We start from the raw sequence: 57671 nt of genomic DNA, 5'->3' as shown, positions 1-57671 counted from the left end.
GCAAACGCCACGAGAAACAAGGGGAAGAATTGGCGGAAGCAATCGAAAAAGATACCCAAGCTGAGTATGGTAAGCAGAAGGATAAAGATGAACTACAATTGGTTCATCAACAGATGAAGGATTCAATTCAGCTCATTCGTAAGTCAAAGCTGGGTGATAAAAAAGGGAATGCAGCGCTATATGAGTTGCCTTGGTATATGGTCATTGGTAACCCTGCTGCCGGTAAGAGTTCTGCCATTTATAACTCGGGCTTAAAGTTCCCATTCGAAGAAACGCATAAAAATGCAGTGTCTTCAGGTTTGAGTGGAACACGTAATTGCGACTGGTTTTTCTCAACAGAAGGAGTATTGTTAGATACTGCTGGTCGTTACTCAGTCTATGCAGAAGATCACTCTGAATGGATTGGTTTTTTGAACTTGCTCAAAAAAAATAGATCTAAAGCGCCGATTAATGGACTGATTGTCACCGTCAGTATTGCCGAGTTAGTTAGCCAAAGTCCTGAAAAATCTTTGAAACTCGCTAAAAACTTGAGAGCACGTATACAAGATTTGACGGAACGTTTAGAAATCTTTGCACCTGTGTATTTGGTGTTTTCTAAAATGGATTTGATCGCAGGATTCACTGAGTTTTTTGATTGTTATGATCAGGATGAATTTGACCAAGTTTGGGGAGCAACGCTGCCTTATAATCCAGATTCATCTGAAAATGCTGTTGATCTATTCGAGCATCATTACAATATTTTGTATGATGGATTGAAAAGCGTAAGTACGACTCATTTAAGTCGCCGTCATGCACAGAATATATCACCAAGTGTGATGACTTTTCCGCTTGAGTTTAAGACTTTAAAACCAGCACTCAAAACTTTTATAGGAACACTATTTGAGGAAAATCCGTATCAGTTCAAACCTGTATTCCGTGGTTTTTACTTCACCAGTGCCTTACAAGAAGGAACGATCGAGAGTCCAATGACGGAGCAAATTGCTCAAGAATTTAGACTTCAGAAAATTCCGAACAGCGAACATGGTATTCCACAAAATTCTGTATCACAGAATCATGGGTATTTCTTAAAGGGATTATTTTCAGATGTCATTCTGAAAGATAAAAACTTGGTGAAGCAACATATTAACCCGGCGAAAAAGCGCCAACGTTATTTGAGTTTTATTGCAGCTTTACTTGGGGTATCTGTAATTTTAGGCCTGTGGGTGTGGTCTTACCGTAACAACCAACAGTTGATCGCAGATGTTCAAGCCGATCTGAATAAAGTGATGCAAATGGAGCAGGCATCAGGTCAGCATTTGGCGACACAGCTCGACTCGTTACTAATTTTACAACAGCGTTTAGAACAGTTAGATCAATTTGAAGAAGATCGTCCATTAAAGTTTGGCTTTGGTTTGTATCAAGGCAATGATCTGCGGGAAAAACTTAAAACCGAATATTTAAATGGTGTGCGACAAATTGTTTTAGAACCATCTCAACAAAATATTGGTCAGTTCTTGCAACGTGTAAAAAATAATGAAGCGACACTAAAAGAAAATCACGTTAATGTTGAAATTCAGCAAGTATCGGCTAAACCTGCACAAAATGCTTTGGAACCTTCTGATTCGAATCCCCAAGATGCTTACAACGCATTGAAAGCTTATTTGATGATGAGCAATTCAAAATATATGGAAGCAAGTCATCTGAGTGATCAGGTTACGCGCTTTTGGCGTTCATGGTTAGATGCCAATCGTGGACAAATGCCACGTGGTGAAATGATCCAAAAAGCGGAGCAGGTGCTGACCTATACCATGACATTGGCGAATGATCCAAAATTCCCACAGTTGTCAGCGGATGCGCAATTGGTTGATCAAAGCCGACAAGTATTGTTGGCGGTGATGAAGGGGATGCCAGCACGTGATCGAGTTTATAATGAGATCAAAATGCGTGCTGCTGTACGATATCCAGCAGTGACAGCAGCTCAAATTGTAGGTGAGAACAATCGTAGTGCCGTATTAGGTTCTTATGCTCTTCCTGGGGTATTTACATATAAGGCATGGAACGAATATATCGATCAAGCCATTGATGAAGCTGCGAATAGTCCGACAGACAGTCGTGACTGGGTGTTGAACAGCAATCAATCAGATGACCTCACCTTTAGTGGTAGTCCAGATCAAATTCGTAAGCAGCTGACTGAACTCTATAAGAAAGAATATATCGCAGAGTGGCGTAAATTCTTGAATGGAATTTATTATGCAAAACAACCTGATTTTGCCCAGCAACATAAAACAATAGATTTATTGGGTGAGCCTCAAAACTCCCCGATACGTTTGCTCATTGAGCATACAGCGAAAGAAACCAATTGGGATAACCCTGTGGTTCAAGCGGAATTGGCGGCTCCACAAACAGGATTTATCGCTTGGTTTAAACGTAAGGTTCTTCGTCAAGATAATACCAATGAAATTCAACGTGCAGCTGAGCGCGCCCAAGGTGCTATCTCAAAAGAATTTAACGTTTTTTATCAGTTGGTTCGTAAACGTGATGATCAGCAAAATAAATCATTACTTGATGAGTATTTAGAAAATCTCGCACAGGTACGCAGTAAGTTTAATGATCTCCGAAATGCAGGGGATATTGGCCCAAATGCGATGGCTTTGGTAAAACAAACCATCAATGAACAAACCTCAGTATTTAATACTACGCAAAAACTTGTCGATGAAAAACTGACGGTCGGTCTGAATGATATTGACAATAAGCTCATTCAAAAGCTTTTGGTGAGTCCACTGACACAATCCTTTGCAAGCTTAATCACGCCAGCACAAGATGAGATTAATAAATTATGGGTGATGCAAGCTTATCAACCGTTTAATCAGACTCTGAGCCAAAAGGTTCCATTCAATACCTCGGCTTCAATCCAAGCGACGAGTAGTGAAATCGGTCAAATCTTCGGTGAGGGCGGTAGTATTGCCAATTTTGTTAAAGAAACGCTCGATCCATTTGTGATTCGTCGTGGCTACACACTGACTTCTAAAACGTGGAAAGACCAAGGCATTATCTTGAATCCACAATTTGTGATGAGTTTCCAACGCTATGTTTCACCACTTAACGGTGTAGCTACAGGTACTTTGTCACAAGGTTCTGCGCCTGCTGCGACCAATCAGTCCAACTTCCAATTCTATCCATTGTCTAATCCACAGTTGCTGTCTTATACGATTGATATTGATGGTCAACGTATGGTCTTTGAAAATGGTATCCAACAGTGGGTGAACTTTGTTTGGCCGAATACTGGTGCTATTCCTGGAGCACGTATTACTGCAGTCGATCTCGAAGGGAAAACGCATACGATTTTTGATGCACCAGGTGAATACGGGATCAATCGTTTAATCGACTCTTCGCAACGTCGTGATCAAAATGGTGTCATCGAAATGACTTGGGCAAGTGCTCAACAACCATCATTAGCGGTAAAAGTAAACTTTCGTTTGATCAGTGGGAATTCAGGTCAAGGTGGAACAGGCGTTGGTTCTAATCGTGATTTAAACGGTTTGCAATTGGTTGATAAGGTGACGACCAACAAGGCGACAGCACGTGTGGTATCTGCTCAAAAGGCACCAACACCAGCACCTCAAGCTGAGAATTCAACGAATACGGCATTGCAAAATGCAACACAAGGAGCACAGCCATGATGTATGGAGTACAACTTAAGATGGATCATCAGTAGGAGGCGATATGTACAGTGTGAAAACAATGCCTTTGTACTATGGTAAGAGTCCTGCTCGTGGCGATTTTCTGAAAACCAAAGGACAGTATTCTTTGATTCAAGTGATTGATCAGTGGATTACTGAAGCGCTTGAAATGGCAATGAGAAATCCAAATTTCGATCAAAATTATCAAAGTTTGGCATCATTAGATTTCTTTATTGCCAATCCGCGTGAAAATATGTTCTTGGTTGCAAACTTAGTGACCAGCCAAGACAGCTCAGGTCGTCAGTTTCCTATGGTGTTGAGTCACTTATTGGAAGTGGATGCACCCTACCAAAATTTGCTCTATGCACCTTATAGCTATAAGCCAGTTTTGATTGACTTATTTCAAAGAAACCGTGTGATTCGTCAAATTCGAGATGCTGATGATTTAATCGAAAAACTGGCTCAGCTCAAAAAAGAAATTCAAGTTCTTGATGTAACTGAATCAACCGCTTTTTTTGAAAATCACACCATGCATTCATTTGCACAAATGATGAAAATATCGGTCTATGAGCTTGCACAAAGCATGATTGGACTAGGTCTTTTACTCCAACCTGTATTAAAAAATGGAACGAGTAAACTGAATAAGGTGTTAATTTTACCAATTCACAACCCTAGTTTTTGTTATGAAATCGCAGCATTCTGGGTTAGTTTAATCGCAAGATTTTTGCCAAAACATAATACCGAAGTGTTAATTGGTATTCTTCATTCAGAACGTCCAGTTTTATTATTTGGCTTTCAGGGCGCAGATATTGAAGCATTAAGTGATATTTTCAATCAGAACTTAAGCTCTGAACATTGGGTTTCATTGGTACAAGCACAGTGGATTGATCGCTATTTGGAACAAAATGCAGGTCTTGCTGCACTCGAGCAATCTTTGTGCGAACGACAGTTGAGTTTAAATCAAGGAATGAAATTATTCCGACAGACTTTTATAGAAGAATAATGATGAAGAAAACCTTATTAAAGATTTCATTGCTTAGTTCGATATTGAGTATAAGTGTTATATCGTTTGCGAAAGAAATTATCGTTGAGGGAGTTGTTCCTAACGAGATGAGCAAACAGGCCATATTGAATAAAATGAAAGTGGTCTATAGCCAAGACCAAATTATCGATAAAATTCAGGTTCGTCCTGTCACTGCACCCAATGGATGGAGTGATTCCGTGACACAAGTCATTACACCTGATCTTAAAAAAGTTTCTCAAGGAAAATTGAGTGTAAGAGGAACACAAGTTGAGCTCACAGGTAAAGTCCTCAATCAAAATGATATCGTACCGACTCAAAATACATTTCAAAATTTAGTTGTGGCACCTTATCGCTTTAATGCACAGTTATCTGTGAATCATGCAGAACAAGCCATCATTGATAATGCTTTAAAAAATCGAATTATTGAATTTGCTTCTGGAAGTGCCACACTTTTACCAGCAGGCACACAAATTTTAGACGAAATGGTGGTTGCGCTAAACAAAGTTCAAGGCAAAAATGTCAAAATCATCGGACATACTGACAGTCAAGGTAATCCACAGAAAAACAAAGAATTGAGCTTGCAACGTGCGGATGCAGTAAAACAATATTTGATTGCCAAGAATATTTCACCTTCACGATTAAGTACAGCGGGTATGGGTGCTGATGAACCTGTTGCAGACAATGCAACGGAAGAGGGTCGTAAGAAAAATCGAAGAATCGAGTTTGAAGTTCAATAAAATATTATAAAAGGAACAAGTGTATGGCTTTCCCTTATATTACGATTGGCTCTCCAACCACTGGTGGTGGGCAGGTTATTTCAGCAAATAGTTCTTTCTTAATCGAAGGTAAGCCAGTTGCTTGTGTAGGGGATAAGGCCACCTGTCCTAAACATAAAACGGTGACGACAATTGTTGCGGGTGACAGCAAAATGGTTATTATGGGAAAACCCGCCGCACAGCATAATTCACCTTTGGCATGTGGATGCAAATGTATAGGGAATCAAAGTTTAACGGTTGGACAAAATTAGTTAATTCATTGCGATCTGTATCTAAAAAGAACCCTCTAATTTTAGAGGGTACACTTTTTCAACTATAATTTTATCTCGATCAAAGTGTCTTCGGTATTTATAATCGCGCACCTATTGATGATCAGAAGATGATTTTTACGCACTTACATATTGCACAATTTTATCAAACGCAGATTTAAGCGCTTTGTCATCGAATTCATTGCCTTCGAATGTTTCATTGCGATTGCGTGCAAAAATATCGCGAATCTCAACCACGGCATTTGAGTCGACTAAACCTAATTGCGTAGCAACTTGACGGATTTGATCGATAGAGCGAGAGCCATTACTACCGCCATAACTGACATAAGCAGCAGGTTTTCCATTCCACTCTTTACCTAAATAGTCGAGTGCATTTTTAAGTGCAGGGCTGTAACCATGATTATACTCAGGACTAATAAATATAAATGCATCACCTTTCGCGATTTGAGCAGCCCATTCTTGTTGCTTAGGTTGATCATATATACCCGTTAGTGGTGGATTTGCTCCAGCGAAAAACGGTAAATCCCATTCTTTTAAGTCCACAATTTCTGTCTGAATCGTGCTGTAGTTATATGATGAAATCGTGTTTTGAACCCAATTTGCAACTTTAATGGCTGTGCGGCCTTCTCGAACGCTTCCCACAATAATTTGAATATTCACCAAATTAATCCTTCTAACTGTTATCACACTGACTTTAAAATGTTTTTTTTAAAAAAGGTAGATCGAAAATGTATCTAAAAAAAAACGCCATAAGGCGCTTTTTTATGTACGAATCAGGCATTACATAATTTTGATGCCTTGCTGACCTGCTGGTGTTACTTTGAAAATTTCAACTTCAAAAGTAATGTCCTTACCAGCAAGCGGATGGTTAAAGTCGACCTCAGTGATATCATCACCAACCGATTTAACCACACCATATAATGACTGCTTTGCTTTATCTTCAAACTCAATCATTTGACCTTCAGCAGGACGTTGCTCAAATTTAACAGTATCAAATTTTTGCACGTTCTCTTGGTTCCAAGGGCCAAAAGCATCTTCAGCAGGTAAACTTACTGTACGACGGTCACCCGCGCGTAAGCCAAATAAAGCTTTTTCAAAACCAGGCAATAAGCTGCCATCACCTATCACGAGGCTTACAGGTTCTTCGCGACTACGGGTATTATCAATTTCAACACCATTTTCAATGGCTACTGAAAAGTGTAAATGTACTTTTGAACCCGCTTCAATGCGAGTATCTTCATTTGGATTAATAAAATCAGTCATTTTGCGCTTCCGCACGTTGAATACGATGTTTCTCTAAGAAAAAAGTATCGATCAGCATTAAGATGGTACCTAAAGTAATGGCACTATCTGCAAGGTTAAAAGCAGGGAAGTGGCTATTGTTATAGTAGACATGAATAAAATCTACAACATAGCCTAAACTTACTCGATCAATAAGATTACCAATCGCCCCACCTAAGATGAGTGCGATGGCTAAAGGCAATACTTTCATGTTTTTTGGCATACGCATAATCCAAAACACAAAAATAACCGAGACAATTCCTGCAAGTGATGTAAAGAAATAACGTTGCCATCCACCGGCATCGGACAAGAAACTAAAGGCAGCGCCGTAGTTATGTAGTAATGTCCAATTTAAAAAAGGTAAAACAGGTACAGGGTCTGCATAAGTCAGATGTGTACTTGCTATCCATTTAGTCCATTGATCCAAAATAATGGCAACAATAGACAATCCTATCCACCACAAATTGTGGGGATAGAATTGGAATAAACCTTTTTTATTATTTTGTGGATTAGGCATATTTTCTCTCTTCGCCTTGACCTGTAGGGAGGTTAATAATACAACGACCACATAGTCCTGGATGTGATGGATGTGTATTCACATCAGGCAGAACATGCCAGCAACGAACGCATTTTTCGCCGTCAGCAGCAGAAACTTTCACATTCAAGCCTTCTAAGTCAGATACTTCACCTTGTGCTGCATCGAAACTATTGACTATCACTTGTGAAGTAATGAGAACGAAACGAAGTTCATCGCCTAATTTGTCTAGAACGGCTTTAAGTTCATCATTCGCCCAAAGCTCAACCTTAGCAGACAAGTTTGAACCCACAGTTTTCGCACCACGTGCCGCTTCAATGAACTTATTCACCGCAGATTTCACGTTAATTAGCGTTTGCCATTCAGCTTCAGACACAAGGTTTACTGTAGATGCCACAGGAATGTCATACCATTCAGCTGTAAACACATATTTCTCTGATTGCTCAGGGATGAGTGGCCAAGCTTCTTGTGCAGTAAAGCTCAAGATTGGTGCCATCCAACGTACGAATGCTTGTACCAAGTGATACAGCGCAGTTTGTGCAGAATGACGTGCTTGTGAGTCCGCTTTCGTAGTGTACTGACGGTCTTTGATGATGTCTAAGTAGAAACCACCCAAGTCATTAATACAGAAGTTAGTTAACGCACTTGTCACGATATGGAAGTTCATTTCTTCATACGCTTTCTTAACGGTTTCTTGAACCTCAGAGGCACGTTGTAAGATGTATTGATCAAGCGCAATCAGTTGATCGACAGGAAGCGCATCTGTTGATGGTTTGAAGCCATTCAAGTTCGCAAGTAAGAAACGAAGCGTGTTACGAATACGACGGTAACCGTCAGAGGCACGGCTAAAGATTTCTTTACCTGCGGTCATTTCATAACGGTAATCCGCAGATGCGATCCAGAAGCGTAAGCCGTCTGCACCCATATCTTTAATGATGTCTTGTGGGGTAATGATGTTACCCAACGATTTCGACATCTTACGGCCTTTCTCATCCACTACGAAGCCATGCGTCAACAAGCCTTTGTATGGCGCACGTTCATTGATCGCAATTGAAGTCAATAATGAAGATTGGAACCAACCACGGTGTTGGTCTGAACCTTCAAGGTACAAATCAGCAGGGTCTTGTAGTTCTTCACGCTCGCGAAGCACAGCATAATGTGTTGTACCTGAGTCGAACCAAACGTCTAGCGTGTCACGCACAGCATTGTATTGTTCAGCATCATCACCAATGAACTCACGTGCATCACGGTTGTACCAACCATCAATACCTTCTTGTTCAATCAGTTTTGCAACTTCTTCGATCAATTCTGGGGTACGTGGGTGCAATTCGTTGGTGTCTTTATGTACGAAGAATGGAATTGGCACGCCCCAAGTACGTTGACGTGAGATACACCAGTCAGGACGACCTTCGATCATCGCTTGAATACGGTTTTTACCCCAATCTGGTACGAAGCTGATCTCGTTTTCAATGGCATTTAGGGCATTGTTACGTAGACCTTTCGCATCCATGCTGATGAACCATTGTGGTGTCGCACGGAAGATAATTGGAGTTTTATGACGCCAGCAATGCGGGTAGCTATGCTTGATTACGACATGTGCCCAAAGCTTGGTTGCTTCAGTCAATGCTTCAATAATTTTTGGATTAGCTTTGTAGATGTGTTCGCCCGGGAAGATTGGCGATGTTGGTAAATACACCCCATTACCACCGACTGGGTTTTCAACTTTTAAGTTGTACTGTAAGCCAACTTTATAGTCGTCCACACCGTGACCCGGAGCCGTATGTACAGCACCTGTACCGCTACCATCGGTGACGTGCTCACCCAAGATCACTGGCACTTGGCGTTCAGCGATCAGTGGGTGTTGCAGAACAAGGTTTTCAAGTTTTGCACCAGTGAATTCTGCAATGACTTCAAATGCAGTAAAACCATAACGCTGAATAGCTGATTCAACCAATGATTTCGCAAGAATGAAGTTTTGAGGTGCTTTGTCTTCGCCAGTCGCTTTCACAAGTTGATATTCGAGATCAGCATGAAGCGCAACCGCTTGGTTGGCAGGCATAGTCCAAGGTGTTGTGGTCCAAATCACGATGTCGGTACGTTCAGCAATGTCTACACCCAAACGTGCAGAAAGGTCAGCTAAATCAACAACGCTGAAACCCACATCAATTGCGTCTGATTTTTTATCTTCGTATTCAACTTCAGCTTCAGCCAATGATGAACCACAGTCTAAACACCAGTTGACGGGTTTAAGACCTGGTTCGATATGACCTGCTTTGGCAATAGCACCCAATGAACGCACGATGTCGGCTTCTTGTTTGAAGTTCATCGTTAAGTACGGATTGTCCCAATCACCAAACACGCCCATACGCACGAAGTCTTTCTTTTGCAGTTCAACTTGTGTGTAAGCATATTCACGGCAGGCTTTACGGAATGTAGAAGCATTTACTTTTACGCCGACTTTACCGACTTTTTCTTCAACTTTAAGTTCAATTGGAAGACCATGACAGTCCCAACCCGGTACGTATGGTGCATCAAAACCATCCATTACTCGGCTTTTAATGATGATGTCTTTTAAGACTTTGTTAACCGCATGACCTAAGTGAATTTGACCATTCGCATATGGAGGGCCGTCATGAAGCACATATTTTTTCTTGCCAATACGCGACGCACGAATCTGCTGATAAATGTTGTCGGCATACCACTCTTCTAACCATTTCGCTTCACGTACTGCGAGATTTGCTTTCATCGCAAAGTCAGTACCTGGGAGGTTTAGCGTGGCTTTATAGTCCACTGCATTTTCAGGAGTTTGCTTATCGCTCATGCAAGTTGTCTTCCAATTTAATCAGTCTAAAGCTGACGCGTTTTACAAAAATTAAGGAGTATTAATAAGGAAAGTTGGGGTTATTTCGGCGAAACTCAAGCAGTTGCTCAACATCATCATCGATCCCAGCTTTGAGTGCTTCTAGCGAAGGATAATTCTTTTCGCCGTGAACAAAGTTCAAAAATGTTACCCGCATTAACAGGCCATACAGATTAGCAGAAACATCAGGGAAATGTACTTCTAATCGCCATTCTGGATGTTCCTGTTGGATGGCTGGTCGGGTGCCGACATGTCCTGCACCGAAAAGGGCTGTAGCCTCATAACCAGCGATACCTGGATATTCGGCATTTTCATTGCGAACTTTGTCTTTTAACGATTCTGTTTCACAAATCACTTCAACACCATAGATACCATGTAAACAGGGCTTATGGCGGTTTAGACGAACATTGATAGTTGGAAAGTTAATGGTGCGACCGATTTGATCACCATATTGAACACGACCCGTAATGCTATACGGCCGACCAAGTAGCTCCGCAGCTTTTTTAAGGTTCCCTGTAGCCAAAGTTTGGCGTATTAAGGTAGAGCTAATACGCTCGCCATTCAGTTCAACGTTATTTAAATCGGTGACTTGAAAACCATAATCGCGCAAGAATTGGCTATTACCTTGTCGGTTTTTACCAAAATGATGATCTTCACCGAGTACTAGGCTTTGGGTATTCAGCTTGTATTTTAGAATATCAGCAAACTCTTCCGCACTTAAATTACGGAAAGTGTCATCAAATTTGGCAACAACAATATAGTCGATACCAAGTGCAGCCAAATGTTCCACTTTTTCACGTAATGAACTAATTCGTGGTGGTGCATCGTAACTTTTAAAATATTCTAAAGGCTGTGGCTCAAAAATCATCACCACAGTTTTTAAATCTTGTTGTTGTGCAATGTCTTTTAATTGCTGAACCATCGCCTGATGACCCAAATGAACACCATCAAAATTGCCAATGGTGACGGCAGTTTTGGGCAATTGAAAGTTGGGCGCTAAAGCATTCAGACGGAGTAGCTTCATGGGCGAAATGGTGACTAAAATTAATTTGGGCTATATATTGCCATATTCTCACAGTTTCGTCTTGTTGTTGTGTTTTTATTCAATACTTTTCTTGTTCTAGATCAAGACGCTTGAGTCATTAGATCAAAGAAACTTTTATTTCGGGATATATTTTTGTCTAATGTATTCCATTCGAAATTTAATGAGTAAGTAATGTCTGATCTAGCCCTAATTATGGCCCTAGCAAGTGAATCTAAAGGATTATTCGAAGCTGAAAATATTGCAGTACATTACAGTGGTATTGGTAAGGTGAATGCAGCATTTAAAGCATTTGAAGTGATTCAAAAAACGGGATGCACAACTTTGCTGAATTTAGGAACAGCAGGAAGTTCGCATTTTGATGCACATTCCTTGGTTGAAGTAACGACATTTGTACAGCGAGATATGGATGTTTCACCGCTTGGCTTTGAATTTGGTGTTACACCGATGGATCAGGAATTTCCCGCAGCGATTAACCTAGAGCCGTATTTTCAACATCTTCCCAAGGGCATTTGTGGGACTGGCGATAGCTTTGAAACTGGTGCACCTAAGGTGCCATGTCAGTTGGTTGATATGGAAGGATATGCGCTCGCCAAAGTATGTAAGAAACTTGGCGTTCGTTTGATTTCCGTGAAATACATTACAGATGGGGCAAATGACACCGCACATTTAGATTGGGAGGAGAACTTGTTGTTGGGCGCTCAAAAATTATTGGCTTTATATCAGAGTATGGAACACTAGATTTTGAAGATTTTGGCGACCATAGAAACTATGGTCGTATGCCAGAGATCAATCTCGAAGAGATTTAGAGAAACCAATTATGGTCGAGGTAAAATACCGTATAGCATCATATGGACTGTATGCTCAATGGTACGTTGATACATGGTGCGATTGCGCAAGGTTTTTCCCGTTACCATTTCAGTTTGGGTGCTAAAATCAGCATAGTTTTGTGTGATACCCCAAAGGTTAATAATTAAAACCTCAGCATCGATCTTGTCTGATATTTTGCCTTGCTCTTGCCACGTGGAAATGACTTTAGATTTGCGTTTGAAGAGTTTTTTTAATGGGCCTTTCAAAATTGGCAGGATATGTGGTGCGCCTTGGATAATTTCTAAAGCAAATAATTTTGATGCCTTATGTTGAGTACGGGAAACCTCAATCTTTTGCATGAGATATTGCGTGATCGCTTCAGCAGGCTCTAAATCAGCTTCCAACATTTGCAGTGGAGCTAACCATTTTTGCATGACAGTAGTCAGCACTTCGACATAGAGCGCTTCTTTATTTTCATAGTAATAGAAAATATTCGATTTGTGCATTTCCGCGAGTTGTGCAATTTCATCTAAGCTTGCACCACTAAAACCATACACAGAAAACACATCTAATGCAGCAGCTAAAAGCTGTTGACGTTTTTGCGTACTCTTCTTTTGTTCCATCTCGTCAGTAAATTATAAAAAGGAACCTCAAATTGTACGGTAAAACGTGCGATTTGTGCACAAGGATTAGGGCATTTGCAAAAGAATATGAAGAATAATTGTGTAGTTAAGTGATAAAACTAATAATAAGACACATGTACAATTTATTTGATAAACAAATACATATTACTCATGTGGGAAATGCTGATCGAGAATATCTTTTAATTTAATTAAAAAAAGCCATTTATCAGTACGAAAAGTGTCTAATTTTCCGACGAAAATTAGACACTTCCATTTACCTTATTCAACAATTCAGAATGTCATATTTTGTATCGCTTAAGTTGAAAGTACGGCTTCTAAAACTTGTTGTTCAAGCTCTGCAAATTTGACATTTTTTTGTCGCGGTCGTGGTAAATCTACTTTGAACTGATGTGCGATATGACCTTTATCGAGCAAAATAATACGATCTGCTAACTGAACAGCTTCACTGACATCATGTGTCACTAAGATGGTGGTGAAGCCTTGTTCTAGCCATAGTTTCTCGATTAAATTTTGCATGTCTAAACGCGTAAGCGCATCTAAAGCCCCCAAAGGTTCATCAAGTAATAGTATTCGAGGGGTATGAGACAAGGCACGTGCTAGCGCTGCTCGTTGACGTTGTCCACCTGAAAGTTGTGCAGGCCAAAGTTCAGCTTTTTCATTTAAGCCAACTTTTTCCAATAATGCTTCAGCCTTATCATGCTGGGATTTATCTAAGCCCAATTGCACATTTTTTAAAATGCTTTTCCATGGTAATAGGCGAGGATCTTGGAACATGACGCGGATATCATCTGCGGTAATACCTTCACGAAAGTTCAGTGCAGATTTAAATTTAATCTCACCATAACTCGGTTGTTCTAAATCCGCGATTAACCGTAACAACGTACTCTTACCACAGCCACTTCGACCCACAATGGCAACAAATTCACCAGGTTCTATATGTAGGTCTAAATCCTCTAATACTTTAACTTTGCCATAGAACTTGTGCAGTTGTTCAATATTGATTTCTGCACCGATCTTTTGTGGAGCTGATCTGGCATGATCTGGAATGACATGTTCATCAGCGAGATTTGAAATACTTAAATCAGTCATACGCATTCCTATTTTTGATAGCCTGGATGCCAGCGTAATAAATATTTTTCTAAGGCAACCGCGAGTACATCCGCTAATTTACCAAGTAGGGCATACAGTAGAATCCCTACTAAAACGACATCTGTTTGTAAAAATTCACGCGCATTCATGGTCATGTAGCCAATTCCAGCTTGTGCCGAGATGGTTTCAGCTACAATTAAAAGAACCCAAACTAAACCTAGTGCGAAGCGCAAACCAACTAAAATGGAAGGAAGAGCACCTGGTAAAATAATTTCTTTGTATAACTGCCAGCGTGTTAAACCATAACTCTTGCCCATCTCGATCAGCTGAGGATCTACAGATCGGATACCGTGATACGTATTGATATAAATTGGGAAAAACACGCCAATCGCGACCAAAAATAATTTGGCAGATTCGTCAATTCCAAACCATAGAATCACCAATGGAATTAAAGCTAAAGCTGGAATATTACGGATCATTTGTAGGGTCGTGTCGAGTAACGTAGAGGCGACTTTAGATGAGCCATTTAACAACCCTAAAAATAATCCTAAGCCACCACCAATCAGCAAGCCAATCAGTGCACGTCCCGCACTGACTTGGACATGTGTCCACAGTTCACCACTGAGCAATAGATGCCAAAAAGCCAAAACCACTGCGGTTGGAGCAGGCAAGACGCGGCTTTCTAAAATGCCAGTGACTGATGCCAGTTGCCAAATCACAACAAGAAAAATGGGTACTAACCAAGGCAACAAACGTTGCCCCAGTTGTTTGATTCCTCGAGAGAGAAAACCTTCAGCTTTAACCACCTTGGTTTTACTCAACAAGATAGAATGTTTTTGAGTTTTATCTACCGCTGTTGTCATGCCGGCTCCTGAACCTGATCTCCTTTTTTATTTTCTTCAGGAGTATAGTTATTCGCGACAATCTCACCAAAAGGACCAGTAAGATTAGGTTGAGTCAGTTTTTGGCGTGTTTCTAATGGCAGAAGAGGGAATACCAATTCAGCAAAACGAATTGATTCTTCAAGGTGCGGATAACCTGAGAAAATAAAGGTATTAATGCCTAAATCTGCATATTCTTGGATACGTGCCGCCACAGTTTCAGGGTCACCTACTAATGCCGTGCCTGCCCCCCCACGGACGAGACCTACGCCAGCCCATAAGTTTGGTGAAACTTCAAGTTTCGAGCGATCTCCATTATGAAGTTCAGCCATACGACGTTGACCAACAGAGTCCATTTGTTTAAATTTTTTCTGTGCCGCAGCGATTGTTTCATCATCAACATACTGAATTAATTCTTCAGCAGCTCTCCATGCTTCCTGGTTGGTTTCGCGGACGATGACATGTAAACGAATACCGTAATCTAGGGTGCGACCTTTAGCTGCCGCCTTAGCGCGGACATTTTCGATTTTTTCTTTAACCGCTGCTGGAGGCTCTCCCCAAGTTAAATAGGTATCTACTTGATCAGTTGCCAGTTCAACAGCATCATCAGAAGAACCACCAAACCACAATGGTGGATAAGGTTTTTGCACGGGTGGATATAATAATTTTGCATCATCCACGCTTAGACGTTCACCATGGAACGTGAAGCTTTCACCCGTATGAGAGCGTTTTAAAATTTCGCGCCAAATCGTAGTATATTCAGTCGCAGTTTTATAACGCGTTTTATGATCTTCATAGACGCCGTCACCTTTTAACTCTTGCTCATCACCACCAGTGACCAAGTTCAATAGAACACGGCCATTTGAAAGACGGTCAAAGGTTGCTGCCATACGTGCAGCCAGTGCAGGAGTGGTTACCCCTGGACGCAAAGCAACGAGAAATTTAAGATTTTTGGTGGCATCAATTAAACTTGCGGCAGTCAACCATGGATCTTCACAAGAACGACCAGTCGGGATAAGCACACCTTCATAACCTAGATTATCCACCGCCACAGCGATTTGTTTCATGTAGGCATGGTCGACAACACGTCCGCCTTTGCTTGTACCTAGGTAGCGACTATCACCATGAGTAGGAATAAACCAGAAAATTTTCATTACTTAAGTCCTTAATATGAGTTACTGACCAGTCCATATGACTTGGTTAATTTGTATCGGTTTAGGAATGATTTTGAGCTCAGCAAAGCGATCAGCCAGTTGTTGCTGATCTGCAATGACTTTCGCGGTTAAAGGTGCTGCATAAGATGGACGAGGTCGGCGCTGAACAAAGGTTTGGCTCACATTCGGCTTTAAACCTGTTGTTTTGGCAAAAATCGTTGCTGTAGTTTTTAAGTTCTTTTGAACCCATTGATCAGCAAGATTAATCTGTTCAATGACACCTGAAATCGCTTGAGGATGTTTGTCGATAAACTTGCCTGAAGCGAGATAGAACGTGTAATTCGGGCTCAGTCCTTGTCCAGTGGTCAAAACTTTTGCTTTATCTTCAAGTTCAGCAGCAGCGTAATACGGGTCCCAAATGGCCCATGCATCAACAGCACCTTTTTGGAATGCTGCGCGTGCATCAGCAGGACTTAACCAAATTGGTTTTACATCGCTCCATTGCAAACCTGCTTTTCGGACGGCTTGGACCAATAGATAATGTGAACTAGAGCCACGATGTACTGCGACACGCTTGCCTTTGAGGTGTTTAAGCTGAGTAATTTTGGATTTTTGCGGCACTAAGATTGCTGAAGAAAGTGGCTTCGCCGCCTCATAAGCAATGTAATGCAAAGGTTTGTTTCCTGCTTGCGCATAAACAGGGGGGGTATCACCTGTTGCACCAATATCCACTGAACCCACTGCAAGTGCTTCTAAAATTTGAGGACCACCAGGGAACTCATTCCATGTAATTTTGGCATTGGGAAATTCTTGCTCAAACAGTTTTTGCTGTTGAGCAATCACCAAATTTACGGAAGATTTTTGGAAGCCAATGCGTAATTCTTTCACTGAGGGATCAACAGCCCATGCAGCTGAGCAACCCAACATCGCACAGGCAAATAGCATCGTTGTCATTGAATGACTTGAGGTTTTAAACCAAGTGTGTGCTGTATTTCCTGATTGATATTGAGTCATGTTCATCACCTTTTCATGTTGTTATTTGGGTGTAGGCGCAATAATTGCGGCCTGAATATTGATTTTGTTTGGAATCAATTTCTGTTGATGGAATACATCGGCAACTTTTTGCTGATGTTGAGTAACTTCAGTACTAATTGGATAAACGCCGAAGCTCATACGTCCAATTGAGGTTTGAAGAATTTTGAAATCTAGGCCTGTAGGCTTCACGAGCAGTTGAGCTGCTTCGTCTTTATTGGAAGCAATCCAATCTGATGCTTCATTAAGTTCTTGAACAACGGTTTGTATAATTTCAGGATTCTGTTCAACGAACTTACGATCAGCCATATAGAACTGGTAGTTATTGGCATTCCCTTCGCCAGAAGCGAGAACACGTGCGCCGATTTGATGCTCTGCTGCTGCAAAGAACGGATCCCAGATTACCCATGCATCGACTGCACCGCGCTCAAATGCTGCGCGAGCATCCGATGGTGGTAGGTAAACCACTTCAATATCATCAAGCGTCAAATGATTCTTTTCTAAGATCTTCAAGAGAAGATAATGAACGTTAGAACCTTTGTTTAACGCTACACGCTTACCTTTAAGTTGTTGAATATCTTTGATGTTCGAATTTTTTTGAACAATCAACGCTTCAGCGCGTGGAGTCGCAGGTTGATTTGCGACATAAACCAAATTTGAATTCGCTGCTTGGGCAAAAATAGGGGGTGCTTCACCGACTTCACCAAATGAAACACTGCCGACATTCAAACCTTCTAACAGTTGTGGTCCACCTGGGAACTCTACCCATTTCACTTGAATGTTTTGATCCTTCAAAGCGGCTTCTAATTCACCACGTTCTTTAATCACGGGCAGTAAGCCATACTTTTGATAACCGATATTTAACACTTGGGTTTTATCTTCTTTTTTTGGGTCGCAACCAGTGAGTAGCAAAGCACCTGTTAACGCAGAAGACAAAATGAGTGTTTTTTTCCAAAGATTAGCGTTAAAGCTGCTCATATTGAAAATCCTGAAAACTTAAAAATAAAAAAAATCAAAAAAATAAATGCGTCATGTAACGCGCCTAAGTTAATGAATTTTCTATTTCGTAAAAAATAAGAATTCAGGAATTCCTAATGAATAAAAAAGATAAAATTAAAAGAGAAAAAAATATCTAAAAAAATGCAAAAGGCTCAATCTAAGAATAACGATATTTTTGTTTCTAAGTTTATGAAATATATAAATATATATTAAAATATTAAATTGTGATAAGGATATGATTTGTATGAATATATCGAATGATTGTAAAGATAGTTCACCTAGGAATATCGATATATAAAAGAAAGATAAAGCAGTTCATAAGGGTGCAATAAAAAAGCCACTTTAGAGTGGCTTTTTACAAACAATTGAGTTTCTTTGGAAATTATAAAGTGCCTGACGCGCTTGTGGTAAGTCATCCACCGATGCTTTGACAAACCCTTGTTCCAAAAACCAATGTGCGGTTCGTGTCGTAAGAATAAATAACTGTTGGATATTAGACTTTTTTGCTTTCTCTTCTAAATAGTGCAAGATTTGGCTACCACGATTTGATTTGCGGTAACTTGGATGTACTGCCACACAGGCTATTTCTGCAGAACGAATTTCATTTGATTCAGTTGGTATTGGATATAATGCTGCACAAGCCAGAACCATACCGTCACGTTCAATCACAGCGAAATGATCAATTTCATTTTCCAAGCGTTCTCTAGAGCGGTATACCAAAATGCCTTCTTGTTCTAATGGGCGTAATAAACTGATTAATCCACCGACATCTTGAATCGTTGCCGTGCGGACTTCTTCATAATGTGCATCGGTGATCATCGTGCCATGCCCATCACGAGTAAATAATTCTTCGATTAATGCACCATCATGTTCATAAGACAATAAATGAACGCGGTTAACGCCATTTAAAGAGGCTTCCTTGGCATTTTGTAAATGCAATGCCAATTCATAATTTTGCTCTAAAGCAACGTCAATATGTTGATCTAGCTGATGCGGGGTCACTTCGCGCAACAACTGCTGTGGGCTTTGCATTAAACCTTGTTCGGAACCGAGAAAAATGAGTTTATCGGCACCGAGTTGGATAGCTGTTTTGGTCGCCACTTCTTCAGCAAGCAAGTTATAAACTTCACCAGTGGTTGAATAACCTGAGGGGCCAAGCAATACAATATTGTGATTGTCCAAATGTTTTTGAATCGCATCTGCATCGACTGAACGCACTTCACCGGTAAGTTGAAAATCGATACCGTTACGAATGCCATAAGGTTTAGCTGTTATAAAATTACCAGATACCACATCAATGCGAGCACCATACATGGGTGAATTTGCAAGTCCCATAGACAATAAGGCTTCGATTTGTAAACGGATTGAGCCTACGGCAGACATGACCGCACCTAATGAGTCACGTGTTGTTACTCTACGATGATTATGAAAAGGACTATCTAAATTCTTCTCAGCAAGATTTGCACTGATTTGTGGTCGTGCTCCATGAACCAGAATGAGTCGAATGCCGAGAGAATGTAAAAGGGCAATATCATGAATAATATGTTGAAAATTTGGTGATTGAACTGCTTCGCCGCCAAACATTAAAACGAAGGTTTTATTACGATGGGCGTTGATATACGGCGCTGAGTTTCGGAACCAATGCACATATTGCTGTGTCATATTTTGAGTTGTATCTATTGAGTCCGATTGCATGCATGTACCGATAGAAGCGGGAAGTGGTCATCAGATTCTAAACAAAAAAATGATTTTCCACACCTGCATTAAAATAAAGACATAAAAAAGCCCAAACTGAGTTTGGGCTGAGTGCAGGGAAGATCAATTTGAGAAGATCTAGGAATAAGCTTATCCGATGATACGCACGATGCGATCTGTACGCTCATTCACTAAGACATAGTCTCCATTAATTTTGTACCACTGCTGGTTACGCGCCGCTTTAGGTAGATTCTTCGCTTGACGATCACTTAACTCAAATTTTGAAGAGTTGAATTGACGTGGTAACTGTTGACCTACTCGCCATTGACGGCTTGGATTTACATTTTGGAAGCCACGATTTTGTTCATAGCGGTCATGTTGATATTTCCCAGGCTGACCTTTATTCCAATGCGCTGGTGGTGGAGTTGGTTTTGAATAGTGACGACCATCGTCATGTGGACCAGCCATCGCAGATGTTGCCAATAAACCACTCATTGCTAATGTAAGTACTGATACTAACTTTTTCATGTGGGATACCTCTAACTTTGTTATTTATCCGATATCGCTAAAGTACAAAATGATTTGAGATAAACCGTGGAGAGATATAGTCAATTTGTGAAATATATGAAGAAGTGATGAAGATCAATGATTAGGATTGCACTCAACAAAAAACCCGACATGAAGTCGGGTCGATTTAAACGTCAAAATTAATCTTGCTGGATTTTCAAAATACTATTGCTGTTTGAATCCACCAGAATAAAGTCATTATTCACTTTGTACCATTGTTGGTTTTTACCAGGTTTTGGTAGGTTATGATCTTTATATTCGGTTTTATAACTATTGCCACGATAGTGTTGAGGCATGACGTAGCCAGTTTGCCATTTATGTTGACGTAAACGTTTTACGCCACGCTCTTCTCTGTTTTTACGACGATCTTGGAACTCTTGATCTGATGAAGCATCATATTGAGTATGTTTCTCAAATCCTTTACCACGTTCACGTGAACCTTTATCTTGGTAGTCATCAGAGTAAGGAGCAGCATTGGCAATATTTGCTGTAAATATTGCACTTAAAGATAATGTCAAAACTGTCATAATCTTTTTCATATTCCGCCCTCGTTGACCTTATAAATTGGGGTTCACACTAATGTACTGAAAAAATGCAGAGAAACTGTGAAGATAGAATGTAATTTAGATTAAAAATAACGAGATAATAAGAACATATTTTAATAGGAATGAAAATAGAAACCGATGCTTTAGCTGAGCAATCAATGCTTTGAGCAATTTTAAATTTTGAATCCTAATATGATTTTTAAATTGTAAATATTTTAATAACACAGAAGATGATTTTCTTTTAAATAAGAAAAATCATCTGATCCGTTTCATCTCAGTGCCACTGATTATGATATTCCTGCAATTGTTGAATAGCTTCGATAATGATCCACGCAGTTTCGGCATGATCTAAACCTTGAACTAATGAAGCATCCAACTGTAACTGTTCGATCGTTTGGATCGTTGATAATTTTCGAGCTTGGTCTGCCATATTATTTCCTTATAAAAGTGTTGAATTTCATGGCATTGATCATAGTTAAAATTTATAAATATAAAAAACCGAATATTTTTCTTAATTTAATCTAATTATTCGATTAAGGTTCAAATCAAATGCTTAAAAGACAGCATAATTTTTTATATCGATAAACTTAGCGTATGTATAGACTTTTGTTATAGTAAGAACAATTTTAAAGCAACACTAGGAATAGGTTATGTCTGTCGCTCCGCGTATTGGAATTTTAGGTGCTGGTGGCCGTATGGGTCGTACATTGATTCAAGCAGTTCAAGATGCTGGTTATCAATTAGCAGCAGCGGTAGAGCGTCCAGGCAGTAGCCTTATTGGCGCGGATGCAGGCGAATTAGCGGGTATTGGTACACTTGGTGTGAAAGTCGTGGGTGATATCCAAGATGTTTTAAATGATTGTGATGTATTTATTGACTTTACTGCACCAGTTGCAACTGAACAGCATTTGAAACTGTGCCGTGAGGCTGGTGTTGCATTAGTGATCGGTACGACAGGAATGAACGATGAGCAAAAAGCATTTTTAGATGAAAGTGCAACGATTGCTCCTGTAGTCTACGCAGCAAACTACTCCGTAGGCGTGAATGTATCCATTAAACTTTTAGAATTAGCATCTAAAGTCTTTGGTGACAGTGTCGATATTGAAGTGATCGAAGCACATCATCGTCATAAAGTTGATGCGCCATCAGGTACTGCTTTAATGATGGGTGAGGCGATTGCTGATGCATTAGGTCGTGATTTGAAGCAAGATGCGGTGTATCACCGTGAAGGGCATACTGGTCCTCGTGAACGTCAAAGTATTGGTTTCCAAACCATTCGTGGTGGCGATATTGTGGGTGAACATACGGTAATGTTTATTGGTGAAGGTGAACGTGTAGAAATCACACATAAAGCCACGAACCGCATGAATTTTGCTGCAGGTGCAGTACGTGCCGCTGCTTGGGTTGTCGGTAAAGCACCGAAAAAATATGACATGAAAGACGTTTTAGGCTTCAACGATATCAAAGTTTAAGTTTAAAAATACTGCGTGATCATCTAAATAATAATGTTAAATATGAAGAATAAAAATGAAGAAAATTTCTATGATCTGCTTGCTTGTCAGTGCCATTGGCCTGACAAGCCAAGTTCAAGCCAATGAAGCCTCTCGACTCACCATTAACAAAAACAATATTAAAGTGTGGACGATGCAAAATCCTGATCATCCTGTGTTGTCCTATCGTGCTGAAACAGTAGTGGATGCTTCACTCGAAAGAGCAGTTGCAATAGTTTTGGATGTGGAAAATGCAAAATCATGGGTACCCAATGTCGGTTCAGCACAGGTGATTTCTCAAGATTTGAAGCAAGGGGAATTTAAACTCTACATGGTGTTAGATTTTCCATTTCCTTTGAAAGATCGAGATCTGATTGTGCAAGGGAAAATGTATAAGGATTCAAAAGGTATTATTCATATTAAGAATAAAGCTTCGCAAACGGGAAAATCGAAGAATCCTCAGTATATTCGGCTGCAACACTATGTTGGAGACTGGAGCTTTGAACAGATTGGACCGAATAAGGTGAAGGTCAGCACTTCAGGATATGCGGATCCAGAAGGTGCAATTCCACAAAGTGTGACCAATATGTTTGTACAACAGCAGCCTTATCAAATGTTGCAAAAAATGAAAACTGAATTAGCAAAATCTCAATCTGTGCAGATATCGTTACCAGATATTTTGAAATAATGACTTTAGATCAGGCATTTAATCATTTTTCAAAGTGTAAGCTGTAAATTGCTTTAACTCTGCTGCTTGAGGCAAATGAAAACTCAAAATTGGTTGCTTTGTCTTAGATGCCTGATCCAATAGAAAAACTTGGTAGGTCTGTTTTTTGGAATCATCACATTGAAAATTTAAATTTTTTTGTGTGGGACTATTGAGCTTGACCGCATGATCAGAAGATACGGTGTAAAGGTAAATTTTCTCCTGCTCTGGAGATTCAATACTTTTTGTAAAACGATAATGACTGTTGTGCGTCACTTTCAAGAAGCCATCAATTAATGATGTACAAATAAATTTTTGCTCAAGTGCAACTTGATCGATTGCATGCTCTGGTTGGCAAGCTGTCAAAAGTGTTACCAAGGGTAATATCAAATATAATTTATCGTTGTTCATATGGCCTCCTGTGTGTTTTTAGCTGTAAGACCATCATAAATTTGCTAGGTTTATAGATACAGATACACACATTTTATAAAAATGAGCACAGTTCATGTTTCAGTATCAAATCTTAGCCAAACATATCAAACAGAAAATTCTGAGTGGAGAACTGTGTTCAGGACAGAAGCTCATTTCCCTTCGGCAATTTTCAGCATTACATGCCGTCAGTTTAAATACAGCAAAAAATTGTTATGCATTATTGGAATCGGAAGGGCTCATCACTGTTAAAAATAAATCAGGTTATTTTGTACAACATTTGAAATCCAAAAATGATCAACCAGTATTGCCTTATCATCGTGAATTTGAAGCTGAAGCAAAGGATATCAGTAACTTAGATTTGCAAATTGAAATACAGGAGTCTTCAACCAATAATCGATCAATTCATTTAGGTGCAGTACAAATCTCTCCAAATCACGTGCCTGTAGATGCAATCCGAAAGTCAATTCAACGTGCTTTAAAACACAGTCAACCAGAAGATTTCCTTTACAGTAATCGACAAGGGCATTTGAGATTGAGACAAGCTTTATCAGACCATTGGGCTGAAGATGGTTTTTATATCAATCCAGACGAGATTTATATCACCAATGGCTGTATGGCTGCGTTATCACTCGTGGTTCAGCTCTTGACCAAGGAAGGGGATGGCATTGTGATTCCAACCCCAAATTTTAATGGTCAATTACAGTTGTTAGGGACACTGAAACGCAAGTTGATTGAGATACCTGCAAATGTGGATGGTTTTGATTTAGAACGCTTAGAAAGAGCAATGCAGCACCCCGATACCAAAGCCTGTCTATTGACTGTGAATTATCAAAATCCACTAGGATTTGAGCTTTCTAATCATGATAAGCAGAAGATTGTGCAATTGGCTGAACAATATCAATGCTATGTGATTGAAGATGATATTTATGCTGAATGTAGTTTTAATTTACAAAGACCTTTACCGATTAAGCATTGGGATGAAGCAGGCTATGTCATTTTATGCAGTTCAATATCAAAATCATTGTCCAGCGCATATCGAGTAGGTTGGTTTTGTTTACCGCCGAGGCTTAAATATTTGCATCGTCAAATTGTCATTCAAAATGTCAGTGTGAATACACCTTTGCAATTGGCTTTGGCTGACCTGATGTATAGTAGAGCCTATCGTGAGCATCTACTCCGATTAAAACCAAAATTAAATCATCAAGTTGATGCATATCGAAAAACGATATTAAACGCTTTTCACGGGATCGACATTGGGTTAAGTCAGCCGGATGGTGGTTATGTTTTATGGCTGCAATTGGCGACACATATTGATGGTTTAGAACTCTATTATGCTGCACGTCAACATGGTATTAACATTGTTCCCGGTGATGTTTTTGGAGAAGAACGCCGTTATAAAAATTATATTCGCTTAAATGCAGGGCATGAACTAACTCATGAAATTCATGACTCCATCGTGTTTTTAGCGGATTGGGTGAAACAAAAAATGAGGTCATCATCCCAAGCACCTTCTTAAAAAGATTATGGCGCTAAACTAAGCTTTTTAAAGCAGTGATTTTCATGATCATCAATCATTCCTACCGCTTGCAGATAAGAATAGATAATGGTTGGACCGACGAATTTAAAACCATTCTTTTTTAGAGTTTTAGACAGTTGCAGGCTTAATTCGCTTTGTGTTTGTGCTAAGCGATAGTCTGGCACAGAATGAACTTTGGGTTGATGTCCTACAAAACTCCATAACCATTTGACCATATCAGGCATGATTTGGCGTATATTCAACCATGCTCGAGCATTATCTCGAATCGCTTTTAATTTACCTAAATGACGAATTATTCCCGGATCTTGTGCTATTTCGATTAAATGCTCATCTGTAAAAGTCGCAATTTCTTCAATGGTGTATTGAAAGAAATGATATCGATATCGCTCGCGTTTTTTTAAAACAATAACCCAAGCGAGTCCTGCTTGCTGACCTTCTAAACAGAGCATTTCAAATAAGGTGTGTTCATCATATACAGGCACACCCCACTCTTGATCGTGATAATTAATATAAATCTGCTCATCGGAGCACCAGCCACAGCGTTGAATCGTCATGCGAATGCTCCGAAGTGATCAAATGGTAAAAGCAACCCACTGATCGTTTTGATTGTCCCAAAAGAACAACTCTGCTTGTTCTAAATCCGAAAAATTAATCCAGAAATCTTTACCTGCTTTATCTGCAAACCCAGTGCTAATCAACAGAGCTTCTTCGGTAATTTCCATAATCCAGCCCTGATGGCTTTGTCCTTTTAAGACAATACGTTGTTGATTGCCAGATTCTGCAAATTCAACTAGACGATTAATCAAGGCTTCTGACATGAAAACTTCCTAATAATAAAAACTTTAATTTAACGTAAATAAGGGTATGGATTGACAGGGCCTCGACCGCGACCATCTAAGTAAATTCCATAATGTAAATGAGGGGCAGTATGTCGAGCATTACCCGTATTGCCGACATAACCAATATGGTCACCTCGTCGCACGAAGTCACCCTCATTGAGACCTTTTTTATGCTGATCTAAATGCGCATAATAATGCCAAGAACCAGCGGGTCCTAAAATCCAAATGACTTTCCCACCCAGCTTATTATCGCGCATACTGCGAACAATTCCATCAGTTGCACTATAAACTTTTGTACCACGAGGCGCCAAGATATCAATGCCTTCATGTGTTCGACCGTGACTTCGTGATGCACCCCAAGTGTCTGTCAGTTGTCTCGCTTTTACACCTTGTACTGGGATAGGTAATTTGCGGTCCAAAGGAAGCATATGTAAGCGAGCAACGAGGGTTGGGTCAAGCGGCGTTTGTTTTGGAGGTTGGCTACTGCAGGCAACAAGTAAAATAGCTACACTTAGGATGATGTAATGTCGCAAATACTTAGTCACTCCAACTCCTTGATTGATACAGTCACACTTATTTGAATCGACTATGTCACAATTTCACGGCTGAGATCAATTTTTTCATCGCAGTTGGAATGCCCATTTCTGTTACAACTTGTGGAGCGAGCCATTCACCTCCTAATTCTGTTTGGAGGTATTCCATCTGGTCGAGATCAACATGGAAAATATGTGCATTCAGTAACCAGGTAAAGTGGGTGAAACTGTGTGAAATTTGAGTTGGTAATTGATTACTCACCAAACCATATTGCTGAGTCAATTGACTAAATTCTGAAGTTTCATCAATGATGGGTAAGGTCCATAAACCACCCCATAAGCCTGAATGCGGACGTTGTTGCCATAACCATGTATTTTCAGTACTTCGCAGTAATAAAACATCCGCAGTCTTTATAGGCACTGCTTTTTTTGGCTTTTTAAATGGTAACTCTTGTGTCAGACCCTGCTTTAAAGCTTGGCATTCTGACTGCATTGGACAGTACAGGCAAAGTGGTTTTTTAGGAGTACAAATTGTTGCACCCAAATCCATAATGGCTTGCGTGTAATCATGGTTGCGTTGTTCAGGACAGAGTTGCTCGGCTAATTCCCACATTGCACGTTCATGGACAGGCTTTGATAAATCATCTTCAATGGCAAAGAAACGTGCTAAAACACGCTTAACATTTCCATCCATTATCACGCCGTATTTGCGTAATCCAAGTGACATCAATGCACCAGCAGTTGATCTACCTATTCCTGGCAGGGCCATCCAAGCTTCTAAAGTCTCTGGAAAATGTCCATTTTGACTTACGATTGTGGCTGCTTTATGCAGGTTGCGAGCACGCGCATAATAGCCTAGACCTGCCCAGTAAGGAGCAACTTCATCCCAAGTAGCATGACCTAAATCGGTGACCGTCGGAAAGCGCTCAATAAAACGATCATAGTATTTCAGAACAGTTTTCACTTGGGTTTGCTGCAACATAATTTCAGAGACCCAAACTTTGTAAGGATCATCTGCGACTTGCCATGGCAGGTCATGTCGACCATGTACATCAAACCAATCCAGTAACGCAGTTGAAAAAGAAAACATGAAAATACCATTAATACAATCTGTGCTCAGTATAACCAATCTAGGCAAAGACCTTTTAAAAAAGCATGAAAAAAGGCGCATATTGCGCCTTTTTGTAAAATCAACATTACTCTTGAATAATGCCCCAACGACTATCTAATTTAAGCGGTTGGTTTTTGTAACGAGGAATAATATGGATGTGTAAATGTTCCGACTCTTCATCGCCAAAAACTTTGCCATCATTAAAAGCGATATGAAAGCCTTCCGGATGATGACGGATTTTTAACTCGTTACGTGCCAGTTCTAACAACGACTGTAAACTTTTACGCTCTTTATCGGTAATTTCAAAAAAAGAACTCACATGACGTAAAGGAATAATAACGGAATGTCCTTTAGTCAACGGCTGCTGTTCTGGCAAAATCACACCGAATTCATTTTTATCAATCACATCATATTCATCGTGATTGCAATAAGTACATTGTTCACTCATCCTTATATTCCTCTTATATTTTATCTTCTTTCTTCAATAATCTTAGCGCTAATAAACTTTGAAAGTAATTAATCTAAGTGACGCGACAGTAACTCATACATCGCAGCTAAGCTTTTTTCCTCAGCTTCAGCGTTATAACCGAGATCTACACCATTGGCTTTTGCCCGTTCATCAGCTTGTGGATTGCTAAAACCATGTTTTGCATCCTCAAAGATAATGACCTCATGTGGCACCTGAGCTGCAAACATTTCTTCTTTAAATTGTGCCACATCATCTAGCGTGACCATGCTATCTAGCTCACCATGCAAAACCAGAATTTCAGCTTTTACTTGACCTTGTTGAGCAGGTGTTTGCGCAGATAAATTAGCATGGAAGGTAGCAACTGCTTTTAAGTTCGCACCAGAGCGAGCAAGATCTAAAACAACTTTTCCGCCGTAACAAAAACCAATCGCAGCTAATCGAGTTGCGTCAACTTCAGGCTGTGCAGATAAAGTGTCTAACGCAGCTGTAGCGCGTTGTACAATCGTTTCAGGCTGTGCGAAAGTTTGCATCATCCACTCATTTGCTTGAGAAGCTTCAGTGGTTACCTTTTTGTCGCCGTACATATCAATGGCAAAAGCAGCATATCCTTGTTCTGCAAGTTCTCGAGCACGTTGTTCTGTATATTCATTACGACCCCACCACTCTGGGGCTACAATAATACCTGCAGCTCCTGAAGAGTTTTCAGGTGCGGCAAAATAACCAATCAATTGAGTACCATCTGCCGCTTTATACTGAATTTCTCTTGTTTGAATTGCTGAAGTCATTATTGAAAGTCCTTTCGTTTATGAAAATCAGCAAAGATTAAAGCATAAATGTTTTCCGAAGTGATGAATTTGCAATAAGAAAGTAAAATCAAATGTGAGAATTTATGAAAGATTGGAATATATAAAACGCGTATCAATGAACAGATAAAAAGAAATAAAAAAAGAAGAAGGAGTACCTTCTTCTTTTCATCAATCTTGTGTTTTCAATTTAATCTAGTGATTTAGAACACTAGACTTTGCCTCTTGAGATAAAGCCTACAATTGCGAGAATCACTGCAATCACAAGTAAGATAATTGCGAAATCTTTAGATAAGCCTGCTACACCACCAAACCCTAGCAAACTTGCTATCAATGCAATCACTGCAAAAATAATCGCCCAACGGAACATTTTGATTCTCCATAAATTTTTATTAATGTTCATTCAGTATAAGAAAATAAACTGAGCAAAATGTATACAAAGGGTATTTTAACGTAGAGTATTGATATTCTTTAGTTAATCAACTGTAACTGAGATTGATGAAATTTTATGAGAATTATTAGTGATATACTGACTCAAATTTTTGATATTTAGCTGAATCATGAGCACATCTTTACGCCCTGAATTTTGGAAACATTATTCACTGTTTGAAATGAACCAAGCAGAATGGGAGGCACTGTGTGATGGTTGTGGTATGTGTTGTTTGGTTAAATTAGAAGATGATGAAACCGAAGAAATCGCATATACCAAAGTTGCGTGCAAACTTCTAGATTGTCAGACGGGGCATTGTTCAGATTATGAAAATCGTCAGGTGCATGTACCTGACTGTATTCAGTTAACGCCTGAAAAATTACAACAAATACGCTGGTTACCTTCGAGTTGTGCATATCGACGTATTAATGAAGGTAAAAAGCTACCGAATTGGCATCACTTGGTGACAGGCAATAAACAAAGTGTGATTAGTGCTCGAAAATCTGTAGCAGGTCGTTGTATATCTGAACAGCTTGTTGATGAAAATGAAATAGATGAATACATCGTGCGGTGGGTACGCTAATACATTCAATTGCTAGACTGCACATATTTTGTAATATAAAAACACTTTTAAAATGATCATTGCCGTTTAATCCTTGAGACTGATATTCAAGGATTTAAAAAGGGAAAGGCATGTTAAAAGCTAAAAAACTGATTTGGATTGTTGGTTTGAGCGGAATCATAATGGCGTGTCATGCCAATCAAAATAAAGCCAGTGAAGCACAGAATCCGCAGGAATCAACAGTCAAAAACGAGAATTCAAAAGCTCAAGAACAACGATATCAAGTTGAAAAAATTGCTCTATTTAATGAACCATGGGCGATTGCAACTTTACCAAATGGTCAACTGTTAATTACAGAAAAGTCAGGCATACTTAAGTTGTTTGACCCACAATCAAAACGTAGTTTTAACGTGGCTGCTGTGCCTCAAGTTGCTTATGGCGGACAAGGTGGGTTAGGTGATGTTTCGATTCATCCTAATTTCAATAATAACGCTTGGTTATATCTCAGTTATGCCGAAGAAAAAAATGGATTGTTTGGTGCAGTGGTAATCCGAGCGAAATTGGATTTATCGAATATCGAAGCACCGAAACTGACGGATATCGAACGCATATGGGAGCAAGTCCCTAAAGTGTCGGGTCAGGGGCATTATGCACATCGTATAGTGTTTGACCAGCAAGCGAATTTATGGATTAGTTCAGGGGAACGGCAGAAGTTTCAGCCTGCACAAGATATGCAGTCTAATCTAGGTAAAATTGTATATTTGTATGATGATGGTCGTGCTCAAGAATCTAATCCATTTGCCAAGCAAGGTGGTGTCTCAGCGCAGATTTGGAGTTTAGGTCATCGTAATCCTTTAGGTATGGCATTTGATCATCAAAATCGTTTGTGGGTGGCAGAAATGGGCCCTAAAGGTGGCGATGAGTTCAATCTTATTGAAAAAGGTAAGAATTATGGCTATCCAATTGTATCTAATGGTGATCACTATGATGGGAAACAGATTCCGAATCATGAAACGCGACCTGAATTTATAGCCCCTAAACTTGATTGGTCTCCAGTGATTTCACCCTCGAGTCTGATTTTTTATAAATCTAACTATTTTCCACAATGGAAGAACAAAGCCTTAATCGGTGGATTATCATCGAAAGCCATTATTGTGGTAGATCCACAATCTGAACCTGTACGAGAAATTCAGCGCTTGGATATGGGGGTTCGAGTACGAGACTTGCATGAAGCGAAGGATGGCACAATTTGGGGAATAGAAGATGGACCGCAAGCTTATTTATTCAAATTAAAAGCAAAACTCGAATCTGAGTAAAATGAAAAATGTTGAATAGTGATGGTTGTTTTGACTATTAATATTGGAATTTGACTATTACATAGTAGACTAGTCAACAGCACTTTGAGATCTATAAAAAATATGTCCGATACACAAATTCCGCTACCTGAACGCTTACGTCCACGTGATTTGTCTGAGATTATCGGACAAGATCATTTACTTGGTGAAGACGCACCTTTACGTCAAATGATTGACCAAGGACATTTACCTTCGATTATTTTTTGGGGGCCTCCAGGGGTCGGCAAGACCACCATTGCGCTATTGTTAGCTCAAGCTGTAGATCGTACTTTTATTAGCTTGTCTGCACTCAACACTGGTGTTAAAGAGCTTCGAGAAATCATTGGGGAAAGTGGCGATCTCATTGTGCCAGTGGTTTTTATTGATGAAATTCATCGCTTTAATAAATCTCAACAAGATGCCTTACTGAGCGCAGTAGAAAAAGGCAAGATTACTCTGGTTGGTGCAACCACAGAAAATCCTTCTTTTGAAGTCAATAATGCTTTGTTGTCGCGCTGTCAGGTGTATACGCTGAATGCATTATCTGAGCATGATATTCAACATTTAATTGAACGTGCACTCAAGCAAGACCAATTTTTGAAAGACCGTCATATTCACATCGAAGAATATGATGCATTAATTCAATTTGCCTCAGGTGATGCTCGTAAAGCACTGAATTTATTGGATCTCATTGCGAGCACATTTGAAGCAGATGTTGAAAATATTGTCACCAATGCCATCGTGGTGAAAGTAGCTCAACAAAATATTGCGCGATATGACAAATCTGGTGAGCAGCACTATGATTTAGTCTCAGCATTCATTAAATCAATTCGTGGAAGTGATCCTGACGCTGCACTATATTGGATGGCGAGAATGTTAAAAGGGGGGGAAGATCCAGTCTTTATTGCGCGTCGGATGTTGATAGCCGCTTCGGAAGATATTGGAAATTCTAATCCTAATGCGTTGTTATTGGCTGGGGAGTGTTTTAGGTCCGTTCAAGCGGTTGGGATGCCAGAATGCCGTATTATTTTAGGACAATGTGCAGTGTATTTGGCCACAAGCGCGAAAAGTAACAGCACTTACTTAGCAATCAATAAAGCATTAGAGTTGGCTGAACGTACGTCAAATCTTCCAGTTCCATTGCATTTAAGAAATGCTCCAACCAAGTTAATGAAAGAGCAGGGATATGGTGTAGATTACTTATATCCACATCACTATCCAGAACATTTCGTGTTGCAGGATTATATGCCTCCAGAGCTGAAAGGCACCAAATTGTACGAATCAGCTCGTAATAAGCGTGAAGTCGAAGCAGAGCGTTTACAGCAGCGACGTTGGCAGCAAGAGCAGCAACAACAATAAAAAAAGCCCAGTTCTATGGGAAGCTGGGCGAAAAGCGATTCATCTGGTCGGCAACTACAGTCTCTCTCTTGAGCCACCAACTCCTGTAGTTGCCTGGTATAAAAATATATTAGTTGAACTTAGTAATATTGTAAAAACGATCATTTTAATAAATAGCATTAATTTATTCGATTAATGGATGTAAATTTAAAAACAAAAAAACAATTGAGTTTTTTAATGATCAAAACCCCAGATTTGTCATCTTATTTAAATATCGATTCGATAAATTAATAGCATTACCAATGAGGAGAGAGCATTGGTAATGCGACTTAACAAAAATAATGAATGTATAAGAACAATTTGAAAATATAAAAATAATATCAACAGATACAAAAAAGCCGAGTCATATGACTCGGCTTCATTTTATCTAAATTTTGATTTAGATATCAGAAAGGTCAACACCGATACGTGTAGCAACTTCTTCATAAGCTTCAACCACACCACCTAAACCTTGGCGGAAACGGTCTTTATCTAATTTTTTCTTGGTATCTTTGTCCCATAGACGGCAACCATCTGGAGAGAATTCATCACCAAGAACGATACGATCATGGAACACACCAAATTCAAGTTTAAAATCAACTAAAAGCATGTTGCCTTGAGCAAAAAGATCTTTTAACACCACGTTTACTTGGTGAGTTAACTCTTTCATACGCTCAAGTTGTTCAGCAGTAGCCCAACCTAAAGCAATGGCTTGAGATTCATTCACCATTGGGTCGCCCAAAGCGTCATCTTTGAAAAATAATTCAAATGTAGGTGGTGTAAGTTCTAAACCTTCTTCAACACCCAAACGACGGCAAAGCGAACCAGCTGCATAGTTACGGATTACACATTCAACTGGAATCATGTTTAACTTTTTAACCAAAACTTCGTTTGGTGTTAAAAGTTTTTCGAAATGAGTTTCGATACCTGCAGCTGCAAGTTTTTCCATGATAAAGGCGTTAAAACGGTTGTTCACCTTACCTTTGCGATCTAGCTGTTCGATTTTTTCGCCATTAAATGCTGAGGCATCATCACGAAAGACTAAAATCAGGTGGTCTGCACTATCGGTTTCATAAACGGATTTAGCTTTACCAGTATAGAGCAAGGTTTGTTTTAACATGGTGGAACCTTTTTCAGAAAAAATATGCCTAGAACGACTAGGCTGGCCAGTTTTGATAAATCTGGGTTAACAGGCTCGCAGCTTTTTGTTTGTCTGCAAACGCGTTAGTTGGGGTAAACACGGCCAAGGTATGACTCGAACCTACAGATGTCAGTTTAAGCACTAAACTTTCACCATCCACTTGAATTGTCGCGGAATGGGGATTCTTAAGTTGATTGACAAAGTTGTAGTTGAGGCTACTGAGGGTGGCGATTGTGTATTGCCAAATTGTAGCAGAATTTCCGTCAATTTTGATCAACGGATTGCCATTTCCATCAGTTAAAAGTTGTGGACGACCGACAGCAGTTGATCGTTCACTCTCAACAGGATTAGAAATGGTTGGTGCCACATTAGGACGAGGTAGCTCAAAACGATTACCTCGCTTATTAATCATTTGTGGCGCATTGTCTATTGCAAGCTGTTCAACAACAGGCGCTGGATAAAGCGGTGTTGCTGGTCTAACCATTGAACCTTCAGGGAATTTAAGCGGGGCTTGTGCAGTAGATTTTTTATAATCGAGTGAACCATTATCGATACCAATCGTACTACAACCGACCATGCTGAGGGCTGAAAGGGCAAGGGGTAAACCAAAACGTAGTTGCATAGTTGTTAAACTCTTCTTTAAATAATGCTCGCAGCTTTTAATGCATCACGCAGTGAAGCTCGATATTGTTCTGCTAATGGAGTAAGTGGTAAACGGATACCTGTACCAATTAATCCCATTTCATGAAGTGCCCATTTCACAGGAATTGGGTTTGATTCACAAAATAGAATTTCGTGTAAATTTGCAACTTGATCATTAATTGCTTTTGCTTGAGCTACATCACCCACTAAACCAGCGGCACACACTTGGCTCATTTGCTTTGGAGCGACGTTAGCGGTCACAGAAATATTACCTTTCGCACCATGCTCAATCAGTTGATATGCTGTTGCGTCATCACCTGAATAAACCACCATATCTTTGCCTTCAAGTGCTTTTAAAAGCTCAGCACCGCGAGGAACATCACCTGTTGCATCTTTAATCCCTACGATTTGAGGAATATCAGCAAGACGAACTACAGTTTCATTGCTCATATCAACGCCAGTACGGCCAGGTACGTTATAAAGAATTTGCGGTAAATCAACAGCTTCAGCAATTGCTTTGTAATGCTGATACAAGCCTTCTTGAGTCGGTTTGTTATAATATGGCGTTACTAAAAGTGCAGCATCTGCACCAAGCTCTTTAGCTTCTTTGGTAAGCTCAATCGCTTCATGCGTTGAGTTTGCGCCTGTGCCGGCAATAATTGGAATGCGTTTATTGGCTACACGAATGATTTCTTTGATCACTTGAGTGTGTTCAGCCATGCTTAAGGTCGAAGCTTCACCTGTTGTTCCCACGGCAACGATACTATTTGTACCTTGTTCAATGTGCCATTCAACAAGCTTCTCGAGACCCTTCCAATCAACAGTTCCATCTTCAAACATTGGAGTGACGATTGCGACGATTGAGCCTTGAATTACCTGAGCTTGCTGAGTAGTCATTTTAAAACACGATCCTATTTTTCCATCCAGTGAAGGTTGAGAAGCGAAGTTTGGATGGGTATGTATTTTGATTTATATCACGATCCAATATGCCTGCATACTGGATAATGCGTATGCAAATTATGAACTAAGCAACCAATAAGAACAATATGAATTCACTTCAGTCAAAAAAAAGTTTAGTTAAAACAAGTAACTTTTTTTAAAAAAAGCAATTTTAAGACCTTATGGTTAGGCATTTAAATAACAGTGAAGATAGATGTTCGTCTATGAAAGTATTGCGGATAAAAATGAAAATTCGAACTAAAATCTGACCAATTTACCCTGAATTAATAGCTTATATCACTTACATCAGATTTAAGATGTATGTATATACAGGTGAATAGACTAATAATTTTTAAATTATGTGATTATTATAATTTATAAAACGTCTTATTTTTTTTACTTAAAGGTTAAATTATTCTAATACTTATAGATTTTATAATAGATTTTTCTTGGTTTTTTCCTAAATAAAAAAAATAATTAATCGTTTTGAAGACTAGAATTTATTTTGGTTGGCAAGAGGTATGAAATTTAATCTTATTTTGATTACATTTTATTACACCATTTGATAACTCTCACTTTCATTGACTTACATAGATAATCGGGCATCGGACTCAAATGCTGATGAGTGAGGGAAGTTCAATGCAAGAATCAGTAAGTAACAAACATGCAATTTTGACGGTAGGTATCTGCTTCCTCATTGCAGTAATTGAAGGCTTAGATATTCAGGCTGCTGGTATTGCAGCTGCGGGTATTCGTGAACATTTTGGTTTAGATAGTTCACAATTAGGTGTGTTTTTTAGTGCTGGTATTTTAGGTCTGTTACCTGGGGCACTGGTAGGTGGGCGTATTGCGGACCGTATTGGTCGTAAAACAGTTTTAATTTGGTCTGTTGCTGTTTTCGCTGTATTCACTTTATGTACGGTATGGGTAAATAGTTTTAACAGTTTATTGGCTGTACGTTTCCTTGCAGGTGCAGGACTAGGTGCAGCAATGCCAATTCTCATCACTTTGGCTTCTGAAGCTGTAACCCCACAAAATCGTGGTCGTGCTGTAGGGCTAATGTATTGCGGTATGCCTGTCGGTGCTGCGATCTTATCTTTAATTGCAAGTACAGATTTCGGTGCTAACTGGAAAAATATTTTCTATCTTGGTGGTTTATTACCATTAATTGTTATTCCAGTAATGATGAAGTTCTTACCTGAATCTAAAGAATTCTTGAAAACGCAAAATAGAACTGAAGCTGAAATTGCAGAAGCTCCACAAGGTTCGTTTAAAGATTTGTTTAATTCACAGAATCTTCTTCGTACGATGTTCATCTGGTGTAGCTATTTCTTCACGCTCATGGTGGTTTACATCATGCTCAGCTGGTTACCTTCTCTATTCCAAGAATTAGGTTTCTCAAGAAAAGAAGGTGCGACAGCGCAATTCTACTTCATGGTAAGTGCTACTGTAGGTACTGTGATTTTAGGTGTATTAACTGACCGCTGGAAAAAAGCTTATGTGATCTTGTTAATGTACGGTGGTATTTTGGCTGGCCTTCTTGCGTTGAATGCAGCAAGCTCACTCACACAAATGTATTTGGCTTCAGCATTGGTTGGTGCTTTCGTGATTGGCTGTCAAGGTGTGCTTTACGCATTTGGTGGTATTGTGTACCCAACAGAAGTACGTGGTACAGGTGTTGGTGTTGCATCAGCAGTAGGTCGTATCGGTGCTATGCTTGGGCCAGCAATTGCAGGATCATTATTAACGGCTGGATTTGGTGCAGCAGGCGTAATCTCTGCAGCAATCCCTTGTATTATTATTTCTGCAATCTTCATGTTAATGTTGGTACGTCGTATCCAGAATTAAGACAAAAACATAGATTAAAGCCTGCTTGATGCAGGCTTTTTTTATAGAATTTTGATATCAAATTTTCAACTCAAGCAATTGTAGTTCTCTTGATCCTATGCAATAGTCCCTAACAATTTTAAAAATATTGGGAGCTGAAAAGGATGTTCCAACCACAACAAAGTGCACTTATCGTTGTTGATGTACAGAATGGATTTACCCCTGGGGGAAATTTGGCGGTAGCAAATTCAGATCAAATTATTCCAACCATTAATTCACTTGCTCGGCATTTTGACAATGTTGTCCTTACCCAAGATTGGCATCCTCAAGACCATATTTCATTTTTTGAAAATCATCCTGGAAAGTCTGCTTATGAGACGATTGAATTAGCTTATGGCCGCCAGGTGTTATGGCCTTCACATTGTGTGCAGGGTACACATGATGCAGATTTTCATCCAGACTTGAATATATCCAAAGCGCAGTTGGTCATTCGTAAAGGTTTTCATCCACATATTGATAGTTATTCTGCCTTTTTAGAAGCTGATCATCGAACATCGACTGGCTTAGCAGGTTATCTGCGTGAGCGTGGAATTCGTGACATCTTCATTGTCGGGATCGCCACTGATTTTTGTGTGGCTTGGACGGCAATTGATGCTGCAAAATTAGGTTTTAACAGTTATGTCGTGTCAGATGCGACTAAAGGCATCGATTTAAATGGTTCGTTGCAACATGCATGGCAAGAAATGCTTGCACAAGGTGTGAAACGAATTTACGCCAAAGAACTGATGACTCTCAGACACTCAGCGCAGACCATTTAAAGGCATGGCTCAAGATCATACGTCGTTAATCCAACAAGTGAACTTCTAAATGAAAGCTATCAATCAATTCGTGCAGAAAACCTTTGCGCTGTGGGTACTCCTATTTGCAGGAATTGCCATGTATATGCCAGAAGCTTTTATTTGGCTTAAGTCTTATATCACTTGGATGCTCGGGATTATCATGTTTGGCATGGGAATGACCCTGTCGTGGGAAGATTTTAAAAGTGTTTTCAGCCAGCCTAAGGCGGTTGCCGTTGGCGTGAGTGCTCAATTTATAGTGATGCCATTATTGGCATGGGGATTGTGCATAGCATTTCGATTACCCGCTGAAATTGCCGTTGGCGTACTCCTTGTTGGATGTTGTCCCGGAGGTACAGCATCTAACGTCATTGCTTATATGGCAAAGGCAAATGTGGCTTTGTCCGTCGCGTGTACCTCAGTTTCAACGATGTTAGCACCTTTGCTGACACCATTGATTTTTTATCTCTTAGCGAGTCAGTGGATCGATATAGATGCGGTAGCAATGCTTGTATCGGTAATGCAAGTGATTTTGTTCCCTATCATTTTAGGGGTGATCGTGAGCGGCCTATTTAAGCAAAAAATAGATCGATATATCGCAATGATGCCTATGGTTTCAGTCATCGCGATTGTATTGATTGTGGCTGCGATTATTGCTGGAAGCAAAATGCAAATTTTACAGTCAGGGTTACTGATCCTTGCTGTTGTAATTTTACATAATGGATTAGGATATTTTATAGGTTATTGGGCTGCAAAATTATTGCAGCTTAATCAAGCAGATGCTAAAGCAGTTTCGATAGAAGTAGGGATGCAAAATTCTGGCTTAGGCGTTGCTTTAGCTGCGGTTCATTTTGCGGCAACACCCATTACAGCACTTCCAAGTGCGATTTTTAGTTTATGGCACAATATTTCGGGACCCATCTTGGCGAGTTATTGGGCGACGCGTGACAAAGCTGTCCTTAAAAAAATTAAGTATGACGGTGATGTGATTAAGTAGCTGATTTTATTTCATTAACTGATCTAGAAATTCTTTTTCAGTCATGATGTGAATACCATGTTGCTTTAAAAGCGCTGCTGTAACACCGTCCGCATTTATTTTTGACCCCGAAAAAGAGCCATCATAAATCTGACCAAAACCACATGATGGACTTTTAGCTTTCAAAATCGCATGAGTAATCCCATGTTTTTTCGCAAAAGCTAAGGTCTGTTTGGCACCTAAAATAAATGCTTCGGTAACATCTTTTCCCGAGAGATCAAATACTTTTGCATAGCCACTCAAAACATCGGAGCCTGTTCCTTTTTGAATTTCAGCAGGGGCTCTGGGAGTGCTAAGTCCTCCAGAAATTTCAGGGCAGATTACGACGGCCTGATCGGCATCAATCAGCGTTTTAATTTTTTCTTGAAGGCAATGTTGACCATTGTAGCGAACTGGATGTCCGACTAAGCATGCACTGATAAGATATTTCATTTGATAAAAAAAGACCGATAATTTTCATTATCGATCTTTTTAAGTGTAGATCAAATTGAATTATTCAACCGTAACTGACTTAGCTAAGTTACGCGGCTGATCTACATCGGTACCGCGTAGTACAGCGACGTGATAGGACAAAAGCTGCACAGGAATACTGTATACGATTGGTGATAATAGTGCTGAAACGCTCGGAACTTGAACAACGTGTTGGCGCTCTTTTTCCTTAATGCCACTATTTTCATCTGCAAATACAAACAGCTCACCACCACGTGCTTGAACCTCTTCCATATTTGATTTGAGCTTATCAAGCATGTCATCCTGAGGAGCAAGAATGACAACAGGCATATCATTATCAACTAAGGCCAATGGGCCGTGTTTCAACTCACCAGCTGCATAACCTTCAGCATGAATATATGAAATTTCTTTCAGTTTAAGCGCTCCTTCAAGCGCGATTGGGAACTGTGTTCCACGACCTAAAAATAGGCAATGTTGTTTTTCAACAAACAATTCAGATAGGCGTAAAATTTCTTTATCACATTGTAATGTGTCAAGAATCACTTTAGGTGTATGCCACAATCCAGTAATGATTTCTGTTACTTGTTCATTAGAAATCGTTTGTTTAACTTGACCGAACTTAAGCACGAGAAGCATCAAGGCAGCAAGTTGTGTGGTGAATGCTTTGGTCGACGCAACCCCAATTTCTGGACCTGCTAATGTCAATAAGCTGTAATCTGTTTCACGCACCATGGAAGATGTTGCAACGTTACAGATCGTCATCGTGGTGATATTAATATTTTTCGCTTTGGCACGTTTTTGTGTATCACGAAGAGCAGCCAATGTGTCGGCAGTTTCACCTGATTGAGAAATACACACATAGAGTGTATTGTTCACGATGACTGGAGTGCGATAGCGGAACTCACTTGCAATTTCAACTTGGCAAGGTACATCAATCAGTTGTTCAAACCAATATTTTGCGATCATGCCTGCATGGTAACTGGTACCGCAAGCGATGATTTGAACTTGCTGAATCTGAGAAAAATCTTCTACAGCATTTGCAAGAAAATCATCACGTAAGTGATCGGCATTTAAGGCTTGAGAGATGGTTTGCTTGATCGCTTCAGGTTGCTCATAAATTTCTTTCAGCATGTAATGCTTATATTCACCTTTTGAAGCATTACTCACTGTCGCATCAAGTTCTTTGACAGGGCGTTCAACGCGCTCACCTTGTACATAGACTTCAATCGTATCACGTGTTAAACGCGCAATATCACCTTCTTCAAGGTATATAAAACGATTGGTAATCGGTAATAGGGCCAATTGATCAGAACTGATAAAGTTCTCACCAATTCCCACACCGATCACGAGCGGTGAACCTTCACGAACAGTGATCAATTCATTTGGGTAATCTGTATGTACGATACCGAGTGCAAATGCACCTTTGAGTTGAGGCACAACTTGTTCAACGGCTTTAAGCAGGTTAGGAGCAGACTTCAGTGCATCATGAACTAAGTGTGCAACAACTTCAGTATCTGTTTGGGATGTAAACACATATCCTAATGCTTCAAGATCATCTTTAAGCTCTTGGTAATTTTCAATAATACCGTTATGTACCACAGCGACTTGACCAGATATATGCGGATGTGCATTATTTTCTGTAGGTTTGCCATGAGTAGCCCAACGTGTATGTGCGATACCAAGCGCGCCAGTGATCGCTGCTTCTGAAACCGCTTCTTCAAGGTTGATAACTTTACCGACACGACGTTCACGTAAAACTTGACCTGCATTGATTAAAGCTAATCCCGCTGAGTCATAACCACGGTATTCAAGACGCTTTAAGCCTTCAATTAGAATATTCGTTATGCTTCGTTCTGCTATACCGCCGACGATACCACACATATTGTAATCCCCTTAATTCTTAATCTTTTGTGGACGTGGATAATTGTCTTTCACAAATTGTTTAGAGCGTTCTACGGCTAAACTATGATCATCCACATCACGAGTAATCGTCGATCCAGCACCAACTGTTGCACCATTACCAATTTTAACCGGCGCGACTAAAGAGCTGTTTGAACCTATAAAGGCTTGGTCACCAATGATCGTTTTAAACTTGTTGGCACCATCATAATTACATGTGATCGTACCCGCGCCGATATTTGAACCCTCACCCACTTCAGCATCACCTAAGTACGTAAAATGATTGGCTTTAGAGCCTAAACCAATGGTGGTGTTTTTCACTTCAACAAAGTTGCCAATGTGTACTTCATTTGCCAATTTAGCACCAGGGCGCAAACGTGCGAATGGTCCAATTTGAGTCTGCTCACCCACAATGGCTGAATCAAATACGCTATACGGTTGAACTTTCGTGCCTGCAGCAATTTTGGAGTTTTTAATTACACATCCTGCACCGATTTCGACATTGTCACCAAGTTCACATTCGCCCTCGATAATGACATTGATATCGATACGCACATCTTGACCAACCTTGAGTGAACCTCGGAGATCGAAACGACTCGGATCGATCAAATGTACACCTTGCTGCATCAGTAATTTCGCTTGGTAGTTTTGGTATTCTCTTTCCAATGCTGCCAATTGCACACGATCATTTACACCTTCAACTTCGAAAGCTAAAGCAGGTTCAACTGAAGCAATTTCGAGTCCATCGTTAATAGCCATTGCTACGATATCTGTTAAATAGTATTCGCCTTGCGCATTATTATTATTCAGACGTGGCAACCACTCGTGCAATTTGGCATTGCTTACTGCATAAATGCCAGTATTAATTTCTTGAATTAAACGTTGCGCTTCAGAAGCATCTTTATGTTCAACAATGGCTTGGATTTTACCATTTTCTCTCACGATACGACCGTAACCTGAAGCATCGTCTAGTGTAAGTGTGACTAAGCCAATACCTTTAGATTGTGTTGCTTCAAGTAATTTTTGTAATGTATCGGCTGTAATACAAGGCACATCGCCGGATAAAATTAAAGAAATACCATCTTTGGGTAATACAGGTAAGGTCATTTGAACAGCGTGACCTGTACCAAGTTGTTCAGCTTGTTCAACCCAGTCAATATTTTCTGTCGAAAATGCTTGTTTAACTAGAGCGCCGCCGTGACCGAAAATAGTAATAATATTTTCAGCTTGTATTTTTTTTGCGGTTTCAATGACATGCCCTAAGAGTGGACGTCCTGCTAAAGGTTGTAATACTTTTGGTAGTTTTGAACGCATTCGCGTCCCTTTACCTGCAGCAAGAATAACAACTGTGGTTGACATACAACATCCTTTCTTTGGAGCTTGGCTTAAGCCATATCAATATAGAGATAAATTATAATACAAAGTGCTGCCCACAGACCTGCGATCAGATCATCAAGCATAATGCCGAAACCACCGTCGACTTGACGATCAATGACGCGAATAGGCCAAGGTTTCCAAACATCAAAGAGACGGAAAAGTGCAAAACCAATAAAAAGCCATACCCAATTCATCAGGCCTAGATAGATTAAAGGGAGAAACGTGATCGATTGACCCGCAAATTCATCCCACACAATTCGTCCGTCATCATGGACGCGCATTATATCAGCAGCTCTTCCACAAATATATATCCCAATCAATGACATAACGATTATGGCAATCGTGCTATACAAAAAACCTATTGCCATGAAAGCAGGGATAAACAACAAGGCAAAAGCTGAACCAAAAGTACCAGGTGCTTTTGGCGCTAAACCAGAACCGAATCCAACGCCACAAAAAACAATGAAACGTTCAGACCAAGTCATCGTTTTAAAATTAATTGGTTGTTTTTGCAAAGTGCTGATATCCCTGTAATTCTAGTTCTTGTGGTTGTTGATGATGATAAAAATCTAATTGCTGTGTCTCTTTTACGACACCAATCACCGTGATCGGTGTATCGCAGTGTCGAGCTTTTAATTCATCCAAGGCAGGTAAAGGAATGGTAAAACACAATTCATAATCATCACCACCTGCTAAAGCTAATTGCCATTTTTGTTGATTGGGCAATGCTTGTAAGGCAGGACTAAGTGGAAGTTGATCTAAGTGTAGGTCGGCACCAACATGAGATGCTTTGAGAATATGTCCTAGATCTTGTGCTAAACCATCGGATACGTCAATCATACTATGCGCCAATCCTTTAAGCGCTTGACCGAGTTCACAACGTGGAGTGGGATAATCGAGACGTTTTTTTAAAGCATGATCGGGATATTTTAATCCGAATGCAGCATCACCGACAGTGCCTGATACACAGATTAAATCACCTGCTTGAGCACCAGAACGTGGCACGGCTTTTCCAATATCCACCCAGCCTAGAGCAGTAACTGATAATGTGAGATGTGGGCTTTGCGTTGTGTCGCCGCCAATTAAACTTACTCCAAATTGATCGCAACAATCATACAAACCCTGACTAAACCCTTTTAGCCAGTGATGATCAATTTGGGGTAGGCTCAATGCCAAGAGAATGCTTTGAGGTTTTGCACCCATGGCTGCAATGTCTGAAAGATTCACAGCTACAGATTTCCATCCAATCGCATGGGGATCTGTATCGATGGGGAAATGTCGACCAGCAACGAGGGTATCGGCACAAATGACCAATTGTTGCTGTGGAGGCGGGGTGAGCAGGGCTGAGTCATCACCGACACCTAGATCGACTGAAGAATAACTCGGTCGATTGAAATAGGTGTCAATAATAGAAAACTCAGCCATTTCAACAACAACTTATTTTGCTTGTTGCTTTTCTGCTTCACGTAGGCTTTGTGCCAAACGGTCTAATACACCATTGATGTATTTATGACTATCTGCACCGCCGAAGTGTTTAGCCAATTCAATTGCTTCATCGAGAACGACGCGATATGGAATTTCAAGATGCTCTTTCAATTCATACGCGCCAAGACGCAAAGTAGCTAATTCAACGCCGTCCAGTGCCAAGATCTCACGATCTAGTACTGGAATTAATAACGCATCCAATGCTTCATGATTTGCAATCACTTGTGTGAGCAACTCGTGATAATAGCTGAGATCCACTTTATGCATGGCATTTTCAGCACGTGTACGTGCTTCAATTTCATGCACAGGGTTGTGGCTCATTTGCCATTCATAAATCCCTTGTACAGCAAAACGACGTGCTTTGCGTTTAGCTGCATAAGTAGCTTGGAGTGTCTGCGACATGCTTTAGATCGCCTTTAGCAAGTTAACCATTTCAATTGCAGTCAAGGCAGCTTCACCACCTTTATTACCTGCTTTTGTACCTGAACGCTCGATGGCTTGTTCAATGCTGTCTGTAGTCAATACGCCATTGATTACAGGTAAACCAGCTTCTAAACCAACAACACCAAGGCCTTTTGCACATTCACCAGCAACAAAGTCAAAGTGAGGAGTGCTACCGCGAATAACTGCACCAAGTGCAATTACAGCATCAAACTTACCAGAATTTGCGAGTTTTTTCGCCACAACCGGAAGTTCCCAAGCGCCTGGCGCGTGAACGACAGTGATATTATCGTCTTTAACACCATGTCGATGCAATGTATCAATTGCACCTTCTAATAAATGTTCAACAACAAAGCTGTTAAAACGACCAACTAGAATCGCGTAACGATCTTCGCTCGCGAGATGTAATAAACCTTCAATACGGCGAATCGCCATAGCAACCTCGATATTTAATAAGAGTTATGAATGAGAGCTCTGATCAGCTGTGATGTATTCGACCACTTCTAAATTAAAGCCAGACAATGCATTGAAGCGTAAAGGTGAGCTCAGGAGCTTCATTTTCTGTACGCCTAAATCACGTAAAATTTGTGCACCCACACCAATGGTTTGGTATTGCTGCGATAAGGCAGCATTTGACTTGGCTGGTTTTGGCGCAGTTAATGCTTCTAATGCTGGACCTAAATCAGACGGCTGACGTTGTCCAATCCATACCAAGACACCACGATCGCTTTGAGCAATTTCTTTTAAAGCACGATCTAAATTCCAAGCTGCTTCACCATCTTGCTTATTAAGCTTTAATAAGTCTCGCGCCGGATTGAAGCCATGAACGCGAACAGTCGTCACACCCTCTTCAGGTTGACCTTTAACCAATGCCAAATGAATATCAGGATTCCCGACTTCACGATAACGGTAAAGATCAAAAGTACCATACTCGGTATCGAGTTTTTGTTGATCCAAACGCTCTACCGTTTGTTCATTGGTCATACGGTAGTGAATAAGATCAGCAATTGTACCAATTTTTAGACCGTGTTTTTCAGCAAAAATTTCAAGGTCAGCACGACGGGCCATAGTCCCGTCTTCATTGATAATTTCACAAATCACAGAAGCTGGTTCAAGACCTGCAAGACGAGCTAAATCACAACCTGCTTCGGTATGACCTGCACGATGGAGCACACCACCTGGTTGTGCCATGAGTGGAAAAATATGGCCTGGCTGAACGATATCTGCTGGTTTTGCATGTGCCGCAACTGCTGTTTGAATCGTGTGCGCACGTTCTGCTGGAGAAATACCTGTAGAAATGCCATTTGCAGCTTCAATAGAAAGCGTGAAGTTTGTCCCGTGTTGAGCGCCGTTCGCATCAACCATTAACGGTAAATTTAATTGTTTGCAGCGTTCACGACTTAAGGTTAAGCAAACCAAGCCACGAGCATGCGTGATCATGAAATTAATGTCTTCAGGTCGTACGTGCGTTGCAGCAATAACGAGGTCGCCTTCATTTTCACGATCTTCATCATCCATCAGGATGACCATTTTTCCTGCACGGATATCTGCTACAAGTTCTTCTACAGTATTGAGCGACATCAACCTTCACCTTTTTGTTATGTCATTCTGACATTTGAATAAATTTGTTGCGCCATAGTCTAACGCTTTTTTAGTCAGTTTGCCTATGCTTATGACTGTACCATTCAACACAGTCAAACATACACCTTCATAGCACATTGAAAAGAGAGATAAAATTACCAAAAGAGCAATTTTGTATACAAACTAGACGCTTAGTCTAACTTTTCACGACTGTGAGCTTTTAAAAAGAAAAACCAGATTTAACTTAGCATCAAATCTGGTTTACTTATTAAAATTTAATCTAATTAAGAGCTGATTGTACGATCTGTCGAGGAGCTTTGGGCTTTGCCTTTCAAAATCTCAGTACGGATATTTTGTGCGAGTTCGGCACAGGCTTCGTTCATACCATTAATCATGAAAGCGTGACGTGTTAACACACTGGTTGGATTCGGCATCGGAACCAATTGATAGCATTCACCAATATGCTTTAACTGATCGTGGGTCAAATATAGCGCCATTTCTTTCGCAATCAGGTGATGTGTGAGTCTTTCCGCCGCTTGTACTGAATCGAGTTGCATTGCCTCCACTGGGGCGGTTACAGCACAGCGCGTTTGCAATACGAACCGTTTATCCTCACGGTAACGCTTATAGAGTACTTCTGACAATAATTGAAACACCGAACCAATCATTAAGATGCAAGCAATCGAGTTATTCTTGAGTGAAGAAATACTGATGACAGCGCCTTGTTGATCAAAACTACGATTCACAACGATATCATCAACATTCAAATGATAATGCGCTGTACACAGTTCGATACTCTTATTTAAGAAAATTTGACATAAATTAAAATAAGGTAAAGAGACAGATTTGTTAACCGTATTAATTAATTGTTTCGGATCATAAAATTGGATATTCAGGGATAAAGCATCCTGATCTAACTGCAGAGTCGGTACTTTTGGCGTAATTGCAGCTTGTTCTTTATTTTGCTCTGGCGTATGAGGTTGTTTAGGCTGACTCTTTTCCAGTTCTAATGCTTCAGTGAGCAGCTTGATCTCATGACGTAAACGGGACTCATTATTTAATCTCGCAAGATATTCGCTACGCGTAGGGCGAGCAATGGCACGATAAGCCAACCATAATAAGCCATGAATAAAGAGTGAAGAGAGGATCGCCAGCCATTGTGTTCTTAATATTTCACCGATACTTGGTTTAACCAATGTGATTTCCACACTGCCAATTTTCTTTTCATTTTGTAGTGCATCTCGAACGAAGATTTCACCCTGACGCGTCTTAGACAAGCCTGCAGTTGCGAGAACTTGATCTCCTGTGCCAAGAATACGTATATATGCAACACTTGGATTCGTTGCATAGCGATTGGCTAATAAGGCAAGAGATACAGTATTGGCAGGTTCAAGTTCAGTTAAGCTATCTGCGACCAGTTGAGTCGTCATTAGCAAACCTTGGCTTGCACGGTTTTCATTTAATTGATGTGTCGTTGCAATAACCAATAAAAAGGTATGCAAGGCAAAACTTACAATCAGCAGGCTAGCAAATAGCCCTTGTCTAGGCGCATTCAACGTAAACTTCCAAAGAAAATTAATTCAATTTCGATTATGATTCTTACAATATTCGTAGCTCAGACCCGAGTCAATTCATGCGAGAAATCATTCTTATTTCATTTTTAGGACCTGACCAACCGAATCAGTTTACTCGATTGATGCAGGTGTTGTCCGTACATTCTTTGCAAATTTTAGATGTAGGACAAGCAGTTATCCATAACCAATTGACTCTCGGCATCGTGGTTGCCTCCGAAGACCAGACAGCAACGGCTTTGGCCATGAAAGATATTCTGATTTTAGCACACGATATTGGTCTTACTGTGCGCTTTAAACCGATCGATTCAGAAGATTATGAGCAATGGGTGAAAGAGGGTGGACGTACACGATATATCGTGACGGCATTGGCACCTGAACTTACCGCAGCACATTTGCAAGCAGTGACTAATATTGTTTCAAGTCAAGGGTTTAATATTGAAACAGTCACTCGTTTGTCTGGTCGCCCAACGTTGAATCATTTTGAAAATGAACCAAAACGTGCTTGTGTGCAATTTGGTTTGAGCGGTCAGATGTTAGATGCTGCAACGATGCGAGCGGCATGTTTAAGTTTATCAAATGACCTTAGTGTCGATGTTGCAGTACAAGAAGACACGCCGTACCGTCGTAATCGTCGTTTAGTTTGCTTTGATATGGATTCAACGCTGATCGAACAAGAAGTGATTGATGAGCTTGCAATTGAAGCAGGTGTCGGTGCACAAGTCGCAGAAATTACTGAGCGTGCTATGCAAGGTGAGCTGGACTTTCAGAGCAGTTTCCGTGCGCGTGTGGCGCTACTGAAAGGTATGGATGCTTCTGTATTGCCTAAAATTGCAGAACGTTTAACGATTACTGAAGGTGCAGAACGTCTTATTTCAACCCTGAAATCTTTGGGTTATCGCACGGCTATTTTATCTGGTGGCTTCCAATACTTCGCTGAATATTTACAAGCAAAACTTGGGATTGATGAAGTTCATGCCAATATCTTGGATGTTCAAGATGGGCAGGTCACTGGCGAAGTTAAAGGGCATATTGTGGATGGCGCTCGTAAAGCATTTTTATTAGGCCAAATTGCGGATGAAATGGGCATTTCACTTGAGCAAACGATTGCAGTAGGTGATGGTGCGAATGATTTGCCAATGCTCTCTATAGCGGGCTTGGGCGTTGCATTCCGTGCTAAACCATTGGTGCGTCAAAATGCAAATCAAGCCATCTCAAGTGTTGGTTTGGATGGTGTTCTGTACCTGTTAGGTGTACATGATAAAGATTTAAGTCGAGCTTAAAATCAAAAAAAGCTTATTAAAAAGGCGACCAAATGGTCGCTTTTTTTTATCTAAGTGAATCATTCTTAGACAAATTTTAATCAGCTAAGTTCAGACGAAAAAACAGATGGTCATCATCGAAAAAAAGATGTTTTTGACAAAAAATTACGAGGTATTTTTTTGTAATGACACGCCAAGTTTGACTGATTCTGACTCTATGAAAAATGTCTAATCTTAAAAAATGTAATGACAAAAGAATGTTGCGACAATATGTGTCGCTTACAAAAGCATCAGGTCTTTTTTTCTGAAAAAAACTCACCATAATGCTTTCATAAACGCCAACAAGACCATTGAAGAAAGTGAAGCGTTATTTAATTTGTTGTGAAACACCATTAGGCAGTATTTGAAACATCTAAATTTTGACGGAGATTTTTATGGTCACTTTAACTTTTGCAACGATACTCGGATTTGCTCTGATCGCTGTAGCATTGGCGGCCGTATTCTTTTCACCTTATCGTCATTGGCTAGGGTTTATGTTGGCGGGTATGGTCTTCTGGGGTTTACTTGAAGGTATTCGTTATAGTGTCCAACACGTCTTTGACATGTCTTTGGCATATAGTTATTTAACAGCGATTAGCTTAGCCATGGTGGCTTTAACGGCTTTCTTACTTCGCGAAGATAGTCGTGCGCAAAAGGCTTTAGAAAATCGTCGTTATATTGAACATACTCCTGTATATGAGGACGATTAAATCCTACTCATGACAAATGATATGTAGACCAAAACTGCGTGGTAACAATTTTATATTTAAAGGTGTATCAAAATGATATACCTTTTTTTGCCTATACGTTTTGTTAAACAAAGCTGCATTTCCTTACTTATAAGATATGCTAGGATGAATCAATTATTTTTGATATTAAAAAAACGGACTTAAATTGTCATGAAACTATCTTCAATACCTGTTGTGAAATTACCTATCGTTGATGCAAGCACAGATCCACTAGACCTTTTGGTGTTAGGTTTGGCATTGCGTATGAAACAATTGTCACGTACGAGTCCAAAATTTATTGAGTTAATTCATGATCGTCAGTTCCGTATTCAAATAGGTACAGATCTAGGTGTTGCACGTCAGATTTTAGTCAACAATGGTCAGATTGATTCTGTTTCAGGTGATGCAGAGAAAGCAGATTTCGTACTTCAGTTTGCTGATAGCGAGCAAGGTGTTAAAACCCTGTTGAAAGGTGATCCAACTGCATTCATGACGGGTATGCAAAATGGCAGTATTAAAATGGAAGGTGATTTCAGCTTATTGGTATGGTTTAACCAAGTCGCTAAATTAATTCCACCAAAAATTCCTAAACCTGTAAAAGAAAAAATACAATTTGCTCGTCAATTTATTAAAGAAAAGACAGGTAAGTAATACAGCACCTAAATACGGACTTTTCTCGTTTTGATTCTAGAGATGAGTATTGAAATGCAAGAAAAAAAGCCCTCATCAGAGGGCTTTTCTAGTCATTCAACTTCAAGATTGAAGGTTACCGGACCATCATTGATGAGATGCACTTTCATATCCGCTGCAAAGATTCCTGTTTGTACATGTTCAAACTGAGATTTTGCGTATTCAACTAACTGTTCATACAGTTCTTTTGCTTCGAGAGGCGGCATTGCAGGGCCGAAGTCAGGACGCAAACCTTTTTGGGTTTGTGCCATCAGGGTAAATTGCGAGACTAATAATAATCCGCCTCCGGCTTGGCTAAGATTCCAACCCATTTTTCCTTGGTCATCATCAAAAAAACGGTATTTTAAAATCTTATCGATGAGCTTCTTACCTTTTTCAAAGTTATCTTCTTTGCCAATACCAATAAAAACTAAAATCCCTTTTTCGATTTGACCAGTAATCTCACCATCCACAACGACTTTCGCTTCAAGGACGCGTTGGAGTAAAGCACGCATAATTCAACCAAGTTTGATGTTTTTTAATTCAAATGAATTGTATCAAATTGGAAAAAAGAAAAGGGATAAAGTCGTCATCAATCCTCATAAGTCATTGATAAAAAAATAATTAATTGGAGTATATACTTTTGATCTAATAAAGCGATTGAAATAATAAAAATTAACCTTTTTACCAATTTTGTTAAAGAAGGTAATTTACGCGTGCAGGAAAGGTAAATTTGAGAGAGAAAACGATGTTTAAGCGTTCAATGTTGGTTGCAATGCTTGCAACTGCGACAGCAGCATCAGCTGCACCATTAACAAAAGATAACGGCGCACCAGTGGGTGATAACCAAAATTCAATCACTGCAGGTCCAAATGGTTCTGTATTATTACAAGATGTACAGTTGATTCAAAAACTTCAACGTTTCGGTCGTGAGCGTATCCCTGAGCGTGTTGTACACGCACGTGGTACGGGAGCTTATGGTGAATTCGTTGCAACTAAAGATTTATCAGATCTTACTATTGCTTCACTTTTCAAAGCAGGTACGAAAACTCCAGTATTCTTACGCTTCTCTACAGTAATTCATGGTAAGCATTCTCCAGAAACTTTACGTGACCCACATGGCTTCGCAATTAAGTTTTATACTCAAGAAGGTAACTGGGATTTAGTTGGTAACCAAACGCCTGTATTCTTCATTCGTGATGCGATCAAGTTCCCAGACTTCATCCACGCAATGAAACCAAGCCCAATTGACAACGTTCAAGACGCTAATCGCGTATTTGACTTCTTGTCTAGCCAGCCATGGGCAACAAATATGTTGACTTATGTATATGGTAACCAAGGTGTTCCTACGAGCTACCGTGAACAAGACGGTTTCGGTGTACATGCATTTAAATTGTACAACGACAAAGGCGAATATAAATACGTTAAATTTAACTTCCGTTCTAAGCAAGGTGTTAAAGGTCTAAACGTTAAAGAAGCTGCTGAATTACAAGGTAAAGACTTCAACCACTTAACGAATGATCTTTATAAGAACATCAATGCGGGCAATTTCCCGAAATGGGATCTTTATATCCAAGTATTGGATCCTAAAGATTTGAATAGCTTCGATTTCGATCCACTTGATCCAACTAAAATCTGGCCTACTGATTTAGTACCAGAAACAAAAGTAGGTACGTTAACGCTTAACCGTATGCCTAAAAACTTCTTCCAAGAAACGGAACAAGTGGCAATGGCTCCGGGTAACTTAGTACCAGGTATCGAGCCATCAGAAGACCGTCTGTTACAAGGTCGTATCTTCTCTTACTCTGATACACAAATGTACCGTTTGGGTGCAAATCACCAGCAAATTCCAGTAAACCGTCCATTGGTAAATGTGAACAACAATAACCAAGATGGTTATATGAATGTTGGTGCAACTTCATCTAACGTGAACTATGAACCAAGCCGTATGGAGCCAAAACCATCGACTCCTAAAGCACGTGCTGTTGAAACTCCACTTTCTGGCACAGTTCAGCAACGTGGTGTGAAAGAGCAAAACTTTAAGCAAGCGGGTGATTTATACCGTTCATACACTGCTAAAGAGAAATCTGACCTCATTATGAACTTAGCAGCTGATCTTGGTAACGTAAAAGATTCAGAAACTAAACACATCATGTTGTCTTATTTCTATAAAGCAGATGCGGATTACGGCACACGTATGACTAAAGCTGTAAACGGTAACTTAGCGACTGTTAAAGCGAAAGCGGCAGCTTTAAAAGACTAATCAAGATTAGTCTTTGAATTGGTGATTAGGGTCTAAGGTGTCACCTCAAAAAAGCCCTGTAAAACTCAATTCCTTTCCTGCAACCCTAGGGGAGTTTTACAGGCATTCGTTATCGAATTTAAACTCAGGTGAGGGAAGAATGAAAAATATTGTATATAGTTTATTAATCGCTTTACTGAGTTTAAGTTCAGTAATGCTTCACGCTCAAACGACGTCTGTCAGTAGCTCACAACAATCAGATCAGAAAGAAGTGATTGACTTATTTTTCGCAGCAGCGAAAACAGGAAACAAAGAAGTTATTCATGAATTTTTGAAACATGGTTTTCCAGTCAATATTAAAAACCATGCTGGTTTTACACCATTAATGATGGCGACCTACTATGGTCATCAAGATATTGTAACGACTCTATTGGAAAACGGCGCAGACCGCTGTGCTCGTGATAATAAGGGTAATACAGCTTTGATGGGTGCTATCTTTAAGCTTGAATGGTCGATTGCCAAACAATTACGCCAGGTCGATTGTGATGCTCAAGCGAAACAGACAGGACACAAGACCACAGAAGAATTCGCAAAAGTTATTGGGCAAGATAAAGCATTGAAAGCTTTGACTGAGTCATATAGTCAAGACAATGCAAAAAAATAATCAGTTTAAGTTTTAGTAATTAGTCGAATAATCTTCGACAATTACTAAAACGAGCTATGAATCGCAACAAAATGTGCTTTAATGCAATAAGTTGCTAAAAACTGAAAAATAATATGTCTGCCATTATTCAATCCTTACTTGATACTGACTTGTATAAATTCACGATGTTACAAGTGGTATTACATCAATTTCCTCAAACGGATAGTGTCTATCAATTTCGTTGTCGTAACCTTGAAGATACAGCCTATCCACTCGTGGATATATTAGAGGAACTGAACGAACAGTTAGATTTACTGTGTCAGCTCAAATTTAAAGAAGATGAATTACAATATTTAAGAAGTTTACGCTTTATTAAAAGTGATTTTGTAGACTATTTAGAATTATTCCAACTTAAGCGCCGCTTTATTAAAGCCAGTATCGATGATCAAGGCCGTTTAGATATTCGTATCGAAGGACCTATGGTTCAAGCAATGATGTTTGAAATTTTCGTGCTTGCAATCGTCAATGAACTCTATTTTCGTCGTATTCGCGATAAGCAGGTATTGGCAGAAGGAGAGCGCCGTCTTAAAGCTAAAATTGAATTGTTGAAACACTATGAAAGTAGTCAACAACCGAATGATCCACCATTTCTTGTTTCCGATTTTGGAACACGCCGTCGCTATAGTTTTGACTGGCAGAAACATGTGGTGGAAGAGTTTAATAAGGCTGCACCACATATTTTTCGTGGCACAAGTAATGTTTTATTGGCAAAGCAGTTGGGTATTACACCCATTGGTACGATGGCACATGAATTTTTACAAGCTTTCCAAGCACTGGATGTTCGCTTACGTGATTTCCAAAAAGCTGCACTTGAAACTTGGGTGCAGGAATATCGCGGAGATTTAGGTATTGCACTGACAGATGTTGTTGGTATGGATGCATTTCTAAGAGACTTTGATTTGTATTTTGCCAAATTGTTTGATGGTCTACGACATGACAGTGGTGATCCATATGAGTGGGGCGATAAAGCCTACGCACATTATAAAAAATTAAAAATTGACAGCAAAACTAAAATGCTCACTTTCAGTGATGGTCTAAACTTAGAGAAGGCATGGGATTTGCATCAATATTTTAAAGATCGTTTCCAAGTGAGTTTCGGGATTGGTACTAACCTCACCAATGATATGGGACAAACTGCTTTGAATATTGTTTTAAAGTTAGTCGAATGCAATGGTCAATCGGTAGCTAAACTCTCTGATAGTCCAGGAAAAACGATGACTGATAATGATACCTTCCTCGCATATTTGCGTCAGGTATTTGATGTTGAGTCTCCTTAATCATAATTTCCCTTTTCTGATTTTTTGCTAATACTATGCAAAAAATCAGAATAATTTTGAAAAAGTCTTGTGCTAAGATTTGAACAAGGCCAATAGAACTATTCAATAAATATGACCACTAACGCTTTTGATTTCGGTCTGCTCATTGAAGCAGAACAACTTGTTCCTCATTTAGGAAGTGAAAAGTTACGTATTGTTGATTTGACCCGAAGTTCGGTCTATGAGCAATTACATATTCCGCATGCTATACATCTGAAGCCAAAATTTTTAGTGCGCCAAGAGGAACAAGCTACGGGTTTATTGCCTGATGATGAAGGGCTTCAGCAGCTAGTCCAGATATTAAACATATCACCTGAGCATCATGTCGTGGTCTATGATGATGAAGGTGGGGCATGGGCTGGTCGACTGATCTGGAATCTACACTGTATGGGTTTTTATAACACCAGTTTATTAAATGGTGGTATTCATGCATGGTTAGGCGCCAACTATCCTACTTCTTCAGAAGTTGAAGAGGTTCAGCCAGTCACATGTCTTTTTCAAGTTAAGACATCCAATGTTGATCAACACCGTATTGATTATTCAACTTTAATAAAAAAAATTGAAAATAAAACTTGCCAAGTATGGGACTGCCGAACGGCTGAGGAGTATACCGGGCAACGTCTCGCGGCACGTCGTGGGGGACATATTCCAACGGCTAGACATTTTGAGTGGAGTACTGCACTTAATCGTCAAAATCATTTAAAATTGCACCCCTTAGAACGCACGCAACAACGTTTAGAACAATTGGGCTTTCAATTTGATCAGCCAGTCGTCGTATATTGTCAGTCTCATCACCGTTCAGGTTTAGCTTACATTATTGGTCGATTACTGGGTTGGGATATCCAAGCTTATGATGGTGCGTGGAGCGAGTGGGGCAACCGCCTCGACAGTCCAATCATTACTGGAGAGTCACCTGAGTGAGTCTGACAAATTTAAAAAAGAAACTATTTATTCAAGCGCAGCAAATCGTCCCGCAACAAAAACTCAGCCGTTTGGTGGGTAAAGTCGCAGCCAGTGAAAACCCAGTATTAAAGAATGTTGTCATTCAAGCATTTAAAGCAAAATATGGCATTGATATGTCAATTGCTGAGCAACAAAATGCCTTGAAATTTAAATCCTTTAATGAGTTTTTCACTCGCTCTTTGAAAACAGGCGTTCGTTCAATTGATCCTAATCCTAAAAGTGTCGTGTCACCTGCAGACGGTGCAATTTCACAATTAGGTAAAATCAATGAGGGCGATATTTTTCAGGCAAAAGGTCAAAGCTTTTCAGTTGAAAAGTTAATTGGTGATCCTCAATTGGCAGCACCATTCAAAAATGGTGAATTTGCAACAGTGTACTTATCACCGCGTGATTATCATCGTGTGCATATGCCTTATTCTGGTACATTGACTGAAACTTTATATATTCCAGGTGAATTATTTTCAGTCAACCAAACTACAGCTGAAAATATTCCGGGTTTGTTTGCACGTAATGAACGAATGGTATGTTTATTCGATACTGATATTGGTCGTATGGCTGTTGTTTTAGTTGGCGCAATGATTGTTGCTGGAATTGAAACTGTTGCGACAGGTAAAGTAAAACCAACAGGTCGCTTAGAGCTGAACCATCATGCGATGAAACTTGAAAAAGGTGATGAGCTCGGACGTTTTTATTTGGGTTCAACGGCTGTAGTTTTGTTTGAGAAAGATAAAATGCAATGGGACCAAGCATTTAAGGCGAACTCAACTGTAGTAATGGGTGAAGCGTTAGGTCATCTTATTTGAGTATATCTTCTGAATAAAAAAAAGCGCCTTAGGCGCTTTTTTTTATTCGTGCATTTTATACAAGCGTTCTTTGGGAAACACGGCAATAAATGTAGAGCCTTCGTTTTCTTTCGACTCGATTTCAATATGTGCGCCATGTTGCATAAGTACGTGCTTAACGATGGCAAGGCCTAAACCAGTACCACCTGTTTGACGACTGCGTGCACTATCCACACGATAAAAACGTTCAGTTAAACGCGGTAAGTGTTTTGGATCAATTCCAATACCAGTATCCTGAACAGAAAAATAGCCACGTTCTCCATCATCATGCCAGCCGATGGTGATGGTGCCACCTTTCGGGGTGTACTTTATGGCATTGGTAATTAAGTTACTAAACGCACTCGCCAATTCCATATCTGAACCAATTAAGTCACAGTGGCTGTCTATATCAAGGTTAAGTGTATGACCATAATCAATATTGTAAGCTTGCGCATCATCGAACAGATGGTTCATTAAACTTGGCATTTCGATAATTTGATTTTTCGCAATTTGTTTTTCATTTTCTAAACGAGACAAAAGCAAAAGATCATTGACCAATGCATTCATGCGTTTAGTTTGCGATTGCATTTGTTCAAAGGCACGTTTCCAGCGCGGATTGATATCTTCTTGATCTGTGAATGTTTCTATATACCCACTTAACACTGTGAGTGGTGTTCTTAATTCATGTGAAATATTGTCAACAAAATCTGAACGCATTTGCTCGAGATTTTTCATACGGGTAATGTCGTGCGCAACTAAGAGGCGACTTTCATTGCCAAAGCGAGTCAGTTTAATTTGCGCATACTTATTATCATGGTTCACCAATTTTATTTTTACACCATCTGGTGCTTGATGGGTATTATGAAAATATTCAATAAAATCAGGCTGGCGAATAATCGTGAGCAGGTTGCGGCCACGATCAACAGCTTGAATCCCAAATAGCTTTTCCGCAGCAGGATTCCACCATTCGATTTGATGGGAATCATCCGTAAGAATAATCGCTTCTGATAAAGCCACGAGAGAAGATTGAGTTCGATCGATCAGTCCAACCATTTCAGACTGAACAATACGTTCTTGGCGTTGAGCCCGATATACATTGAACAGTAATGCCCCCCAGATTCCATTTAAATTTGGTGGTACATCGTAAGGACGATTCGAAATCCAATCATTGACTAAATATAATGAGCGTAATTGGATACCAAAAAATATGAGACAGGC

General features: G+C 39.9%; 59 protein-coding genes (2 of these 59 running past the window's edge). 22 read left to right on the top strand and 37 right to left on the bottom strand.

Annotated features, from left to right (window positions below; translation table 11 throughout):
• The 4 genes in view from tssM to AC1M9J_RS06140 are tightly spaced (at most 43 nt apart) and all read left to right on the top strand, a layout consistent with a single transcriptional unit that may run on beyond the window.
• A protein-coding gene (gene tssM, locus AC1M9J_RS06155; protein WP_481590192.1) for a type VI secretion system membrane subunit TssM crosses the window boundary here: on the top strand, nt 1-3659 show its 3' portion. The gene continues 181 nt to the left of window position 1, outside the view; the window shows 3659 of its 3840 coding nt (coding positions 182-3840); the start codon falls outside the window, past its left edge; the stop codon is at nt 3657-3659.
• A 43-nt stretch (nt 3660-3702) separates the two neighbouring features.
• Nucleotides 3703-4662 carry a type VI secretion system-associated protein TagF gene (tagF, locus tag AC1M9J_RS06150; RefSeq protein ID WP_481588748.1) on the top strand — a complete coding sequence of 320 codons (960 nt, stop codon included), beginning with the start codon at nt 3703-3705 and terminating at the stop codon, nt 4660-4662.
• Nucleotides 4662-5420, top strand: coding sequence for an OmpA family protein (locus AC1M9J_RS06145; RefSeq protein ID WP_092766604.1), 759 nt, complete (start codon nt 4662-4664; stop codon nt 5418-5420). Before tagF ends, AC1M9J_RS06145 begins: the two co-directional genes overlap by 1 nt.
• Nucleotides 5421-5443: 23 nt before the next feature.
• A complete protein-coding gene (locus AC1M9J_RS06140) occupies nt 5444-5710 on the top strand; it encodes a PAAR domain-containing protein (RefSeq protein ID WP_092766603.1) in 267 nt (88 codons plus the stop codon).
• Nucleotides 5711-5845: 135 nt separating this feature from the next.
• Here the strand turns inward: AC1M9J_RS06140 and AC1M9J_RS06135 are convergent, their stop codons facing one another.
• The 5 genes from AC1M9J_RS06135 to ribF all read right to left on the bottom strand — a co-directional run bounded on the left by AC1M9J_RS06135 (nt 5846) and on the right by ribF (nt 11428).
• Nucleotides 5846-6388 carry an NADPH-dependent FMN reductase gene (locus tag AC1M9J_RS06135; protein ID WP_180029095.1) on the bottom strand — a complete coding sequence of 181 codons (543 nt, stop codon included), beginning with the start codon at nt 6386-6388 and terminating at the stop codon, nt 5846-5848.
• A gap of 120 nt (nt 6389-6508) precedes the next feature.
• Nucleotides 6509-6991, bottom strand: coding sequence for an FKBP-type peptidyl-prolyl cis-trans isomerase (locus AC1M9J_RS06130; protein ID WP_035270560.1), 483 nt, complete (start codon nt 6989-6991; stop codon nt 6509-6511).
• Nucleotides 6984-7526, bottom strand: coding sequence for a signal peptidase II (lspA, locus tag AC1M9J_RS06125; protein ID WP_035270556.1), 543 nt, complete (start codon nt 7524-7526; stop codon nt 6984-6986). Before lspA ends, AC1M9J_RS06130 begins: the two co-directional genes overlap by 8 nt.
• Nucleotides 7519-10365, bottom strand: coding sequence for an isoleucine--tRNA ligase (gene ileS, locus AC1M9J_RS06120; RefSeq protein WP_481952033.1), 2847 nt, complete (start codon nt 10363-10365; stop codon nt 7519-7521). Before ileS ends, lspA begins: the two co-directional genes overlap by 8 nt.
• Nucleotides 10366-10426: 61 nt before the next feature.
• Nucleotides 10427-11428 (bottom strand): riboflavin biosynthesis protein RibF, encoded by a 1002-nt coding sequence (ribF, locus tag AC1M9J_RS06115; protein ID WP_481952032.1) that lies wholly within the window; start codon nt 11426-11428, stop codon nt 10427-10429.
• Nucleotides 11429-11620: 192 nt separating this feature from the next.
• Here ribF and AC1M9J_RS06110 point away from each other — a divergent pair, with 192 nt between their 5' ends.
• Entirely contained in the window at nt 11621-12187 is a 567-nt protein-coding gene (locus tag AC1M9J_RS06110; protein WP_481952031.1) for a 5'-methylthioadenosine/S-adenosylhomocysteine nucleosidase family protein, read from the top strand.
• A 77-nt stretch (nt 12188-12264) separates the two neighbouring features.
• On the opposite strand, the gene AC1M9J_RS06105 is transcribed toward AC1M9J_RS06110, so the two are convergent.
• From AC1M9J_RS06105 to AC1M9J_RS06060, 10 genes are all read right to left on the bottom strand, one after another.
• Nucleotides 12265-12879: a TetR/AcrR family transcriptional regulator gene (locus AC1M9J_RS06105; protein WP_035264923.1), complete on the bottom strand. Its 615-nt coding sequence runs from the start codon at nt 12877-12879 to the stop codon at nt 12265-12267.
• Between the two features lie 315 nt (nt 12880-13194).
• Nucleotides 13195-13989, bottom strand: a complete 795-nt coding sequence (locus tag AC1M9J_RS06100; protein ID WP_481592770.1) for an ABC transporter ATP-binding protein — start codon at nt 13987-13989, stop codon at nt 13195-13197.
• An 8-nt stretch (nt 13990-13997) separates the two neighbouring features.
• Nucleotides 13998-14795: an aliphatic sulfonate ABC transporter permease SsuC gene (gene ssuC / locus AC1M9J_RS06095; protein ID WP_481595785.1), complete on the bottom strand. Its 798-nt coding sequence runs from the start codon at nt 14793-14795 to the stop codon at nt 13998-14000.
• A gap of 53 nt (nt 14796-14848) precedes the next feature.
• Nucleotides 14849-16024, bottom strand: coding sequence for an FMNH2-dependent alkanesulfonate monooxygenase (gene ssuD, locus AC1M9J_RS06090; protein WP_481595683.1), 1176 nt, complete (start codon nt 16022-16024; stop codon nt 14849-14851).
• A 21-nt stretch (nt 16025-16045) separates the two neighbouring features.
• Entirely contained in the window at nt 16046-16978 is a 933-nt protein-coding gene (locus AC1M9J_RS06085) for a sulfonate ABC transporter substrate-binding protein (RefSeq protein ID WP_481595786.1), read from the bottom strand.
• Between the two features lie 81 nt (nt 16979-17059).
• Nucleotides 17060-18034 carry a sulfonate ABC transporter substrate-binding protein gene (locus tag AC1M9J_RS06080; protein ID WP_481952030.1) on the bottom strand — a complete coding sequence of 325 codons (975 nt, stop codon included), beginning with the start codon at nt 18032-18034 and terminating at the stop codon, nt 17060-17062.
• Nucleotides 18035-18397: 363 nt separating this feature from the next.
• Entirely contained in the window at nt 18398-19750 is a 1353-nt protein-coding gene (gene argA / locus AC1M9J_RS06075) for an amino-acid N-acetyltransferase (protein WP_035264904.1), read from the bottom strand.
• Between the two features lie 150 nt (nt 19751-19900).
• On the bottom strand, nt 19901-20278 hold the full coding sequence (locus tag AC1M9J_RS06070) for an RcnB family protein (protein WP_035264902.1): 378 nt from the start codon (nt 20276-20278) through the stop codon (nt 19901-19903).
• Nucleotides 20279-20457: 179 nt separating this feature from the next.
• A complete protein-coding gene (locus tag AC1M9J_RS06065; RefSeq protein ID WP_481595685.1) occupies nt 20458-20856 on the bottom strand; it encodes an RcnB family protein in 399 nt (132 codons plus the stop codon).
• 280 nt (nt 20857-21136) lie between these two features.
• Nucleotides 21137-21292: a hypothetical protein gene (locus tag AC1M9J_RS06060; RefSeq protein ID WP_171076739.1), complete on the bottom strand. Its 156-nt coding sequence runs from the start codon at nt 21290-21292 to the stop codon at nt 21137-21139.
• Nucleotides 21293-21512: 220 nt separating this feature from the next.
• On the opposite strand from AC1M9J_RS06060, the gene dapB reads away from it, so the two are divergent.
• Nucleotides 21513-22334: a 4-hydroxy-tetrahydrodipicolinate reductase gene (gene dapB / locus AC1M9J_RS06055; protein ID WP_035264896.1), complete on the top strand. Its 822-nt coding sequence runs from the start codon at nt 21513-21515 to the stop codon at nt 22332-22334.
• Nucleotides 22335-22389: 55 nt separating this feature from the next.
• Complete coding sequence (locus AC1M9J_RS06050) at nt 22390-23040, top strand: START domain-containing protein (RefSeq protein ID WP_481595686.1); 651 nt, start codon at nt 22390-22392, stop codon at nt 23038-23040.
• An 18-nt stretch (nt 23041-23058) separates the two neighbouring features.
• On the opposite strand, the gene AC1M9J_RS06045 is transcribed toward AC1M9J_RS06050, so the two are convergent.
• Entirely contained in the window at nt 23059-23469 is a 411-nt protein-coding gene (locus AC1M9J_RS06045) for a hypothetical protein (RefSeq protein WP_481594536.1), read from the bottom strand.
• Nucleotides 23470-23563: 94 nt separating this feature from the next.
• On the opposite strand from AC1M9J_RS06045, the gene AC1M9J_RS06040 reads away from it, so the two are divergent.
• Complete coding sequence (locus tag AC1M9J_RS06040) at nt 23564-25006, top strand: aminotransferase-like domain-containing protein (protein WP_481595687.1); 1443 nt, start codon at nt 23564-23566, stop codon at nt 25004-25006.
• A gap of 5 nt (nt 25007-25011) precedes the next feature.
• On the opposite strand, the gene AC1M9J_RS06035 is transcribed toward AC1M9J_RS06040, so the two are convergent.
• The 7 genes from AC1M9J_RS06035 to AC1M9J_RS06005 form a co-directional block, all read right to left on the bottom strand.
• Entirely contained in the window at nt 25012-25581 is a 570-nt protein-coding gene (locus AC1M9J_RS06035) for a DNA-3-methyladenine glycosylase I (RefSeq protein WP_481952029.1), read from the bottom strand.
• An 18-nt stretch (nt 25582-25599) separates the two neighbouring features.
• Nucleotides 25600-25845, bottom strand: a complete 246-nt coding sequence (locus AC1M9J_RS06030) for a hypothetical protein (protein ID WP_481595689.1) — start codon at nt 25843-25845, stop codon at nt 25600-25602.
• Between the two features lie 29 nt (nt 25846-25874).
• A complete protein-coding gene (locus AC1M9J_RS06025) occupies nt 25875-26411 on the bottom strand; it encodes a M23 family metallopeptidase (RefSeq protein ID WP_481595690.1) in 537 nt (178 codons plus the stop codon).
• A gap of 46 nt (nt 26412-26457) precedes the next feature.
• Nucleotides 26458-27489: an A/G-specific adenine glycosylase gene (gene mutY, locus AC1M9J_RS06020; RefSeq protein ID WP_481595691.1), complete on the bottom strand. Its 1032-nt coding sequence runs from the start codon at nt 27487-27489 to the stop codon at nt 26458-26460.
• A gap of 106 nt (nt 27490-27595) precedes the next feature.
• Nucleotides 27596-27964: an HIT family protein gene (locus AC1M9J_RS06015; RefSeq protein WP_265596980.1), complete on the bottom strand. Its 369-nt coding sequence runs from the start codon at nt 27962-27964 to the stop codon at nt 27596-27598.
• A 62-nt stretch (nt 27965-28026) separates the two neighbouring features.
• Nucleotides 28027-28764 (bottom strand): dienelactone hydrolase family protein, encoded by a 738-nt coding sequence (locus tag AC1M9J_RS06010; RefSeq protein ID WP_035264872.1) that lies wholly within the window; start codon nt 28762-28764, stop codon nt 28027-28029.
• 229 nt (nt 28765-28993) lie between these two features.
• Entirely contained in the window at nt 28994-29152 is a 159-nt protein-coding gene (locus AC1M9J_RS06005; RefSeq protein WP_035264869.1) for a DUF1328 domain-containing protein, read from the bottom strand.
• Nucleotides 29153-29342: 190 nt separating this feature from the next.
• Between AC1M9J_RS06005 and AC1M9J_RS06000 the strand changes: the two genes are divergently transcribed.
• From AC1M9J_RS06000 to AC1M9J_RS05990, 3 genes are all read left to right on the top strand, one after another.
• Nucleotides 29343-29795: a YcgN family cysteine cluster protein gene (locus tag AC1M9J_RS06000; RefSeq protein ID WP_035264867.1), complete on the top strand. Its 453-nt coding sequence runs from the start codon at nt 29343-29345 to the stop codon at nt 29793-29795.
• 110 nt (nt 29796-29905) lie between these two features.
• Nucleotides 29906-31090, top strand: coding sequence for a PQQ-dependent sugar dehydrogenase (locus AC1M9J_RS05995; RefSeq protein WP_481595692.1), 1185 nt, complete (start codon nt 29906-29908; stop codon nt 31088-31090).
• 102 nt (nt 31091-31192) lie between these two features.
• Nucleotides 31193-32467 (top strand): replication-associated recombination protein A, encoded by a 1275-nt coding sequence (locus AC1M9J_RS05990; protein ID WP_481595693.1) that lies wholly within the window; start codon nt 31193-31195, stop codon nt 32465-32467.
• Nucleotides 32468-32885: 418 nt separating this feature from the next.
• Here the strand turns inward: AC1M9J_RS05990 and purC are convergent, their stop codons facing one another.
• The 3 genes from purC to dapA are packed head-to-tail and all read right to left on the bottom strand — an operon-like array spanning nt 32886 to nt 35165.
• Nucleotides 32886-33605, bottom strand: a complete 720-nt coding sequence (gene purC / locus AC1M9J_RS05985; protein ID WP_092766585.1) for a phosphoribosylaminoimidazolesuccinocarboxamide synthase — start codon at nt 33603-33605, stop codon at nt 32886-32888.
• A 37-nt stretch (nt 33606-33642) separates the two neighbouring features.
• Complete coding sequence (locus tag AC1M9J_RS05980; protein ID WP_481952028.1) at nt 33643-34248, bottom strand: lipoprotein-34 precursor (NlpB); 606 nt, start codon at nt 34246-34248, stop codon at nt 33643-33645.
• Nucleotides 34249-34265: 17 nt separating this feature from the next.
• Complete coding sequence (gene dapA, locus AC1M9J_RS05975; RefSeq protein WP_035264858.1) at nt 34266-35165, bottom strand: 4-hydroxy-tetrahydrodipicolinate synthase; 900 nt, start codon at nt 35163-35165, stop codon at nt 34266-34268.
• 681 nt (nt 35166-35846) lie between these two features.
• Here dapA and mhpT point away from each other — a divergent pair.
• The 3 genes from mhpT (at nt 35847) to AC1M9J_RS05960 (ending at nt 38867) form a co-directional block, all read left to right on the top strand.
• Nucleotides 35847-37055: a 3-(3-hydroxy-phenyl)propionate transporter MhpT gene (gene mhpT / locus AC1M9J_RS05970; RefSeq protein ID WP_035264856.1), complete on the top strand. Its 1209-nt coding sequence runs from the start codon at nt 35847-35849 to the stop codon at nt 37053-37055.
• 143 nt (nt 37056-37198) lie between these two features.
• On the top strand, nt 37199-37852 hold the full coding sequence (gene pncA, locus AC1M9J_RS05965) for a bifunctional nicotinamidase/pyrazinamidase (protein WP_481595696.1): 654 nt from the start codon (nt 37199-37201) through the stop codon (nt 37850-37852).
• Nucleotides 37853-37901: 49 nt separating this feature from the next.
• Nucleotides 37902-38867: a bile acid:sodium symporter family protein gene (locus AC1M9J_RS05960; RefSeq protein WP_481614049.1), complete on the top strand. Its 966-nt coding sequence runs from the start codon at nt 37902-37904 to the stop codon at nt 38865-38867.
• Between the two features lie 6 nt (nt 38868-38873).
• On the opposite strand, the gene AC1M9J_RS05955 is transcribed toward AC1M9J_RS05960, so the two are convergent.
• The 9 genes from AC1M9J_RS05955 to AC1M9J_RS05915 all read right to left on the bottom strand — a co-directional run bounded on the left by AC1M9J_RS05955 (nt 38874) and on the right by AC1M9J_RS05915 (nt 47695).
• Nucleotides 38874-39338, bottom strand: a complete 465-nt coding sequence (locus AC1M9J_RS05955; protein WP_481614048.1) for a 2-thiouracil desulfurase family protein — start codon at nt 39336-39338, stop codon at nt 38874-38876.
• 60 nt (nt 39339-39398) lie between these two features.
• Nucleotides 39399-41237, bottom strand: a complete 1839-nt coding sequence (glmS, locus tag AC1M9J_RS05950) for a glutamine--fructose-6-phosphate transaminase (isomerizing) (RefSeq protein ID WP_481952027.1) — start codon at nt 41235-41237, stop codon at nt 39399-39401.
• Between the two features lie 12 nt (nt 41238-41249).
• Complete coding sequence (gene glmU / locus AC1M9J_RS05945; protein ID WP_035264841.1) at nt 41250-42614, bottom strand: bifunctional UDP-N-acetylglucosamine diphosphorylase/glucosamine-1-phosphate N-acetyltransferase GlmU; 1365 nt, start codon at nt 42612-42614, stop codon at nt 41250-41252.
• A gap of 26 nt (nt 42615-42640) precedes the next feature.
• Nucleotides 42641-43117, bottom strand: coding sequence for a phosphatidylglycerophosphatase A family protein (locus tag AC1M9J_RS05940; RefSeq protein ID WP_081403227.1), 477 nt, complete (start codon nt 43115-43117; stop codon nt 42641-42643).
• A gap of 10 nt (nt 43118-43127) precedes the next feature.
• Nucleotides 43128-44057, bottom strand: coding sequence for a thiamine-phosphate kinase (gene thiL / locus AC1M9J_RS05935; RefSeq protein WP_481607173.1), 930 nt, complete (start codon nt 44055-44057; stop codon nt 43128-43130).
• Between the two features lie 12 nt (nt 44058-44069).
• Entirely contained in the window at nt 44070-44519 is a 450-nt protein-coding gene (gene nusB / locus AC1M9J_RS05930; protein ID WP_481952026.1) for a transcription antitermination factor NusB, read from the bottom strand.
• Nucleotides 44520-44522: 3 nt separating this feature from the next.
• The gene (gene ribH, locus AC1M9J_RS05925; RefSeq protein ID WP_035264832.1) at nt 44523-44993 is read right to left on the bottom strand and encodes a 6,7-dimethyl-8-ribityllumazine synthase; all 471 of its coding nucleotides are present in this window, start codon (nt 44991-44993) and stop codon (nt 44523-44525) included.
• Between the two features lie 24 nt (nt 44994-45017).
• Complete coding sequence (gene ribBA, locus AC1M9J_RS05920; protein WP_035264829.1) at nt 45018-46139, bottom strand: bifunctional 3,4-dihydroxy-2-butanone-4-phosphate synthase/GTP cyclohydrolase II; 1122 nt, start codon at nt 46137-46139, stop codon at nt 45018-45020.
• A gap of 284 nt (nt 46140-46423) precedes the next feature.
• Entirely contained in the window at nt 46424-47695 is a 1272-nt protein-coding gene (locus tag AC1M9J_RS05915; protein WP_092766563.1) for a hypothetical protein, read from the bottom strand.
• A gap of 77 nt (nt 47696-47772) precedes the next feature.
• Between AC1M9J_RS05915 and serB the strand changes: the two genes are divergently transcribed.
• The 3 genes from serB to AC1M9J_RS05900 all read left to right on the top strand — a co-directional run bounded on the left by serB (nt 47773) and on the right by AC1M9J_RS05900 (nt 50390).
• Nucleotides 47773-48993 carry a phosphoserine phosphatase SerB gene (serB, locus tag AC1M9J_RS05910; RefSeq protein WP_035264823.1) on the top strand — a complete coding sequence of 407 codons (1221 nt, stop codon included), beginning with the start codon at nt 47773-47775 and terminating at the stop codon, nt 48991-48993.
• 413 nt (nt 48994-49406) lie between these two features.
• Nucleotides 49407-49721: a ciprofloxacin tolerance protein AciT gene (gene aciT, locus AC1M9J_RS05905; protein ID WP_035264816.1), complete on the top strand. Its 315-nt coding sequence runs from the start codon at nt 49407-49409 to the stop codon at nt 49719-49721.
• A 189-nt stretch (nt 49722-49910) separates the two neighbouring features.
• Nucleotides 49911-50390: an SCP-2 sterol transfer family protein gene (locus AC1M9J_RS05900; protein WP_481592791.1), complete on the top strand. Its 480-nt coding sequence runs from the start codon at nt 49911-49913 to the stop codon at nt 50388-50390.
• Between the two features lie 92 nt (nt 50391-50482).
• On the opposite strand, the gene dtd is transcribed toward AC1M9J_RS05900, so the two are convergent.
• On the bottom strand, nt 50483-50923 hold the full coding sequence (gene dtd, locus AC1M9J_RS05895) for a D-aminoacyl-tRNA deacylase (RefSeq protein ID WP_035264810.1): 441 nt from the start codon (nt 50921-50923) through the stop codon (nt 50483-50485).
• 233 nt (nt 50924-51156) lie between these two features.
• Here dtd and AC1M9J_RS05890 point away from each other — a divergent pair, with 233 nt between their 5' ends.
• The 5 genes from AC1M9J_RS05890 to asd all read left to right on the top strand — a co-directional run bounded on the left by AC1M9J_RS05890 (nt 51157) and on the right by asd (nt 56435).
• Nucleotides 51157-52671 (top strand): catalase, encoded by a 1515-nt coding sequence (locus tag AC1M9J_RS05890; protein ID WP_481952025.1) that lies wholly within the window; start codon nt 51157-51159, stop codon nt 52669-52671.
• Between the two features lie 139 nt (nt 52672-52810).
• Nucleotides 52811-53314: an ankyrin repeat domain-containing protein gene (locus AC1M9J_RS05885; RefSeq protein ID WP_180028377.1), complete on the top strand. Its 504-nt coding sequence runs from the start codon at nt 52811-52813 to the stop codon at nt 53312-53314.
• 113 nt (nt 53315-53427) lie between these two features.
• Nucleotides 53428-54630 (top strand): nicotinate phosphoribosyltransferase, encoded by a 1203-nt coding sequence (pncB, locus tag AC1M9J_RS05880; protein WP_481952024.1) that lies wholly within the window; start codon nt 53428-53430, stop codon nt 54628-54630.
• 111 nt (nt 54631-54741) lie between these two features.
• Nucleotides 54742-55590: a sulfurtransferase gene (locus AC1M9J_RS05875; protein WP_092766557.1), complete on the top strand. Its 849-nt coding sequence runs from the start codon at nt 54742-54744 to the stop codon at nt 55588-55590.
• Complete coding sequence (gene asd, locus AC1M9J_RS05870) at nt 55587-56435, top strand: archaetidylserine decarboxylase (RefSeq protein WP_035264801.1); 849 nt, start codon at nt 55587-55589, stop codon at nt 56433-56435. Before AC1M9J_RS05875 ends, asd begins: the two co-directional genes overlap by 4 nt.
• A gap of 42 nt (nt 56436-56477) precedes the next feature.
• On the opposite strand, the gene phoR is transcribed toward asd, so the two are convergent.
• Nucleotides 56478-57671, bottom strand: partial view of a phosphate regulon sensor histidine kinase PhoR gene (gene phoR / locus AC1M9J_RS05865; RefSeq protein ID WP_035264800.1) — the 3' portion only. The gene runs 168 nt beyond the window's last position; 1194 of the gene's 1362 nt are visible here — the last part of the coding sequence; its start codon lies off the right edge, out of view — the gene reads right to left on this strand; its stop codon occupies nt 56478-56480.

Source organism: Acinetobacter sp. ANC_7588 (assembly GCF_056783995.1).
This window is presented reverse-complemented; position numbering and strand designations above follow the sequence as displayed.

Bases quoted from the DNA above. Each gene is read 5' to 3' on its own strand.
- argA (WP_035264904.1), bottom strand. From the start codon at position 19,750: ATGCAATCGGACTCAATAGATACAACTCAAAATATGACACAGCAATAT.
- AC1M9J_RS05900 (WP_481592791.1), top strand. From the start codon at position 49,911: ATGAAACTATCTTCAATACCTGTTGTGAAATTACCTATCGTTGATGCA.
- AC1M9J_RS05995 (WP_481595692.1), top strand. From the start codon at position 29,906: ATGTTAAAAGCTAAAAAACTGATTTGGATTGTTGGTTTGAGCGGAATC.
- purC (WP_092766585.1), bottom strand. From the start codon at position 33,605: ATGTTAAAACAAACCTTGCTCTATACTGGTAAAGCTAAATCCGTTTAT.
- AC1M9J_RS06085 (WP_481595786.1), bottom strand. From the start codon at position 16,978: ATGACAACGATGCTATTTGCCTGTGCGATGTTGGGTTGCTCAGCTGCA.
- AC1M9J_RS05960 (WP_481614049.1), top strand. From the start codon at position 37,902: ATGAAAGCTATCAATCAATTCGTGCAGAAAACCTTTGCGCTGTGGGTA.
- ileS (WP_481952033.1), bottom strand. From the start codon at position 10,365: ATGAGCGATAAGCAAACTCCTGAAAATGCAGTGGACTATAAAGCCACG.
- AC1M9J_RS06010 (WP_035264872.1), bottom strand. From the start codon at position 28,764: ATGACTTCAGCAATTCAAACAAGAGAAATTCAGTATAAAGCGGCAGAT.
- ribF (WP_481952032.1), bottom strand. From the start codon at position 11,428: ATGAAGCTACTCCGTCTGAATGCTTTAGCGCCCAACTTTCAATTGCCC.
- AC1M9J_RS06070 (WP_035264902.1), bottom strand. From the start codon at position 20,278: ATGAAAAAGTTAGTATCAGTACTTACATTAGCAATGAGTGGTTTATTG.
- mhpT (WP_035264856.1), top strand. From the start codon at position 35,847: ATGCAAGAATCAGTAAGTAACAAACATGCAATTTTGACGGTAGGTATC.
- AC1M9J_RS06035 (WP_481952029.1), bottom strand. From the start codon at position 25,581: ATGACGATTCAACGCTGTGGCTGGTGCTCCGATGAGCAGATTTATATT.
- pncA (WP_481595696.1), top strand. From the start codon at position 37,199: ATGTTCCAACCACAACAAAGTGCACTTATCGTTGTTGATGTACAGAAT.
- AC1M9J_RS06110 (WP_481952031.1), top strand. From the start codon at position 11,621: ATGTCTGATCTAGCCCTAATTATGGCCCTAGCAAGTGAATCTAAAGGA.
- AC1M9J_RS06065 (WP_481595685.1), bottom strand. From the start codon at position 20,856: ATGAAAAAGATTATGACAGTTTTGACATTATCTTTAAGTGCAATATTT.
- AC1M9J_RS06030 (WP_481595689.1), bottom strand. From the start codon at position 25,845: ATGTCAGAAGCCTTGATTAATCGTCTAGTTGAATTTGCAGAATCTGGC.
- AC1M9J_RS06005 (WP_035264869.1), bottom strand. From the start codon at position 29,152: ATGTTCCGTTGGGCGATTATTTTTGCAGTGATTGCATTGATAGCAAGT.
- AC1M9J_RS05875 (WP_092766557.1), top strand. From the start codon at position 54,742: ATGACCACTAACGCTTTTGATTTCGGTCTGCTCATTGAAGCAGAACAA.
- AC1M9J_RS06000 (WP_035264867.1), top strand. From the start codon at position 29,343: ATGAGCACATCTTTACGCCCTGAATTTTGGAAACATTATTCACTGTTT.
- AC1M9J_RS06045 (WP_481594536.1), bottom strand. From the start codon at position 23,469: ATGAACAACGATAAATTATATTTGATATTACCCTTGGTAACACTTTTG.
- glmS (WP_481952027.1), bottom strand. From the start codon at position 41,237: ATGTGTGGTATCGTCGGCGGTATAGCAGAACGAAGCATAACGAATATT.
- AC1M9J_RS05890 (WP_481952025.1), top strand. From the start codon at position 51,157: ATGTTTAAGCGTTCAATGTTGGTTGCAATGCTTGCAACTGCGACAGCA.
- mutY (WP_481595691.1), bottom strand. From the start codon at position 27,489: ATGTTTTCTTTTTCAACTGCGTTACTGGATTGGTTTGATGTACATGGT.
- AC1M9J_RS05990 (WP_481595693.1), top strand. From the start codon at position 31,193: ATGTCCGATACACAAATTCCGCTACCTGAACGCTTACGTCCACGTGAT.
- ssuD (WP_481595683.1), bottom strand. From the start codon at position 16,024: ATGAAAATTTTCTGGTTTATTCCTACTCATGGTGATAGTCGCTACCTA.
- dapA (WP_035264858.1), bottom strand. From the start codon at position 35,165: ATGACTACTCAGCAAGCTCAGGTAATTCAAGGCTCAATCGTCGCAATC.
- AC1M9J_RS05955 (WP_481614048.1), bottom strand. From the start codon at position 39,338: ATGAAATATCTTATCAGTGCATGCTTAGTCGGACATCCAGTTCGCTAC.
- nusB (WP_481952026.1), bottom strand. From the start codon at position 44,519: ATGTCGCAGACACTCCAAGCTACTTATGCAGCTAAACGCAAAGCACGT.
- AC1M9J_RS06080 (WP_481952030.1), bottom strand. From the start codon at position 18,034: ATGAGCAGCTTTAACGCTAATCTTTGGAAAAAAACACTCATTTTGTCT.
- glmU (WP_035264841.1), bottom strand. From the start codon at position 42,614: ATGTCAACCACAGTTGTTATTCTTGCTGCAGGTAAAGGGACGCGAATG.
- AC1M9J_RS05940 (WP_081403227.1), bottom strand. From the start codon at position 43,117: ATGACTTGGTCTGAACGTTTCATTGTTTTTTGTGGCGTTGGATTCGGT.
- pncB (WP_481952024.1), top strand. From the start codon at position 53,428: ATGTCTGCCATTATTCAATCCTTACTTGATACTGACTTGTATAAATTC.
- thiL (WP_481607173.1), bottom strand. From the start codon at position 44,057: ATGGCTGAGTTTTCTATTATTGACACCTATTTCAATCGACCGAGTTAT.
- AC1M9J_RS06040 (WP_481595687.1), top strand. From the start codon at position 23,564: ATGTTTCAGTATCAAATCTTAGCCAAACATATCAAACAGAAAATTCTG.
- dapB (WP_035264896.1), top strand. From the start codon at position 21,513: ATGTCTGTCGCTCCGCGTATTGGAATTTTAGGTGCTGGTGGCCGTATG.
- tagF (WP_481588748.1), top strand. From the start codon at position 3,703: ATGTACAGTGTGAAAACAATGCCTTTGTACTATGGTAAGAGTCCTGCT.
- serB (WP_035264823.1), top strand. From the start codon at position 47,773: ATGCGAGAAATCATTCTTATTTCATTTTTAGGACCTGACCAACCGAAT.
- AC1M9J_RS05980 (WP_481952028.1), bottom strand. From the start codon at position 34,248: ATGCAACTACGTTTTGGTTTACCCCTTGCCCTTTCAGCCCTCAGCATG.
- lspA (WP_035270556.1), bottom strand. From the start codon at position 7,526: ATGCCTAATCCACAAAATAATAAAAAAGGTTTATTCCAATTCTATCCC.
- ribH (WP_035264832.1), bottom strand. From the start codon at position 44,993: ATGGCGATTCGCCGTATTGAAGGTTTATTACATCTCGCGAGCGAAGAT.
- dtd (WP_035264810.1), bottom strand. From the start codon at position 50,923: ATGCGTGCTTTACTCCAACGCGTCCTTGAAGCGAAAGTCGTTGTGGAT.
- AC1M9J_RS06130 (WP_035270560.1), bottom strand. From the start codon at position 6,991: ATGACTGATTTTATTAATCCAAATGAAGATACTCGCATTGAAGCGGGT.
- AC1M9J_RS06145 (WP_092766604.1), top strand. From the start codon at position 4,662: ATGATGAAGAAAACCTTATTAAAGATTTCATTGCTTAGTTCGATATTG.
- AC1M9J_RS06060 (WP_171076739.1), bottom strand. From the start codon at position 21,292: ATGGCAGACCAAGCTCGAAAATTATCAACGATCCAAACGATCGAACAG.
- AC1M9J_RS06105 (WP_035264923.1), bottom strand. From the start codon at position 12,879: ATGGAACAAAAGAAGAGTACGCAAAAACGTCAACAGCTTTTAGCTGCT.
- ribBA (WP_035264829.1), bottom strand. From the start codon at position 46,139: ATGTCGCTCAATACTGTAGAAGAACTTGTAGCAGATATCCGTGCAGGA.
- aciT (WP_035264816.1), top strand. From the start codon at position 49,407: ATGGTCACTTTAACTTTTGCAACGATACTCGGATTTGCTCTGATCGCT.
- AC1M9J_RS05885 (WP_180028377.1), top strand. From the start codon at position 52,811: ATGAAAAATATTGTATATAGTTTATTAATCGCTTTACTGAGTTTAAGT.
- AC1M9J_RS06100 (WP_481592770.1), bottom strand. From the start codon at position 13,989: ATGACTGATTTAAGTATTTCAAATCTCGCTGATGAACATGTCATTCCA.
- AC1M9J_RS06140 (WP_092766603.1), top strand. From the start codon at position 5,444: ATGGCTTTCCCTTATATTACGATTGGCTCTCCAACCACTGGTGGTGGG.
- AC1M9J_RS06050 (WP_481595686.1), top strand. From the start codon at position 22,390: ATGAAGAAAATTTCTATGATCTGCTTGCTTGTCAGTGCCATTGGCCTG.